Here is a 47869-nt window from a genome sequence, read left to right on the forward strand (position 1 = left end):
AGTCAATAATGCAGCCTGCCGTGCAGTTTCTTCATTATCATGTACATGCACCCAGACAATATCTGGCCATGGATTACCGGCACAGGTTTGAGTAACCGGCAATATCTTTGCTTGCCCGGTAATATTAAAGGTATCTGAAACAGAATCTTCGGCATATACAGGCAACCCGATTACAATTAATAACAATAGAAAGAAATATTGATAAATATAAAAAGTTATTTTTTGCATCATACTGATTATTTGCTGTTTTAATTTCATTTTTTGTATACTTTAAATGAGTATTTCAATAAATAAAAGCTTAACGGAATTGCTTACGTTGCAGTATCACCAGCTTGAAATATACAATTTCTTAATTTAAAAATTAACTTTAAATCAATTATTTACATTGTAAATATACATATATCGCTTTTTACTTAATTAATTTTTAGCAAATGTGTCAAATTTTGTCACATTAAACTGAATTATGTAAGTATAGATAATAATTATACCGATTAAGTATGAATTTGTATTTTTTGTTTAATCAGTATGGTTTTAGTTGAAAATAATAATAGTATTCATTATTATTCGCGGTTTTATCAATTTTTCTCTTTTCGTAGCTCAATAGTATGCCTGATCACCCTTTTCCTTCTTTTAAACTGGCATTGATTCCGTTCATTCTTTTTACCGGCAGTACTGTTTATGCTCAGGATAATTCAGCAAAGCTGGACGATATTTACGTCACCGCCGAACAACAGGTTAAACAGTCTCTCGGCGTTTCTAAACTTGATAGTCAGGATATTGAACGCAAAACACCGGTCAATGATATTTCTGAGCTGGTGCGTACAATGCCCGGTGTCAATCTGACTGGTAATACTGCTTCCGGTCAGCATGGCAATAAACGCCAGATTGATATTCGCGGAATGGGTCCGGAAAATACCTTAATACTGATTGACGGCCGGCCGGTTACTTCGCGTAACAGTGCACGCATGAGCTGGCGCGGTGAGCGTGACACCATTGGCGACAGCAACTGGGTACCGGCAGCAGAAATTCAATCAATTGAAGTTATTCGTGGACCGGCTGCCGCACGCTATGGTTCTGGTGCAGCTGGCGGTGTAGTGAACATTGTGACAAAAAAAGTCAGTAATGAGTTTCACGGTTCTATCAATGCGTTTATGAATTTGCCGGCAGATAAAGAAGAAGGCGATACACATCGTATCGGCTTTGATTTGTCCGGTCCGGTTATTAAAGATGTACTCGGCTTTCGGATATATGGCAATCTGAATAGTACTGATGCAGATTCACCATTCATTAATCAGCGTTCGAATGATAAAGGCAGCAAATCGCTGGCTGCCGGACAGGAAGGTCTGATTAATAAAGATATTGGCGGACGGCTGGCATGGCGCCTTTCTCCGGCACAAACTCTGACACTGGATACTACCTACAGCCGGCAGGGCAATCGTTATAACGGTGATGGTCCCAATAATGTACAGACTGATTACACCCAAAGTTTATATGGTAAGGAAACCCGCCGAGTATACCGCCAGAGTTTTGCACTGACTCATGAAGGTATATGGGACTGGGGCGACAGCAAGCTGGTAGCACAATACGATAAAACTACCAACAGCCACTGCTCTGAAGCGCTGTCAGGTGGTCCTGAAGGCTTGTGTCAGGATTTGGGCAGCAAAGATATTACTTATAAAGACAGTACACTGACAACAAAACGTCTGACGGGTGAAATAAACTTTCCGTTTACATTAGGTTTGTCCCACGTGCTGACTATGGGTGCAGAATATCAGCACGATAAACTGGATGATCCGGATGGTCTGCGCCGTATACCTCTTCCCGGGGCAGTTTATCCGGCTCCGGCTAACCACAAACCGTCACTAAGCAGCTGGGCCGGCTATGTGGAAGACAATATCAGCCTGACCGACTATTTAAAACTTATACCAATGCTGCGCTATGATCACAATAATAAAACGGGTGGTAATGTCAGCCCCGGTGTTAATCTGTCATGGCAGCTTCATCCGAACTGGCTGATTAAAGGCGGAATAGCACGTGCCTACAAAGTTCCGAATCTGTACCAGAGTACAGACAGTTATATGCTGTACAGCAAAGGCAATGGTTGTGCCACCTCTTCCGGAAGCGGCCGTGGCTGTTATCTGATAGGTAACAGTAATCTCAAACCAGAAACCAGTATTAATAAAGAATTGGGTTTTGAATTTAATAAAAATGGTTATCTGGCTTCTCTGGCTTATTTCCGCAATGATTACAAAAATAAGATTGAAGCTGGCCGGCAGATTATATTCACAGATAGTACTGATACGAATTCACACTCAGGCGGATATGATTATTTTCAATGGACCAATACCCGCAAAGCGCTGGTAGAAGGACTGGAAGGCAATTTAACCCTGCCGTTTTCAAGCAAATGGAAATGGGTAAACAATTTTACTTATATGTTTAATTCCAAAAATAAGGAAACCGGCAATCCTTTATCTGTCATCCCTAAATATACGATTAATTCGTCTCTGGCCTGGAATCCTGCTGAAAAATGGGACACATTACTTACCTATACTTACTATGGTCGCCAGAAACCGCGTACAGTACCGGTAAATCCTGTTGAGGCAGGTATCGGTAACGGAGGAAAAGGAACTACCGGTTTGAGCGGAGAAGAAATCGGCAGTTATGGTATCTGGGGTATTTCCGCCGGCTACGCTGTAAATAAAAATATTAATATCAGAGCCGGAATGTCAAATATATTCAATAAACGTATCTACGCCTCTACACTGCGCGGCACTGCATATACATACAATGAACGCGGCAGAGCAGTATGGGGCAGTATGAAAGTTTCTTTCTGATGCTTTCTGCAAACAGGCTGCCATTCAGGCAGCCTGTTTTTTTACAAGCAAATTATTTTTCACCGTGACTTATCCATCAATTTCAGTTACTATCATAAATAGTAATGATTATTGTTTACACATAATGAGCAACTTTATTAAGTAACCAAACATAGGTTATTCAATCTGACTGTACTTTAACCAAACCACCTGATCCGGCAATATTTTTAACTGGTATTCGATTAATTTTACCATGCAGAAACAAAATCTTACCGCACACCCGTCCTGTTGTCTCCATATATTCTGTAACACCAATCAACTGACGGAAAGATTAAATATGCGCCAGATTATTATTTTTCTTTTATTGTTTTTTACGGCATTAATCTTGCACAACACAGCCAAAGCTCAGCCTAATCTGAATGAACCAGCTAATTTTGCTGCATTAAAGCAATCAGACAGCGGCTATCTGTTTAATACGCTTGCGTTTACTTCTACAGATGGACAGCGTCATTACCGGGTTTATATAGCAGCTCCCGACCGTAAAGTTCCTGCAGGGGGTTTTCCTGCTTTCTATATTCTGGACGGAAATGCTGCACTGGATTTTCTTGCGCCGGAAAATATGCGGGTACTGTCCGCACAGCCTCAGCCTCCGGTGCTGGTACTGATTGGCTATGCCACAGATAAACGCTTTGATGCGCAGGCACGGGCCTACGATTACACCATTGCGCCGGACAATGACAATACCGATCCTCTTGATTCAACCAGAATAAACGGCGGGGCTGATATATTTCTGGATTTAATTCAGAATGAAATTATGCCGGCAGTAAATCAACAGGTTCGGATTAATCCCAATGCACAAACTCTGTGGGGGCATTCATACGGCGGGCTGATGGTTATGCATACTTTATTTACTCAGCCTAATCTTTTTCAGCACTATATTGCTGCCGATCCGTCCGTCTGGTTACACGGCGATCTGTTACAGCAGGAAGCTGAAACCATGCTTAAACGTCAGGTGGCTTTTTCTGGCAGCAGTCTGTGGGTTTTAAGCAGCAAACTCAAAGCCGGTAAATTACCGAAAAATCCTCAGGCGGCAGCACGTATCCGCATACGCAATGAGCATACAGCCAAATATGCCGGTCTGATTAACAAACTCATTAACGAATTAGAGCAAAAAACTGATTTAACTATCAGATATGAGCATTATCCGCAGGAAAATCATGGTAGCCTGTTTGGCAAAAGTCTGCAGCAGGCATTATTTTATCCAGTAATCAGGCAATAAAATGAATAAACGTTCACCACATCAGGCTTATCTGACACGTGTTCAAGATATTATCGATCTAAGCCCAAATTTACGCCGGCTGGTTTTGCATAGTCCGGAGCTGACCGATTATCCGCATCAGTACAATGGTGCCCATATCAAAATATTTCTGGCACCGGATGGTCAGATAACACCACAATTACCCCAGTTTTCCGGTCATGGTTTTAACTGGGCTGAGCCGGATAATAAACCGATTGTGCGTACCTATACCATTCGCAATTATGATGCACAGTCGTGTACGGTAAGTATTGATTTTGTCAAACACGGAGACACTGGACCCGCTTCATCTTTTGCCGAGCATGCTCAGGCTGGAGATATTCTTGGAATCTCTTCTCCCGGCGGGCCGAATCCAATGCTGAAAACAGCGTCACGCTATTTATTTGTCGGTGATATTACAGCTCTTCCGGCAATTGAATCTCTGCTGGCAGATATTGCCGCTGATGCGAGCGGTGACGTTGTGCTGTTATTACCGCAGGCAGAAGATCTGCCAGCATCACTCCCGTTACCAGAAAAAATGCATCTGCATACCTTTTTTGGTAATTTGAGCCAGATTCCTGCTGTAGTAGAGCATATAAGCAGTTTTGCCCCGTTGAATGATGATGACTTTGCCTGGGTTGCTGGTGAAGCAGCACTGGTTAAACCACTGCGTGAATTGCTGCGTACACAATGGCAATTACCGCCTCAGCGCCATTATGCCGTCCCCTACTGGCGTCAGGGAGAAAATGAAGAAAGTTATCATGAAGCGCGACACAGATTTATTGATAAATAGACACCTGCTCAAGAAAATTAACTTTAGCCTTGCTCAGGCGGTATAATTAATGCAAACGATAATGATAGGAAATACTATAAAATGATTAAATCTTGCTGGAAACCTCTTGCTTTGTCTGTTTTAACTTTGTCTCTGCTTTCTGCCTGTGGCGAAAAAACCAATGAGAATCACACTGCCAGTAATGCTTCGTCTGCTGATTCAGCTGTCGCAACTGATGTAAACGGATCAACAGTGACAATAAATACTGCCCGCGGAGAAATAACCGTACCGGAGAATCCGTCTAAAGTTGTGGTATTTGATATGGCTACACTGGATGATTTACAGGCATTGAAAGTGCCGGTTATCGGTGCCCCGAAAAAAGTGCTGGTACCGTATCTGCAGCAAACTCTGGAAACGGTAAACAATACCGGTACTTTATTTGAACCGGATATGGAAGCACTTAATGCGCTGAAACCACAGCTTATTATTATCGCTGGTCGTACTGCTCCGAAATATGATGAACTCGCTGCCCTTGCTCCCACTATCGATATGTCTGACAGCGGACAGGATTTAATTGGCGATGGCATGAAAATGCTTGATAGCTACGGTAAGCTGTTTAAGAAAGAAGCTGAAGCGAAAAAATTGCATGATGATATTCAGAATCTGCTTAATGAAACCCAGCAGGCAGCCAAAGGCAAAGGCACTGGTCTGATTCTGATGGTTAATGCCGGCAAACTTTCAGCATTTGGTTCTTCCTCTCGCTTTGGCTGGATTCATACTCAGGTTGGTGTACCGGCTGCAGATACCAGCATTCCGGCTTCTCCGCATGGTCAGTCTGTCTCTTTCGAATACGTACAGAAAATCAATCCGGACTGGTTATTCGTTATTGACCGTACTGCTGCCATCGGCGAAGAAGGTAAAACTGCTCAAGCTGTACTGAATAATGATCTGGTACGTCAGTCTAAAGCATGGAAAGAAGGTCACGTTATTTATCTGAGCAGCGCATCTTATCTGGCCGCAGGCGGTGTACAGCAAATGAAAACTGATCTGACCAATATTAAAGCGGCAATGTCACACTAAGCCGGAGTTTTATTCACGATAATCAGGTTTCGCTATGCTGCATAAATATGCAGTATTAGCGTAAACCTGTTGTCTGTATTTTTTCTGTCATATGCTTCGTTCCTCTCAGATTAATGCAATCAATTTTTTGCTGTTACCTATTTTACTGATTATCAGCATTAGTATTGGTGCAGCTTCTTTTCATTGGGGTGATCTGTTTATCAGTAGTGATACCCGTTCTTTGCTTTTGTATAGCCGTCTACCCCGTTCTCTGGCGATTATTCTCACTGGAGCCACACTGGCCGTAGCGGGTATGGTGTTACAGATAGTATTGCGCAATCGTTTTCTGGAACCGAGTATGGTTGGTGCTACCCAAAGTGCAGCACTTGGGGTATTACTGGTCTCCATCTGGTTGCCGCAGGCCAGTCAGCTGACCAAAATGAGCTGCGCCAGTCTGGCTGCTTTGCTGGGGATGACGTTGTTTTTATTTTTATTTCGGCGTCTACCTGCACACCGGCAACTAATGATTCCGCTAATCGGCATAATTTATGGCAGTATTATTGAAGCACTGGTGAATTTTATCGGCGTGGAAACCAATACCCTGCAATTGCTGGCGGTGTGGTTTGCCGGTGATTTTTCTGCAGTACTCGCCGGACGCTACGAATTGCTGTGGATTACCGGCCTAATGACATTAGTTATTTATTTTCTGGCTGACCGGCTTACCATTGCCGGACTGGGACAGAATATCAGTACCAGCCTCGGTATCAACTATGCACAAATGATGTGGATTTCCCTGATTACCGTAGCCATGATTACTGCCATTGTCGTGGTAACAGTCGGACAGATTCCTTTTATCGGGCTGGTAGTGCCTAATATTATTTCCCGGCTGGCAGGTGACCGTTTACGTCAGAATCTGCCCGCAGTTGCACTCCTGGGTGCCAACGCTCTGCTGATCTGTGACATTATCGGCCGCACTATCGACCCGCCTTATGAAATACCGGTGTCTCTGATTTTCGGTATCGTCGGAACCGTGATTTTCCTGTATTTGCTGTTTAGAAAGCCTTCTGTACATGCAGTTTAATTCCACTATGCCGTCACATCGCTCCGGTGCACGTTTTTTCGGTGTGCTCGGTATTCTGTTAATTATTGCCAGTATTCTGTTTATGACATATGGCGTTAAAGGAAGCTGGGATTTTGTACTGCAGCTGCGCGGTAAAAAGCTGCTGATGCTGCTTACTGTTGCCTACGCAGTTGGTGTATCCACTTTACTTTTCCAGACTCTGACCCATAACCCTATTCTTACACCGGGATTACTTGGCTACGATTCGCTTTATCTGTTGCTGCAAACCATTACTTTGTTTGTATTCGGTGCAGTAGGATTCACCAGTATGAGTGTGCTGAGTAAATTTGTTATCGAAGCACCAATAATGATGGTTGCCTCGCTCCTGCTGTTTCGCACTTTAACCCGGAACAGTAACGGTGACTTGGCCCGACTGATACTTACCGGTATGATTTTCGGAGTCATGTTTCGCAGTTTCAATAGTCTGCTGCAACGCCTGATTGACCCTACTCTGTTTACGGTTGCTCAAACCAGCTATTTTGCCCAGTTTACCTCCGTGAATATCACCATGTTGATTATCGGCATGAGTATCATGCTGTTCAGTACAGTCTGGATCTGGCGGATGCGCTATCAGCTCGATGTTCTTATGCTCGGACGTAATGCCTCTATTGCACTGGGTATTAACTATGTACGGCTGAGCCACAGCATTTTGTTATGGATTGCTCTGCTGGTTTCGGTCTCCACTGCACTGGTCGGTCCGGTCAGTTTTTTCGGTTTACTGATATGTGCACTGGTTAATACCTGCGCCCCCGATATGAAACATCAACTGCGGCTGCCGGCAGCATTTCTGGTTGCGGCACTGGTACTGGTCAGCGGCCAGCTGATATTTGAGCAGCTGCTTGGGATGCAGGGCGTACTGAGTGCCGTTATTGAATTTTGCGGCGGCATTGTGTTTCTGTGGCTGGTATTAAAACGCAAACGCTAAGCTGTAACAGTAGCTTTTTTATCATCACCATTTTTTGCACCGATTTAACCTGACAGCATTATGATTACCATAAAAAATGTTAACCACCACATCAACGGTACACCCATTCTCCGCGATATTAATCTTGATATTCCGGATAAAAGCATTACTGCGCTGATTGGGCCCAATGGTGCAGGTAAATCTACATTGTTCTCTCTGATTGCCCGTCTGCAACCTTTACAGGAAGGCAATATCCATATTGATGAACTTGAAGTCAGCCACAGCAAATCAACTGCTATAGCCAAAAAACTGGCTATATTGTCGCAAGAGAACAACATACAGAGCCGTATTACCGTACGTGACTTATTACTGTTTGGCCGCTATCCGCATAATCAAGGACGCATCACAGCAGAAGACCAGCAAATTGTTGATCAGGCTTTACAGCGCTTTGAGCTGGAACCATTGCAACAGCGTTATCTTAGTGCACTTTCCGGCGGACAGCGCCAGCGCGCACTGGTAGCCATGACTTTCTGCCAGCAAACCAAACATGTTATTCTTGATGAACCGCTTAACAATCTGGATATGTATCATGCACGTGAGCTGATGCGTTTATTACACCAGCTTACCGGCGAACAGGGTCTGGCTACCATTATGGTGGTTCACGACATCAACATGGCAGCAGCCTATGCTGACCATATTGTTGCTCTTAAAGACGGGCAGATTGTTATGCAAGGTACACCAGAAGATATTATTACTGTAGACCATATTCAAACCATATTTAATCTGGATACAGAAGTTGTCAGCCATAAAGGGAAACCTCTTGTTATCCATCACTTCTAGCAGGCTATATTATGCAAAACAATAATACCCCTAGTTCACGCAAAATGACGGGGCTGATTACTGCCATGATTGCTTTGTTTGTCGTACTGGCTGCATGGTTTATCTGGTTGTTTTTGGGAGATGATGCTGCCGTACGGATGTCAATGGCACGGATTATGCTCATTTTTATGGGGCTGGTGTGTACTTTTCTGTTTGGCGTATTTATTATGATTGGCGCGAAAATCTGGCGCCGGCAACACCCGCATCACTAGAAACGCATAGATTCAAGGCCAAAAGCCAAACTGAAAGTTATGCTAATCCGCATAACTTAGTACCAGCGTGTTTATTAAAATAATTTTTCTGCTGCTTTCCAGCTCAGACTTAATAATTATTCCGCATAGCAATTAAAAAATCTGTATTCTTATTATCTGGTTATTCATTTAAATCTTTGTTTATCTGATTCTGAGATATAAATCTGCCATGGAATGCCTGTAAAAAAGCAGTTTTGGCAGATTTGGTATAATACACATACTACTAATTTTCCGGCAATCTCTGTGCCATGTATGTATACGAACTTAACCAAATTCTGAGTAAAGACCGCTATTACCTGTATCGAGCCTGTAAAAATCCTGCCCGTTTCGGTGGCGAGGAAAAAGTAAACAGCCGTTACCAGCGCTCTCATCAGACTTATCTGCAACGTCTGGCCGGACTGCCTGTACCCGAATATGATAACACTTTGCCCGTGCATGAAAGACGCGAAGAAATCAAGCAGGCAATCAGTCAGCATCAGGTCGTTATCGTTTGTGGTGAAACCGGTTCCGGTAAAACCACCCAGTTACCGAAAATCTGTCTTGAGCTTGGCCGTGGTGTAGCCGGACTGATCGGTCACACTCAGCCAAGGCGGCTGGCCGCACGCTCAGTAGCTGAACGAATTGCTGAAGAACTGCATAGCCGGATCGGACAGCATGTTGGCTATAAAGTGCGTTTCAATGATAAAACCGCGCCGGAAAGCTACATCAAGCTGATGACTGACGGCATTTTGCTGGCAGAAAGCCAGACCGACCGCTTTCTCAGTGCTTACGATACCATCATCATTGATGAAGCGCATGAACGCAGCCTGAACATTGATTTCCTGCTTGGTTATCTCAAACAACTGCTGCCACGGCGCCCGGACCTGAAAGTCATCATTACCTCAGCTACGATTGATGCCGAACGTTTTAGTAAACATTTCACACAAAACGGTGTAGCAGCACCGGTGATTGAAGTATCCGGACGTACCTATCCGGTAGAAGTACGTTACCGTCCGCTGCACACCACAGATGCAGACGAAGCTGAAATAGAAATCAATGATGCCATCGTCGATGCCGCAGATGAGCTGGCACGAGAAGGTGAAGGTGATATCCTGATTTTTCTGCCGGGTGAAAGAGAAATTCGCGAAGCAGCACATGCATTACAGCAATCACCTTTGCGTCGCAATGATGAGATTCTGCCTCTATTTGCACGCCTGTCAGCAGCCGAACAGCATAAAATCTTTCATCCCAATGGTCGTCAGCGGCGTATCGTACTGGCTACCAATGTTGCCGAAACCTCACTCACCGTACCCGGTATCCGCTATGTTATCGATACCGGACTGGCACGGGTAAAGCGCTATTCAGCCCGGGCTAAAGTCGAACAACTGCATATCGAACCTATCAGTCAGGCTGCGGCTCATCAGCGCGCCGGCCGTTGCGGTCGCGTTGCCGCCGGTATCTGTATACGCCTCTACAGCGAGCAGGATTTTAATCAGCGCCCTGCCTTTACAGATCCGGAAATTATCCGCAGTAATCTGGCGGCTGTAATCCTGCGCATGATCAGCCTGAAACTCGGCGATGTTAATGCATTCCCCTTTCTCGAAGCACCTGACCAGCGCTATATCAATGACGGCTATCAGGTATTGCTCGAACTGGGCGCAGTAAATGAACATAATCAGCTAAGCAAACTTGGTGAGCAAATGGCACGTCTGCCGGTAGACCCGCGTATCAGCCGCATGCTGCTGGCAGGGAAACGCTTGCAGTGCGTAGCCGAAATGCTGGTTATCGTGGCTGCGCTCTCGATTCAGGATCCGCGCGAACGACCACTGGAAGCTCGCGAAGCTGCTGCCAAAGCACATGAACGTTTTAACGATAAGCAGTCGGATTTTCTCGCCTATCTGAATATCTGGGATTCTTATCAGCGCGAACGTGACAAAGGGTTATCCAATCGTCAGATGGTGCAGTGGTGTCATCAATATTTCCTTTCTCATCTGCGTATGCGCGAATGGCGCGAGCTACATCACCAGCTGACACAAATTGCCATAGATATGGAACTTACCGATAAGGCGGGTGCTTACCGGCAATTACCGGACAATCATCCCCAGCCAGCCATAACTGACAATAGTGATCAGGATTTATCCGCAAAACTCAAACAGCAGCAAATCGTCCGCCGGCAGCAGCGTCAGCAACGGCAACAGGTAAAAGAAGCCAGCTACGAACAAATTCACCGAGCTCTGCTGACCGGACTAATAGCCAATGTCGGACTGAAAAGCCCCGAAGGCCACGACTATACCGGTGCGCGAGGAATTCATTTTCACCTTTTTCCGGCATCCGCTCTGTTTAAAAGTAAGCCTAAATGGATTATTGCTGCTGAGCTAACCGAAACCTCACGACTATATGCCCGTGATGTCGGCAAGATTGAACCGGAATGGATTGAAAGCGAAGTACCTCATCTTCTGCGCTATCATTATTTTGAACCCCACTGGGAACAGAAACGCGGTGAAGTGGTGGCCAGTGAACGCATTACTCTTTATGGTCTCACTGTTTTGCCCCGCCGCCCGGTCGCCTATGGGCGCATCAATGCCAAAGAAGCACGCGAAATCTTTATTCGCAGTGCACTGGTAGCGCAGGAATGCGATCTTAAAGCAGCTTTTTTCCGGCATAACCATCAACTGATCGAAGAAATCACCGAACTGGAGCATAAATCACGCCGGCAAGATGTACTGGTAGATGAAGAAGCTCTGTTCAGTTTCTACGACCAGCGTCTGCCGGCAAATATAGAAAACAAAGGCCGTATTCTGCCGCTGGCCGATATCCGTACCTTTGAAATGTGGCGTAAACAGGCTGAGGCAGAAAATCCGAAACTATTGTATCTGAGCCGTGACGACCTGATGCAACATGCAGCCAGTAATGTTACTGAAAGCCAGTTTCCGGAATATCTTGATACTAAAGATGGTCGCTGTGCGCTCAGCTACCGTTTCGAACCCCATCATCCGTTTGACGGTGTCACTATAGCTGTGCCTCTGCCACTGCTTAACCGCATCAATGCATCCAGACTGGAATGGCTGGTTCCCGGCATGATTCGAGAAAAGCTGCAGTTACTGATAAAAGCTTTACCCAAACAAATTCGCCGTATCTGCGTGCCTGTTCCTGATTTCATCACTACATTTCTCAGCAGTCATCCTGATAACAATGCGCCTTTACTGCCTCAGCTGGCACATGCCATAGCCCGTCAGGCCGGAGACATGCGTCTGCTTAACCAGATAGACGTCGAACACTGGCAAACCCAGCAACTGCCGGCACATTGTTATTTCAATATTCAGGTGATTGATGACAGCGGCACAGAACTGGCCAGCGGTCGTGATATTATCAGCCTGCAACAACAGCTCGGACAGGCGGCTGCAGTTACTTTCCGTGACAACAGCAATGAGTTTGAGCGAGATAACATTACCAGCTGGGATATAGGTAAACTACCGGAAAGCATCAAATTTGCCCGAGCTCAGCAACAGCTTACCGGCTATCTCGGCCTGCAACTGCAAAAAAACGGCAGTATTTCCCTTAGGCTGTTTGATACAGCGGCGGCTGCCGAACAGGCACACCGCAGCGGCGTACTTGCTCTGATGAGTCTGCAACTGAAAGAACAGGTTAAAGACCTGAATAAAGGTCTGCCCGACTTCACTCAAATCGCCATGCTGCTTAAACACCTGGGTACTGATACTTTGCGTGAAGACCTGACTCATGCCGTTCTGGATCGGGCGTTGATAGGTGAAGATGAACTTCCGCGTGATGAAAAAGCTTTTAAAGAACAGATAAAACGTGCCCGCAGCCGTTTACCGGCAGTTAAAGAAGCTGTTAATCAATATGCCCTACAAACAGCGCAGGCTTATACTGAAGTCAGCAGCCATCTGGGTAAACACCCGTTAACCCCGCTTCTGCGTGAGCATCTGAACAGTCTGGTTTATCCGGGTTTTGCCAGTGCTACACCATGGCAGCAGTGGCCGCGTCTGCCGATTTATCTGCAAGCCATGCTCAGGCGTATGGATAAATACGGCAGTAATCCGGCACGTGATAATGCACGGGAAAATGACATTCAGGAACTTACTGATACCTGGCAAAAAAAAGTACAGCAATACCGGCAACAAAATCAGCCGGTACCTGCTACCATTGCCGAATTCCGGTGGATGCTGGAAGAACTGCGCGTTTCTCTTTTTGCCCAGGAGCTAAAAACACCCTATCCGGTTTCAGCAAAACGTCTGAGCAAAGAATGGGATAAACGCACTGCTATTGTATAAACGTACTCAAAAAACAGCTCTGTTCAGAAAAACAGAGCTGTTATCCGGTTCCAACGGCAGTTATATGTCACAGATTTCTATTTCTCTTTTTCTGCTAACTCCTGGAAATCTTTATCAATATAACCGGGTAAACGAAATCTCACTTCAGCCGGGGGCAGCTCAATACCCATTTTCTGCGCCAGTAACTGCCCGTCAATATATTTATTCTCACAAACCGGTATTTTCAATTCACCGAGAAAAACCATCAGCTGTTCATAAGTCTGAAAACAGAGGGCACACCAGTATTCACTATCGGTCACCCTTTGTCTGAGCTGTGCTGGCATTTTTTTAACCTGTTGAAATTCTTCTTTCAACGCTCTCATCTGTCCTATAGCATCTGTATCCGCATGGTGGTTAGCATGCACCGAAAACGAAACCGGTTTAGATTTATTATGCTGCCCCTCTTTGCTCAAATCATGTTGTACAGATACTTTGACTTTTATTGTATTATCTTTTTCCATTAGCACATTCCCAGCGATAAATTTCCAACTCACATAGCGGAAAATACTCCAGAATTTTGCGGTAATCCTCCGGATAAAGCTCTTTAACAGGTAATAAAAAACGTAAATCCAGACTATCAAAAGAGCAGCCAAACACCCTGTAATCACTTCCCAGCCTGATGTTATGCTGCTTAAAACAGCGGAGCAAATCCCCTTTTTTCCAGTCCCATACCGGATAATACTGACACTGACTTTTCACAATCGATCCGTGTCTCTGCATACTCAGGCGCTGTTTGGAACTGTGTTCCACTCTGGTACCATTCGCTACCGGTGTGTTATGCGGTAAATTAAATTTTCTGCACATCATCCGGCGGATATCGGTAAAATCAAAATCCTCTAATTTTGCCTTATCAATCACAGCTACATTAGCCGGAGGCTGAAAAACATGTGCCCTGAGCATCTGATACAGTGCAGGATGCGGCAAACGGGTAATTGTGAAATCAAACTGACGCTCATACAAATCGAGCTGTTCTTCTACAAATTCCAGCTCGGGTACAAGATACAAATAATAGGGATAAATCTCTGTAAAGCTATCTCTGATTGCCAGATAAGCAGCAACAGCATTTTTGCCCGTACTAAACGCCAGAATACTTTGGCTGTAATCACGGGCCACTTTCTGAATCGTTCTGGTTCCAGACAAAATAGCCATATGCAAAATTCCACAAAACCAACGATGTTTAATTCAAACAGTATAACTATTTTAAATATAAATGCCTAATCTGTCATAATTTAATCATAACCCCCAATTAACAACAAAATAGTCATACATGCACTGAAACGGGAATACATATTGTTATAAACCGCATTTAGTAGTTTTTATAACCAATAAACAACAATCTGTAGCAATCAGGATATACAGTATTTCAGCTAAAATTATTTTACTTCTCAAAATTCATTATGAACTCGTATCGACGTCTGCTTGGTTACTGGATCATCAAGTCATACAAATAAAATCACATCTATATTTATTAATACATTACTAATTTTATTAATTCTATTTCACATAGTCAGTTACAAAAATAGGATAAGAAAAAATTATTTTAAACATATCAAAGCTATATTTAATTTACAGGTTAAATAAAGAAAATATTTGTAGACAAAAATTAATTTGATTGTTACCATTAACACCTGAATATCTAAGCTATTTATTTCCCTGACCCAGCCATTTTATCTATAAGCTTCTCTCCTACATTCGGCTTATAAATTTTAATGGCGGGTTCTTTTTTTATAACTACAACACTTATAATTTGAACTGAGCATTCGTCTTGACTATCAGATCAGCCTGTCTTTTTTATAAACAGAAAGTTGTTGTACCGCAAACAAAGTGTTTTAAAACAGACTCTCTGTCGTTTTTTGCACATTTAGTCATAGAAACTTGTTATTTGCCTGTTTAATATATGTATTACAATTTTCGAAACAGGCATTAAATTCATCTTTACTGGCAAAATCCTTGCTGTCTAAATATATTAAACGTTTATATGGTCTGAAAGAATTTTTTCTTTTTAAATACAAATAGATTCTATTGTGAAATTTAATGACTGAATAAAAATTCTGCCACTCAAAGCATGTCTTATTTCCTTTTTTTTCTTTAGTCAGACACTCTGAAGTAATTTCTATAATATATTTGCCAAATCCTCTTGCCTTTTCAAATTCATCCTTAATTTTATATATCAGATAGAAAAGAGAGGCAATATTCAGGATTATCAGAGGATTTGTTATTCTATTTATATATAAATTATAAGCATCAATTCCGATTACTATAATCAATACTTGAAGTATTTTAAAGACTTTAGTTTTTATTTTAATAATCATATGATCGATCCGGTAAAAAATAAATCTATATATACTATTTCTCTACGAAAAAGATAGACTTTCTCACAATGCCTGTTTTTTCTTTTTTAGCAATTACATTATACACTTATTCATTAACTTAACATTGTTAATAAAATATGAATTTATAAAGCATACCATCTGATTAAAATGTTGATTTGCATAAAAAAACAGAATTTCAATTAATCTGAAATTCTGTTCATTATCTTCTCTATACTGACTATAATCAGAAAGTAACTTTTAAATTTGCCATTCCTGAATTACTGTGCCAGTGGCTACCATTTTCATACTGATACTGAATACCGGCTTTCAGATTACGCCTGATCTGTACATTTCCGCCTACAGCAGTATTCCAGCGTGTTTTTGCTGGAGCCCATTTACCGGAACGTTCATTTCCGTGTATTCCGGCAAAACCTCCGCGCATTGCATATTCTCTGTCGCGAAAATCATGTTCAACACCCAGCAGTCCAAAAATATCAAACACAGTATCCCTTATACCAAAACGATATTGAGTAAGAATACTGGCCGAACCGGCTACAACGCCTTTATTAAGCTTTCGGGCATATAAACCATAGCCGTTTGCCCCGTCTTCGCTAAAATGATTCTGTTGCAAATAATCATATCTCAGACCTAGCTGCGGTGTCAGAATCAATTGATTCAGATAAAATGCTTTACCTCCTTTAAAAGCCAGTTGCCATACGTTACCTTTGGCTTTTGCTCCCGTGGCTGCTGCCGACTCACCCAGCCATATTTGCCGGTTGACATCATTGGAAAAACGGTTATATCCAAAGCTGCCGGATATATAGGCACCGTTCCACCGGTTCGGCGCATAAAATGAACCTACTGTTAAACCATTGGTTTTAATATCAGCATTGCCATATTGTTCATTCCAGCCGGTATTTTGAAAAGTATAGGCCATCGCTGCAGATAATCCGTTACCAAATTTTTTACTGATACCGAATATACCGCTATTAGTATTCTGTTTTCCTCTGACAACAGTGGGATTCCAGCGATTCTGTGAATGATTAAATTCCATAATCACATTAACCTCATCAGAATTATTCTGAATTGATGACATAAAGTCACTATTCAGTTTTCCTAATGTCAGAGTGCTGACCATATTTGCGTTACTGTAAACCGCACCGGATAAAGAATATAACGAACGTCTTAAACTCTGAGCAGACTGTACATTCTGAATTCTGGTCGCACCATCGAATAATTCTTTATCCTGTTCACTGTATTGATTCGCTGCGGATATACCGTCCAGCTGGCTGAAAGCCGTATCCACAGCTCTGGCAGCGGACTCTATTGCCGGATCGGCAATACTGCGGGTTAACAGACCATTATTCATAACAGCTTTTTGTGCAGAAATGCGGGTAATATCAAAATCTACATTATTGTCATCGTAAACCGTTTTACCATCTAGCAGAATTCCGCCGGAAAATTCAGTTGAGTCAAATTCACCGAAGCGTTTTTGTGCATTAATAACAGCTACTTTTATCCCTGTCTGTGGCACAAAACCGGCTTTAAGCGCATCGAAATATAATCTGCCGGCCAGGCTGGCAGTACCATTGACAGTAGTTCGGCTGCCAAGGCTGGTCTGAAAAGTACCCTCTGCCGTCTGGTTAAAACTACCATTAACAGTGGCATCCCGACTAATAAAAGTTCCTGCATTATCTACTGAACCAGTAAAGCCTTTAACCAGATAAGCAGCATCTTTACCAATTTGCGTTGCAGACTGGCTACTGCCATTCACAGCCAGCATACCGGAATTAATCTGCGTTTTACCCTGATAAGTATGATTACCCTGTAATATCAGTGTTCCGGTACCTTCTTTGATTAGCCCGCCTTGCCCGCTGATATCATTACTGAATACATAGCTGCCGTCAGTTACATTTGCTGAGAAATCACCGAAGGCAAATTGTGCCGGTCCGTTAACCGCCTTACCAATATTTAGTAATCCCCAGCCATATACCGAATCTACACCTTTAGCACCCAGGTCAGTGGCCGTCGTCAGTAGTGTGGTTCGTAAATTATTATTGGTCATCCAGGGATATTTTTGTTTAACCAGTGCCGCAGCGGCAGCAACCTGCGGAGCAGAAAATGAAGTTCCCGTGACACTGGTTAGTGGCAATGCATTAATATCATCGCCGGGCTTTGCGTACAAATTAGCAATCTCATACTGATAATAAGCCACCATACACCAATTTTTAGCATCGCCGCATCTGTTAGAAAATTTTTCAATTGTATTATCGCTATCTACACCAGCAACAACAATCCAGCCTTTCTGCAATTCAGGTTCAATTAAAGGAAATAACGATTCAATACTGGGCTGACTTTGCCCGTCATTGGCAGCTGCCCAGATAAACAGCATATCATCCTGAACCAGTGAAACAAAACGACCGATATAAGATGCAGATTTATCAGCAGGATTATCTGCATTTAAATAAGCTTTAGCTATATTAGTATACCATTGCTTATTACTGTAATAATTAGCGCCGTAACTGTTATTGACGATTTTCACACCAGCTTTATCAAGCGCGTAAAACGCATTTATGGTAGCCAGTAAATTGATTAAACCCGGCCCGCGGCTATCTGTTGCACTGGCTGAATAAATTTGCACCTCCGGAGCAATTCCAATTTTTTTACCTCTGACATCTTTACCGGCGATATTTAAAGCTACCGCATCACCATGCGGGAAAACTTTACCATTATAAGGTGTCCCGAACTGTCCCAGATCAACAACATTGTCAGGTAAAGCCGGATGATTAACATCGATTGGCAAATCAACAATACCGACCTTCACCCCCTTACCATCCAGCCCCTGATCTCGCGCATCTTTCAGATTTAGTAGGTTAGCCTGTGCATTATCCTCACCGTATTCACTGCGGGGATACTGGTTTTTACTCAACGGAACTTTTATTGCTGATTCGGAACTATCCATTCTCGAAGGATTGGATGAAGGAACGGGAATATTATCAGCCGGATCTACCGGAGTGGGATCTACCGGAGTCGGGTCTACCGGAGTCGGGTCTACCGGAGTCGGGTCTACCGGATCATGTTTGTCTGGATCTGGTTTGTCTGGATCTGGTTTGTCTGGATCTGGTTGAACCGGAGGAGGATTAACTGGCTCCGGAGTAATTTCTTCGTCATTCGGTATTTCTCCTGTACCGGGATTGTTTCCGCCCGGTTTACCACCAGTTTCGGTGGAATCAGAATGAACACCGCCACCGTTGCCACTACCACCGCCACCACCACATGCCGTTAAAGCAAATGAAACAGCAATCACTATTGATTTAAGCATTAAAGCTGAATGTTTCATACTGGCTGTTCCTTTATCTTAATTTGAAAAATAAATATAAAAATTTAAATTTCATTTCTATTAATATTTCTTGATAACCTTAATGAACATTGATTTGCTTATTCAGTTCGGGTTTAGCATTCAGGCATGATACATGGCCTAAATTACTGATTTACTTGTCTATATATTTATTAACCAAATAAGATTATTTTTATCTATTTTAATATTCCGTACTATTATGTATTTAATTCCAGATTGGTAAATTATAAATAAATATACCAAATAAATAATTTATAGCTTTATTTACAATATTGATTTCAACCGGCGAAATACTGGCTCTAAAAGGCATTAAAGCAGTATCTCATTAAAAATAAATAAATTTTTTACGCATAAAGAATAATTTTTTTTAGATTTTTTACTCATATAACATAAATATATGCTTTAGAAATTAATTATATTTGACTTGATATATTAAATATTTAGAAGAAAACATTTAAATAAACAATATGCGATTAAATTCAGCTAATTATTACTTATATTAAAAATACTTTCATAGACAACAACTTATACAATCAGTTACCGTTATAAAAGGAACACAAGGCAACAAACCGTAACTTGTTTAGATAAATAAGGAGATAAGCATGAACAAACGCAAACCGCTAAAAAGAGATATTAAATTCAGCACAACTGAAGAATTAAGGGAAAATGCACGCAAAAATTATGAAGACGGGCCGGTTACTTCTACGTATGAGCTGGATGTAGAACGGGTAATCGAACTGCTTAATATAGCTTTGGCTTCAGAATGGGTATGTGTACTGCGTTATCTGCGGCATTACTATATGGCAACCGGTCTGTTTATGGATGCAGTTAAAGAAGAATTTATGGAACATGCAGAGCAGGAACAAAAACACGCAGCTATGCTGGCTGAACGTATCACCCAGCTTGGCGGTGAGCCGGATTTGAATCCGGATGTGTTTATTCAGCGCTCACCGACAGAATATATTGAGGGAGAAACTTTACGGGATATGGTAGAGTCAGATTTGATTGCAGAACGTATTGTGATTGATCTCTACCGGCAGACCATTATGTATGTCAGCGATTATGACACCACCACCAAACGCATGCTCGAACATATTCTTGCCGAAGAAGAAGATCATGCAGACGAATTATCCGACATGATGGAAGGCTTGGATGGCAAACCCGTTTCGAAAAAAATAATTTAGTGATTTAACATAAAAATCCGTAGTTAGTCTGCGGATTTTTTCAGAGTGTTCTGCCTCAGAAGTGTATGTTTGAACTTGATATTTATTATTATTTCAAACTACCTATTATTCCATAATTCTATTTGTCTTTATAGCGATAAATCGCTCAAATTTGAGGCAGATTAATAATCCGACAAACCTTTTAAAGAAAATACTCAGGTAAATTGTAGTGTGAATCTCTTTGCACTACAATCATATTAAGAGGTTTCCAGAAAATATCTGGATTATTTTTCAATGGTTTATGGAGTAAACAATATGAAAGCAATGGTGTACTACGGAGCAGGTGACATTCGTTTTGAAGAACGGGCTAAACCAGTTATTATCGAACCAACTGATGCAATCATTCGTTTAACCAGAACGACCATTTGCGGTACCGATCTGGGTATTTGGAAAGGAAAAAATCCAGAAATTGAACAAACCTCCATTCAAAAAGACGGTCAATTTAACGGCCGCATTCTCGGGCATGAAGGGATTGGTATTATTGAAGAAACAGGAAGTGCGGTTAAAAACTTTAAAAAAGGCGATAAAGTCATTATTTCCTGTGTCAGCCGCTGCGGTACTTGTGAAAACTGTCAGAAACAGCTTTATGCACATTGCCAGAGTGGTGGCGGCTGGATTATGGGCTACATGATTGATGGTACTCAGGCTGAATACGTACGTACTCCCTTTGCAGATAATTCACTTTACCGATTACCGGCAAATTTAAATGAAGATGTGGCCGTTTTGTTGTCAGATGCCTTACCTACTGCACATGAAATTGGCGTGCAATATGGTGATGTTAAACCCGGTGATACCGTAGCCATTGTCGGTGCCGGCCCGGTAGGAATGAGTTGTTTATTGACCGCACAACTATATTCTCCCTCCCAGATTATCATGATTGATATGGATGATAACCGCCTGCATATGGCAAAAGAGCTGGGTGCCACGCAAATCATTAATTCTGCCAGTGAAGACGCGGTGGCGCGTGTTCTGGAATACACCGGCGGCCGCGGAGTAGACTGCGCTATGGAAGCTGTCGGGCTTGAAGCCACATGGAATATTTGTCAGCGTGTGGTAAAAGAAGGGGGACACTTAGCTAACGTAGGTGTACATGGGCAATCAGTCAACTTTGAGCTGGAAAAACTCTGGATTAAAAATCTTACCATTACCACAGGTCTGGTTAATGCCAACACTACCGGCATGTTGCTGAAAACCTGTTGCTCAGGCAAACTGCCGATGGAAAAGCTGGCTACTCACCATTTCCACTTTAATGAACTGGAAAAAGCTTATGATGTCTTTAAGCATGCTGCAGATGAAAAAGCCATGAAAGTTATTATTGATTATTGAATACTGCGGAGCAGATAAAAGCTTTAATTAAATCTGCCCTACTAAATAAAGCAGCCATTAAGGCTGCTTTATTGATTACTGTCTGTTTACAAAATAATTATCCCTGAACAGCTATAGACAATTTACTGATTAAATCCGCTGAAAAATCGAACATTCAGCAATTGTGTTATTTGTCCGGTCAGCCTCAGAATTTAAAATATAAGTTTATTCCTCTTCATCCTCATCTTCCTGCACACTGACACTGTGTTCAATCAGACTGGGTACAACAAATGAGCTGGCCAGAGCATTTTTATCATCGGAAAGACGTTGCAGATAAGCTTCATCAACATCACCCGTAATATAACGGCCGTCAAAGCAGGAACTGTCAAACCCTTCAATTTGCGGATTCAGCTTTAAAACGACATCTTTCAAATCAGCCAGATCCTGAAATACAACGCCGTCGGCACCAATTTCTGCAGCCACCTGCTCTGCATTACGCCGGTATGAAATCAATTCTTCCCGGGTTGGCATATCGATACCATAAACATTCGGAAACAATACAGCTGGCGCGGCGGAAGCAAAGTAAACTTTTATCGCTCCTGCCTCACGCACCATATCCACAATTTCCCGGCTGGTTGTCCCGCGTACAATAGAATCATCTACCAGTAGAACTTTTTTACCGCTAAACTCATAATTCATCGGATTAAGCTTTTGCCGCACAGATTTTTTACGCACAGACTGTCCGGGCATAATAAATGTCCGACCGATATAACGATTTTTAAATAATCCTTCCCGGTAAGGCTTATTCAGATGCAGAGCCAGTTCCATAGCACTGGGACGGCTGGTGTCGGGTACAGGCATAATTACATCAATGTCTGCTAAATCCAGTGTCCGTTTTACCTTTTCTGCCAGTGTTACGCCCATATTCAGGCGAGCCTGATATACCGATACTCCATCAATAACTGAGTCTGGACGGGCAAAGTATACATATTCAAACAGACAGGGCATCAGATGTGATTCCTGTGCGCACTGCTGTGAAAATAGCTGACCTTCATTACTGATAAATATAGCTTCACCGGGTGCCACATCCCGTACCAGCTCATAATCCAGACTTGGAAACACTACTGATTCAGAAGCAACGACATAATCTGTATGACCGTTCTCTTCCCTTTTACCCAGACATAGAGGCCGGATACCGAGCGGATCCCGAAAAGCCAGTAAACCATAGCCGGCAATCAATGCCACCACACCATACGCACCATGTACCCGTTTATGCAATGCGGCCACAGCAGCAAAAATATCCGATAAAGCCAGCGCAGTACGATTACCTACCTGATTTTCCAGCTCTCGTGCCAGTACATTAAGTAGCACTTCAGAATCAGAGCGGGTATTTACATGGCGTAATTCAGTAAAACAGACATTTTTAAATAACTCCCCGGTATTGGTCAGATTACCATTATGTGCCAGCACAATTCCGAAAGGGGAATTTACATAAAAGGGTTGCGCTTCAGCACTGCAATTGGCATTTCCGGCTGTCGGGTAACGGACATGAGCAATGCCAACATTACCTATCAGTTCACGCATATTACGGGTACGGAATACATCACGTACCATACCGCGACCTTTATGCATGTGAAACATAGTACCCTCAGCGGTAACAATTCCGGCAGCATCCTGTCCACGATGTTGCAGCATCTGTAAACCATCATACAAAAGCTGATTTACTGGTTCATGTGCCACAATACCCAATACACCACACATTACTTTCTCCATTCAAGACAAATAAATACGCGCGTTTTTTGTTATTAAAAACGCGCGTTGTATTTGGTTACTTATGTTCATGCTGTTATACCGATGGTGAATTCAGTTTATCAGCAAGAAAAGACGGCAGATAAGGCACCGCCACCATCGCCAGCCTTTCAAACATCCCTGCTGAAAATGAATCCCGCCACACAGGGGATTTCGGCAAATCAGTAAAAGAACATATCAACACCACCAAAGTAACAATAATAATTCCTTTAATCGCACCAAAACAGGCACCCAGCATACGGTTAACTCCGCCAAGCCCAATCGATTTCAATGCCGAAGTTATCAGTGTACGCATCAGACGCTGAATAATCCATAACACACCGAATACCACTATAAATGACAATGAAACAGCCAGTGCCCGTGGCTGCATGGTGGTAAAAGCCATATCAGCCACAGGAGCTGCCAGCAGCCTGGCTCCGACAAATGCCACTACCCAGCACAATAGTGAAGCTATTTCGCCTACCAGTCCGCGCATCATAGCAACCAGAGTTGTTAACAATATCAGGCCAAGAGCCAGCACATCAAAAAGGGTCATGCAATACCAACTTCCTATAAACCAATTACCAGTCCGTCCAGACCTGCAGCATGCACTTTATCCAGATTTTGCAAAGCCTGACTGCGATTATTATAAACCTGGCTGCGTACCCGATACAGTGTGCCTTTACTAGTCTGCCGGCTGCTTATACTCGTGGTCACACCAACAGCCGCCAGCCTTTGCTGTACCAGACTTGCCTGTGCTTCAGTGGTATAAGCGCCAATCTGAATGACTGTGCGCTCCACAGGCGGTTTGTTACTGCTACTAGTAGCACTGCTCCGATTCTGACCAGAAGCAGAATTTTTAGACATTGTACCGGCAGCTTTATTTTCCAATATCTGCTGCGGTGTCAGTTTACCGCCTGTTGGATTATTTGCCGGTTTTGCTGGCGCTGCTGGTTTTACAGATGTCGGTGTTTTATTAGCTGGTTTGGCTACTACAGCATCTGTTTTAGAATGGCTCCCAGTTGCAGTGCTCACTGGAACCGGCGTATTTTTTTCAATTTTTTTACTTTCAGCAGCCTCTTTATTTATCACCTTATTTTCAGCCGGAGTTCTTGATGACTGTAAAGATGGTCTGGTATGGACTGAATCTGTATTATTCTGCTGAGTGCCTGTCTGCACAGGACCGGGAGTTTTTACCGGTATGTCACTTGGTTTAGCCGGAATATCTGTATTCACAGCAGGTCTGGATACTGGTTGATGTTCAGTTCTTCCTGACGCGTGATCTGAGTTAATAGGAGTACTACCTGCAGATGCAGTTGTTCCGTGTACCGGTTCCAGTACGATCGCTGAAGCCGATTGTACCTGAGCGGTAACACTAACCTGAGAAGCCATAGCTGTGGTACCTGACGCTGCATTTGCTGATGAAGCAGTTCTGACATCAAGCTGCGGTGCAGATACAGGCTGAGGAGTGCGACGGCTCAGCATAATAACCAGCAATATAGCAGCAATGACCACCATAATTAATGCACCTACTAAACGGCGCCTGTTGCGCCGTTTCAGCTGTTCATAATTTTCCTGCGCATTCATTAATCACTAACTCCTCTGTCCTTATTGTTTCTATTTTCAGAATTTACCGAGAAGATAAATCTATTATTTCTGCTACCGTGTGAAACGAACCAAATACAACAATTCTATCATTCTCACCTGCCTCTGATAAAGCAGCTTGATAAGCTTGCTTAACATCAGGATAAGCTGTCACAGCAGTAATATTATGCTGAATAAATTTTTGTTGTAAAGCCTGTTCAGTCATGCCGCGCGGCAAAGCAAGCGGAGCTATCAGCCAGCAGTCAAACTGGTCTTTAATAATTTCCAGAACTGCATCAATATCTTTATCAGCCAGCATACTAAATACAGCCATGCGTTTTTCTGCATAGGGTAAAGCAATCAAACTGCTGCGCAATGCCCGTGCTGCATGAGGGTTATGCCCCACATCCAGTACCGTAACCGGTCGTCCGGGCAACACCTGAAATCTTCCCGGATGGCGTACGCGCAACAAGCCACGCTTAATTGCGCCAATATCCAGAGGCAAACGTTCAGACAAGCATTCCAGTACAGTTAATGCACAAGCCGCGTTACTAAGCTGAAAATTACCGCGCAATACTGGTATCGGTAAAGCATGACGGGCATGCTCACCTGTATATAAACTACTTTCTTGTGGATGAAAACGATACGACCACTGCTGCATTTCCATCTTATGGCAATCAAAATCTCGGCCAAGCAAAAGTAAATCTGCCCCCACCTCTGCAGCATGCGATGACAGACTGTGTGGTACAGGAATCTGAACACAAATTACAGGCTTTCCAGAACGCATAATGCCTGCTTTTTCAAATGCTACTTTTTCTACTGTATCACCAAGAAATGCCTCATGATCTAAATCAACACTGGTAATCACCGCCACATCGGCATCAAATATATTGACAGCATCCAGCCGCCCGCCCAGCCCTACTTCCAGTATCATTACGTCTACCTGCTGGCGTATAAATACATCTACGGCAGCCAGCGTATTAAACTCAAAATAGGTTAACGGTATCTCAGCCCGTGCTGTCTCTATATGCTCAAACGCACTGACAATCAAATCATCAGCAACAGCTTCACCATTAATCGCAATACGTTCATTAAAACGTAACAAATGCGGGCTGGTTAAGGTACCAACCCGATAACCAGCTTCATGATAAATCTGTGTCAGATAAGCGCACACCGAACCCTTACCATTGGTTCCGCCAACAACAATCAGCGGACATACCGGCTTTAAACCCATCCGGTCACGAACAGCATCTACCCTAGCCAACCCCATTTCAATTTCGCCGCCGACCACACCATTTTCCAGATGTTGCAGCCATGAGGACAAACCAGTTGCATGAAATTTTTCTGTCATTATCCTAATTCTTATCCTTCAGCCTGAGCCTGCGGATTACCTTATTCAATATTGATTGCCTCAAAACCGATTGTGTATTGTTTGGCTGACACCAGCGTACCCATACTTGTAATCTTCGCCATGCCTGCGCATCGGTCATATCCGGTAGCAAAAGTTGGTATACGCGGCCGCGCGAAGTTTGCCAGTGTAAAGCCATCATATTTGCTCTAATAACAATACCTCTGCAACACAGTTTAGCCGGTACAGCAGCTTTGCCCTGTGCAAATAGCAGTGAAGCCTGCCCCTGTGAGCTGATTTCAATTTTTTTGACTCTGCCTTGCCGCAAGCCATAACCTGCCCATAATGCAGATAATAACCATGCCAGCAGCCATACCAGACACAACCAGCCTGTGCTGTAGAACACAATAGCCACTAGTGTCAGTACATGCATAATCACCGCCAAATATAAAGCACATCGGGATGGCTTCAGCCGCACAACACATGCCATCATCAGATACTAAACCTGTTCTTCACCATATACCGGAGATATATGTATATCTGTATCTACCAGATCCAGTACCATATCATGTACTTCTACTGTAAAAAAATTCCAGAACTGATCAATATCCAATACCGGCCACAGCTTACGCTCAACTTCCCATGCAGACAGCTCTGCCTCAAAAATCAGATTAAAGCGTTCACCAATATAACCAATGACCTGTTCCGGGGTTTCAAATTCCGGTACCAGCAATGTAGTACAATTACTCTGGAGCTGTGACAAAGTTAACTCAGGCAAATCATCACTGGTACTTTTCAGCCAGTCGAGAAAAGCCTGAGCAGGTTTCAGCACAACAGCACTGCGATCAACAAAATACATGCCCTATCCTTACTAATATTACTGAATAACCATATTGTACTGTAAACGTTCTGCGATAGCGTATATTTACCACCCCGCAATTTTTAATTACCGTACAATCAGCTTATAGTGTCTACAGAGTTAACTGCCATGCCTCACACCATTCATCTAGCCCGGTTTCAGCAAATCCTTACGCCTGATGAAATCCTCACTGACAATCAGCTTATCGAACCGTTTTGTACCGACCAGCGCGGCCGTTATCATGGACAGGCTTTTGCAGTATTACAACCGCATACCGTTAGCGCTGTAGAGGAGATTATGCGCTATTGCCATCAGCAGCATATTCCTGTTACTCCGCAAGGCGGAAATACCGGCTTGTGCGGCGGCGCTACACCGCATGCTTCTGTTGCCAGTAAAGGAATTATCCTGTCGTTAAGTAAACTTAACCGCATGCGCAAACTCAATCTGGCTGACAACACCATTACCGTAGAAGCCGGCATGATACTCGCTGAAGTACAGAAAATCGCTCAAACTGCCAATCGCTATTTTCCCTTGAGTCTGGCCAGTGAAGGCTCCTGTCAGATAGGCGGAAATATTGCCTGTAATGCCGGCGGTCTGAATGTAGTGCGTTATGGCACAATGCGTGATCTGGTACTGGGTCTGGAATATGTCCTGTCCGATGGCGAACTGGTCAGTCACCTGTATCCACTGCATAAAAACACCAGTGGCTATGAAATGCGTCAACAAATCATTGGCAGTGAAGGCACACTGGCGATTATTACCGCAGCTACACTAAAACTGTTTGCTCCGCCGCAAAGTGTATTAACAGCTTGGATTGGCGTAGACAATATTCACGCTGCCACCAGTCTGTTAGCCGCACTGAAAAATCACTTTGCCGAGCGCCTGTCCAGCTTTGAACTGATCAGTCAGGCGGCTCTGAATTTGTCAGCCAGCTATAGTCAATTACGCGAACCAACTCATGCGAGCTGGCATATTCTGGTAGAACTGAGCGATAGCCTGCCGGCACAAAATTTAACCGATCCCTTAATCAGCATACTGGAACAAGGTAACTGGCTTAATACAGTTATTGCTCAGTCTGAAACAGAACGTCAGCATTTATGGAGCTTGCGTGAAAACATATCTGTTGCACAACGCAGTCTCGGAGCCAGTATCAAGCATGATATTGTCGTTCCGATTGAACATGTTGCTGACTTTGTCGAAAACTGCCAGCAACAACTGATTAAAACTTTTCCGCAAACCAAGACCATTTTATTCGGCCATCTCGGTGATGGCAGTCTGCATTACAACGTTTTTATTGCTGATATAATGAACAATGATGTTTATCAATATGAAGAAAACATCAATAAAGTCGTATATGAACAGGTATTAAACTACCATGGTAGTATAGCTGCCGAACATGGCATCGGTCAGTTAAAAAATCAGTGGCTGCCACGTGTTCGCAGTAATGCAGAAATCAAATGGATGCAGGCACAAAAGCATAACCTCGACCCTGAAGGTATCCTGAATCCCGGAAAAGTTTTACCTCTGCATACGTGATATAGTAAGCATTTTTAAATCAACTATGAATATGAGTGAAGTTACTCTGTATACCGACGGTGCCTGCAAAGGCAATCCCGGCGTGGGTGGCTGGGGGGCATTTTTACAATCCGGCAGCCACAGTAAAGAGCTTTTCGGCGGAGAGGCTAATACCACCAATAACCGCATGGAGCTCACAGCTGTAATTCAAGGACTTGCAGCATTAAAACGCCCGTGTATTGTTAACATCTACACAGATTCACAATATGTTAAAAACGGCATGCAGGAATGGATTCATAACTGGAAAGCACGCGGCTGGAAAACTGCCTCAAAACAGCCGGTAAAAAATGCTGAACTATGGCAGGCACTGGACAGCGAAGTAAGTAAGCATCAGGTGCACTGGCACTGGGTTAAAGGCCATGCCGGACATCCGGGAAATGAAAAAGCTGATGAACTGGCTAATCGCGGCGTAGAACTGGTTAAATAAAGCTTTAATTTCTTTATAAATTATTATCACTTACTCACTTCTCAGCTACCATAATAGTGCTATCATGCCTAGAAGCATATTGTTTGATAAGTTTTGTATCGGCTTAGAAAAATTTAAAACTCAGCCTAAGCCGGCAGATGTGGGCTCAAAGAAATTTTATGGAAAAAACAGATTAATTTAATTAAACCGTTTTTTTTATTTCATGCTAAAATATTCCAATATTATTGAAAACACAATAACACGATTGCAATGATTATTTATAATTAAGCTATAAATATATGTATAAAATACCTAATTTTTTACCTAAAATATAACTCAGTATCTAGTTGAATTTTTTAAAAATAAATCAAACTTCCATTTAAAATAATATATTAATTGAATTAAAAAATATATTCAGTGTACTTGTATTTAATACAGTTTTAATCTCATTTGAGAAATATAATGGTGTGTGCATGATTAATTTTAATTTACAATCATATTATAAGAACATAGGCGGACTTATTTTTGAATTCGCCATACCCCCTAATAAAAAAGCCGTCTACAGTACTACATCTAAATACCTGACAGAAGGTGCGTTCAGCTTTATTGAGGGCATTATATACGAGTATGTTCCTAAATACGGTGAATATGGGCATTGGGGAATCACCGAAGTTAATACAGAACAATGGCTACTTATAAAACCGGCACTATTAAGGCTTAAGACCAGGGTTGATCAAGCCCAGAATTTAAAAGAACTTAAAAGTGATTTATTTGATTTTCGTTTTGTCTGTATGCTAGAAGACGATTATTTAAAAGAAACGGCTCACAAGTTTTCTAAATCCAAGCCTTTGCTTTCTCAGATGATTATCGATTTTATAGCCTGGATTGATGTAACTATACAAAAGTATGGTTCATTCTATATTATAGGCATATAACTTTTTCATTTACTAAATCTATAAAGTTTTCAATTAAACTTGTAGCATTAATTTTTTATCCTATCTTTGGCAAGGTTTGTTTATCTTTTTGGAATATATGATATTCTAGGATGATTTACATTCCCGCTATTTATTCCGTCATGATGATAGCCTGCTTTATTGATCTATGCTTAGGACAGGATTTAACCAGACTAATTACTTAACATATGAAATTAAAATGATGACGTAACAAAAATAAATAACCTATTGATTTATTAATTGCTACCTTCATGCTGCTGTTCATATTATTTACAATTGAAATCCGTTGCTTTGATTAAACTGCTTAACTTTTTGCTGTTTTATGTACATAAACCTAATATCCGCCGTTTAACGCAGCGGTTAAAACATAAAACTATCATTATAACAGGCGCCAGTTATGGCATTGGTGAGTCGCTTTGTTATCTTTTAGCCGATATTGATTGCAACTTAATATTGGTTGCGCGCACAGTTGATAAACTGCGCGAATTAAAGCAACGGCTCACTATGAGCAAAGCTAAAGTTGACATTTATGCAGCTGATTTGCGTGACCAGGAACAACTTGATGGATTCATAAAATATATACAAAATTTACCTGTTGATATATTTATTAATAATGCCGGTAAATCGATTTGTCGCCCGGTCATGCAATCGTTAGATCGCCAGCATGATTTTGAACGAACCATAAAATTAAACTACCTGACTCCGGTACAATTATGCCTTGCACTTATCCCCAAATTACAGCAAAGTAAAGGACATATTATTAACGTTTCGGCTGTCAATGTGTTGTTTGCGCCAGCGGTGAATTGGTCAGCATATCAAGCCTCAAAAACGGCATTCGATCAATGGCTGCGTTCAGCAATGCCTGAATTACAAAACCGGCAAATCAAAGTATCGACAGCATATTTACCTTTAGTAAAAACAAGGATGATCGAGCCGACCAAAGCTTATCAGAACTTACCTGCATTACAGCCAAAGCAAGCTGCTACAATTATAAGTTATTTATTACAAACACAAAAACGCCAATATAAACCATGGTGGGCGATGATAGTGCAATTGGCCAGCGTCCTATTTAATGGCATCTGGTTTAAATTAAATTGTTATTACATTAAGAGAAAATGATGATAAAAACAATCAAAGCGCTATACACCATTAAACTTTTGACTTTTAAAGGAATTTTTTATTTATTAATGAGTTTTCGTTCGGTTGGAATGAATTTAATGGCATTGCTCTATGTACGTCAGAAGCTGAGCCCAGACCAAATCGCCATTAATGAAAATGACAATTGCATAAATTATCGTACACTTTATACGCAGTCACAGCATTTAGCCAAAAAATTAGCGGCGCATTGTGACATAAAACCGCATCAAAAAATAGCCATAATGGCAAGTAATCATACTATTATGATTCAAACTCTCTTTGCTATTGCCCGGCTAGGTGCAGATATTTACTTACTCAATACAGAACTATCAGCCAAGCAATTACAAAATATACAAGATGCGGTAAAATTTGATTGGATCATACATGATCCTCAAATTCCTATCTTAATTGATGTCAAATCATTACCAACAGATCATCCGGAGCAAATTTCCATTTACTCGCTCTTAAAGGATAAGATGCCACCCTATTCCGGCAATCTTAAAGTTACCCATTTTAATAAACTTACTGTGTTAACCAGTGGTACAACAGGACGTTTTAAAATGGCAGGACGCAATAGTAAAGCACAAAATTTTATCAGTCCTTTTTATCAATTGCTGATGAAATTAAACCTGAGCAAATATAACAGAATCTATATAGCAACACCGATTTACCATGGTTTTGGTATTGCAACATTGTGTATGTCGATACTATTAGGTGCCACTATATTTATCAATAAACGCTTTGATGCCGCCAAAGTTTGTCAACTTATTAACAAACATAACATTGAAGTTATCACCCTCGTTCCCTTAATGCTCAGTCGAATGATGAACTATTCTGTAACGCAGTTACGTAGTTTAAGATGCATCATCACCGGCGGCGCACCAATTGCTGTCACACTGGTTCAACGAACAATTAATCAACTTGGTAAAGTGTTATTTAACTTATATGGCACATCGGAAGCTGGAATATGCCTGATTGCAACGCCGGATGATTTGATCACTCACCCATCAACTCTAGGTAAGCCTGTTAAAGGATTATCAGCCAAATTAATGAACAATGGCAAAGAGGATGCGATAAAAGGTGAACTGTATATCAAATGTGCGTGGTCGACTCAGGGCAAAAACTGGACAGCTACTGGTGATATAGTTCAAAAAGACAGTACAAATAATTATTATCTAAATGGCCGGGCTGATGACATGATAGTTTCAGGTGGTGAAAATGTTTACCCATTCGAACTCGAACAATGCTTAGTTAACCATCCTGACATTAACGACTTAGCCGTTATTAGTGTTAATGATGAGGAATTCGGACAGAGATTAGTGGCATTTGTGGTATTAGCAGCGCATACTGAACAAACCGAAGATACTTTAATAGACTGGTTAAAACCACAAATTGCACGTTACCAGATGCCAAAAAAAATATATATCATTGACGAATTGCCCATGACTCATATTGGCAAAGTTGACAGAAAACAACTTATCAATCGATATTATGAATTATCTAAGATCTGAGTTAGCGAAAACACCAGTACTGATAAACATAATAATATTTTTTAAAATTTTTATTTTTCAAAAGCATTATCATTGCTTGTTACCCGCTCAACTAATCCTTTTATCGTATTTATAAAAGGATTTTTCTCCGATTTATAATACATAATATAATCAATATCTGGTAATGCCGGAAGTTTTAGGATATCGGTGTAATCGATAAATTTCTTAGACATTGACGATCTGTTCAGGCAGCCTATGCCTAATTGAGCCTCAATAGCAGACTGCATACCAATAACACTGGAAGCATAATGAGATAAATTATAAGATATTTTATTATTTTCTAATTTATCTATAGCTAATTTTTGTAATAAGCAGCCTTTTGGCAAAGTTATAATTGGCAGCGGAGCAGATCCGGTTATACTAAGATCTTTCGAGCCAGCCCAGCAGAGCGGTTCATGCCCCACAACCATAAAATTATCATTATCGGGTAATTGCTGTCCGTTTAAATGAATAAATAAAGCGATATCATATTGTTCCAGAGTATGTTCAAGAAGCATTTTTGAACTGCTCTGAATTGAGACATTAAATTGAATATTCTGACATTGGTCACGTAGCCCTCTTAATACAGATGCTATCGTGGTAGGCATAAAATAATCTGTAATTGAAAGTGTCAGCTCATATACCGAATCATGGCTTCTAATATCATTTATGATATTATCATTTAAAGATAATATCTTTTTTGCATGCTTATACATTTTTTCACCAATAGCTGTCGGTTTCGCGCCGTATCTGCCACGATGTAGCAGCTGTGCATCGCAAAATACCTCAAGTTTTTGGATTTGCTCACTGATAGCCGATTGAGATTTAAATAAAATATTCGAAGCTTTTGTGTAGCTGCCCATTTCTATAATGACAACAAATGTGTGAAGAATTTCTAAATCAAGTTTTTCCATAGTGTAATCAGTCTTCATCGGTTAGTGTCATTAGATTTCTTTAATATATCGGATTTTCCGTTATAAATAAATCAAAAAATCCTGTTTTACAGATATAAAAAATTCTAGCTATTATTTTCTGGAAAAACAACAGGAGTTCATCAATGTCTTTAAATTCAAACAAATTGCCGGATAAAAATAAAAATTTTTTTTCTGATAACCACAAATGGAAAGTTTTATTTACAGGTGCATTCGCTAATACATGCTTTACCTTTGTTATCGGCGGCGTACCTGCAGCCTCCATTATTCTACGTAATGATTACCATATCCCAACATCTGTATTAGGGCTTTTAATGGGCATTGTAGGTTTTGGAATTGCTGTAAGTGAATTACCCTGGGGAATTGCCACCGATCGCTTCGGAGATCGGCCGATATTAATTACAGGATTGTCCACAACTGCCATAGCTCTTTTCACCCTAGCTTATTTTGCAAAAATATCATCACACACTTCAATAAATATCATTTTATGTGCCGGTTTACTAATCGTCGGTCTTTTTGGGAGCAGTGTAAATGGTTCCAGTGGCAAAGCGATCATACAATGGTTTAAACCACAGCAACGCGGCTTAGCAATGAGTGTAAGGCAGGCAGCTGTACCACTTGGTTATGCATTGGGAGCATTATTCTACCCTTATATTTCAATTCATTATGGATTCTCGACCACACTATTTATATCGGCATTTATTTGTATTCTGGCTGCATTATTCAGCTATCTATGGATTATTGATCCCGATAGTAAGAGTGAACGCAAAACACCGGATATAACACAATCACTAAAAAATAAATCAACTCAGCCAATGAAATCATTAAAAGTGTGGCGCATTGTATTAGCTGTAGGTATTTTATGTGCGCCACAGTTTGCATTGATGACATTTTCAATGCTTTTCTTGCACGATTTTGCTGGATTAAGTATTGGATATATCAGTATTCTATTATTTTTCATACAAATCAGTTCAATACCAACACGTATCGGTAGTGGCTTTTATACAGATAAAAAGGGAAATAGAAAATTTTTTCTGAAAGCGGTTACAGCCCTTTCATTCATTTTATTCGCAGCCCTTACCGTATTTACTTATTTTTCATATAAACTCAATATACATCATTTTGCCTGCTTTGTTAGTTTAATTATTCTTATATCTGGTATATCAATTTCTTCCTGGCATGGAATCGGATATACCGAACTGGCTACCGTTGCCGGACAAAAGAGTGTTGCAACTGTATTAGCCATGGCTAATACAGTAGTATTTTTCATTCTGTTTGCAACTCCAGCCATAATTCCATGGCTATTACATCAATTCTCCTGGGTTAGCGTTTGGGCAGTCATGGCTGTTATTTGCGCAATAAGCTATTTCTTATTTGAGAATCCATCATCTGAAAAATAATTTTTTATTCATAGGAATGTACCACCCTGCTTTAATCTGCATAAAACAGACTGAATTTTTTGTTGGTGATTTTACCGATAAATTTAATTTATCAAATTTTGAATTGATTTATGAAGATTATTTTGAAAATAGCCAAACAGTTTTTTAGATTTGAAATTTCATTTTTCACATTATGATAATTAGTCATTTTATGATATGAGCTGAAATATTGATAAAAGTTTCATTTAACAATATTTCAGCTATATAACGTTCTTATTGACTAAGATTTATTGAAAAAATTTAATCGAAATCAAGATATTTTCCACAGACATAAAAAGCTAATAGCTACAATAAAAGGTATAAAGCTTATAAATCTGCTTTAAACTAAAGCATAGTTAACACATTGAAAAATTAATAATAAGCAATTACTAACAAAAGAGGTGTGGCTAATACTGTACTTTTACACAATATCATCATCAACACATTTAATAGCAATAGAATGGTTACTTTGTCTGATATGTGGGTGATAAAATCTGAAGCATCTGGCCATTATTATAATTAAACCATTCAATATAAAAATAGTGAGCATAACACCAGTTATGCTCACTATTAGCTATATGTTGACTAGTTAGCCAGACACGACTATTACATCATGCCGCCCATGCCACCCATACCGCCCATGCCACCCATATCAGGAGCAGCAGGTTTATCTTCCGGTAATTCGGTAATCATGCAATCAGTAGTCAGCATCAGACCAGCGATAGAAGCAGCATGCTGCAAAGCAGTGCGGGTAACTTTAGCCGGATCCAGTACACCCATTTCCAGCATATCACCATACTCACCGGTACCAGCGTTATAGCCGTAGTTACCAGAACCATTCAGCACATTGTTTACTACAACGCTTGGTTCATCACCGGCATTGGCAACAATCTGGCGTAATGGTGCTTCAACTGCTTTCAGTACGATTTTCACCCCGGCTTCCTGATCGGCATTAGCACCTTTCAGGTCTTTAATCGCAGCACGGGCACGCAGCAGGGCAACACCACCACCGGCTACCACACCTTCTTCTACCGCAGCACGGGTAGCATGCAGGGCGTCATCCACGCGATCTTTTTTCTCTTTCATTTCAACTTCAGTAGCAGCACCAACTTTAATTACTGCCACACCGCCGGCCAGTTTAGCCACGCGTTCCTGCAATTTTTCTTTATCGTAGTCGCTGGTAGCCACTTCGATCTGTTTGCGGATTTCAGCAACACGTGCTTCAACAGCAGCCTTGTCACCCAGCCCGTCAATCACAGTAGTATTTTCTTTACCAACTTCTACACGTTTAGCCTGACCTAAGTCTTCCAGAGTGGCTTTTTCCAGAGACAGACCAACTTCTTCAGCAATAACAGTACCACCGGTCAGGATAGCAATATCCTGCAACATGGCTTTACGACGGTCACCAAAGCCCGGAGCTTTAACAGCAACAGTTTTCAGGATACCGCGAATATTGTTTACTACCAGAGTAGCCAGAGCTTCACCTTCAACATCTTCAGCAATAATCAGCAACGGACGGCTGGTTTTTGCCACTTGTTCCAGCACAGGCAGCAAATCGCGGATGTTAGAGATTTTTTTATCAAACAGCAAAATATACGGGCTGTCCAGACCGGCAATCTGTTTTTCTACATCAGTAACAAAATAAGGAGACAGGTAACCGCGGTCAAACTGCATACCTTTAACAACTTCTACTTCATTTTCCAGTGACTTGCCGTCTTCAACAGTGATCACGCCTTCTTTACCCACTTCATTCATGGCTTTGGCAATGATTTCACCGATAGATTCATCTGCATTGGCAGAAATAGAAGCAACCTGAGAAATTTCTTTAGATTTTTCCGGAACCGGTTTAGAAATATTTTTCAGTTCGGCAATAACAGCTTCAACAGCTTTATCGATACCGCGTTTCAAATCCATAGGATTCATACCGGCAGTAACGTATTTCATACCTTCAGTAACAATAGCCTGAGCCAGAACAGTTGCCGTAGTGGTACCGTCACCAGCCACATCATTGGTTTTAGAAGCCACTTCTTTAACCAGCTGTGCGCCCATATTTTCGAATTTGTCTTTCAATTCTACTTCTTTAGCAACAGACACACCGTCTTTAGTGATGTGCGGTCCGCCAAAGGCACGATCCAACAATACATTACGACCTTTAGGGCCTAAAGTTACTTTTACCGCTTCAGCCAATACATTGACACCAGCAACCATTTTCTGACGGGCTTCGTCAGAGAATTTTACGTCTTTTGCTGCCATTTGCAACTCCTAATTTTTAATAATTAATTACGCAATAAAATTAAATTTCTGGATAAATAATTTATTCAACGATACCGAAAATATCTTCTTCGCGCATTACCAGCAACTCTTCACCGTCTACTTTAACAGTCTGGCCGCTGTATTTTCCGAAAATTACTTTATCGCCAACTTTAACATCCAGTTTCTGACGATCGCCGTTTTTCAGCAGTTTGCCATTACCTACGGCAATTATTTCACCCATATCAGGTTTTTCAGCAGCAGAACCGGGTAATACAATACCAGAAGCAGTTTTTTCTTCAGCTTCCAGGCGTTTTACGACAACGCGGTCATTCAAAGGACGAATAGTCATATTATCTTCTCCACATCTTTAGTGCCCGAGGCACGGCAAAGTTGGTTAATACAAACCCGCATTTTCAGCGGGGCGTAAATATAAATTTATTCGTTACTTAAAGTAAGGCTCGCTCGCTGCAATTCAAGAGTAAACAAGATAATTTTTTTCTTCACTCTTACAAATACTTAGCAAATTTGACAAATTAATCCAGTCATTACAGCCAGATAGCTGCAACAACAAAAAAAACTGCTTAAATATATATCTCAGCATAGTCTGAATAAATTAACTAGAGACAAATTAAAATTAAAACCGTTTATTATTGTGCTTCAGCCGGATAAATTCTGAATGACGGGTGAAACTTCAAAAAAATAAAATATCCCTTTTAGCCAGACAGCAAATAAGCTGTTTAACAGCTAAAAATACATATGCATATAAAACTAAATTATCATTTATTTGCTAAATACCAGAATGCTGTTTTAATATTATAAGCAGAATGATTTAATTAAATCCTGAAAATCACAATCAGAATATCGGTATTTTTTATTTCCTTTCAAATCTGATATTAATCTGTGCTGACAGAATCTCACGGGCCCGTGCAATACGTGAACGCACAGTCCCTACCGGGCAACCCATTAGCTGAGCGATTTCTTCATAGGTCAGACCATTAACTTCAGACAATATGATCGGCTGACGCAGGTTGGCCGGTAACTGATTAATTGCTTCATCTATAGCATCAATCAATTCACGGTTGAGCAGCAGATTTTCAGGTGTCTGATAATCAGATAAATGTTCAAACACATCAATTTCTTCCCCGTTCTCATCCACAATTTCACTAATCATTTGCGGTTCACGCCCGTAAACAGCAGTCATAGATTTAGCCGTATTCATACCAATACAGCATAGCCAGGTATAAAACTGACTTCCGGCACGAAATTGCGGCATAGCTTTATAAGCTTTAAGGAATGTTTCCTGAACAACATCCAATGTTACTTGATCATCATGAGTAAAACGACGCAGAAAGTGCTTCAGGCGACGCTGATATTTCCTGACCAGCAAACTAAAAATCTGGGCATCACCCTGCTGAGCCCGACGCACCAACACCTGCTCTTCCACCTGCCTGGTAGAATCATCATGCATTTTGTTATCCTCTAATTATTGTTATTGCATTAATCAGCAGCTGAATCTGCGATAATATATAATATTAACCCTAAATTTTTACAGCCTGATAGGCAAATCCTCCATTAACGGCATCCAGCCATTCTTTACACCCTTGTCAGCTGCCACAGCTACATTAATGACAGCGACACACTGGTTATCAGAATCACACACAATAGGCCAGACAGCACGCATAAAAGAAGGGATTTTTCTTTCCTGTAATAATTTTCTAACTTTCTTTTTTCCTCCTTGTAAAATAATTGTATCCTGGACATCTGCCAGACGGATCGTCATTCCAGCGTCGGTCTCCTCCAGACCAAATGAATGCCTTTTCCATTGCAGATAATGTGCAGCAGTCAGCTCAGAGTCAGACACCGGCAACAATTCGAGCCAGAGCCATTGCTCATTGCAATTATACTTATCAATCCATAATCTGGAATCATAATAGATTACACGGGCACGCGGCAAAGACCATTGTGCTCCATTTTTGCTTTCCATCAGTTGTCTTGCAAACTCTGTCAGTGCCGCAGCGGTCGACATCCCCAGACAATGCTTATGTGCAAACAGACGTAATTGCTGCCGTCGGCGTGATGCACTTAAATTACGCCATAACGGTATTTGAAATCCTTTTTGCTGCGCATGCAGCATAGTCCAGTCAGCTTCAGCTATTTCATCCAGTAAAGACAGCTCATCTTGCAAACGTTCTACTGCCGCTTCTATCTGGGTATCGAGATGTGGCTGATGTTTGCGCCAGTATGGCAAACCATCCAGACGCAGCCAGTTGCGCAAATAGGCACAATTACTATTACTGTCATCTTCAATATGTTTTAGTCCCACTTCATCTGCATAAGCTTTTAGCTGTTGCCGTGAAAAAGACAATAACGGTCGCCAGAGAACAGTATGTCCGGTTAATGAACGTACCTGAGGCATAGCCGAAAGCGAACGTATACCGCCGCCACGCAATGCTCCTAAAAAAAAGGTTTCAATCTGATCATCCCGGTGATGTGCCAGCACCACTGCGTCAGCCTGACTATTTGCATAAACCTGATAACGTGCTTTGCGTGCAGCCGCTTCTATACCCTCTCCTGCTGTACGCACATTTACCCTGACAATCTTCAACGGGACAGACCACGATGCGCATAACTGCTCACAAAATACCGCCCATTCATCTGCATATCTGCTTAAACCATGATGCACATGAATTGCTGATATATGCACCGGAAGACTATCACGCAATTTCGTTAACGCATGTAACAATACCACCGAATCCAGCCCGCCGCTGAGACCGACTGCTAAAATACAACGGCCAGCCATAGAGGCTGACCATTGTTGTGTAATATTGTCACATAGTTTACTTACCGCTGAACTGACCATAACTCATCAGACGATCAAAACGCCGGGTTAGTAATGTCGACAACTGTTTGTCTTTAGCATCTTGCAGCTGACGGGTAAGCACCGATTTTACCCGCTGCATAATTTCCGGATAATTACGATGCGCTCCTCCCAGAGGCTCCTCAATCACAGTATCAATTAATTTTAAATCATGCAGGCGTTTAGCAGTAATCCCCAGAGCCTGAGCAGCTTCCGGAGCTTTTTCTGCGGTTTTCCATAGAATAGATGCACACCCTTCAGGTGAAATCACTGAATAAGTCGAAAATTGCAGCATATTGATGTAATCACCTACAGCGATTGCCAGAGCCCCGCCAGAACCGCCTTCACCAATTACCGTACAGATAACCGGTACACGCAGCCGTGCCAACTCGTATAAATTACGGCCGATGGCTTCAGACTGCCCTCTTTCTTCCGCTCCGATGCCCGGATAAGCTCCCGGTGTATCAATAAAGGTTAGCAGAGGTATTTGAAATTTTTCTGCCAGCTTCATCAGGCGCAGAGCCTTACGGTATCCTTCGGGCTTAGGCATCCCAAAATTACGGCGAATTTTTTCCTTGGTATCACGGCCTTTCTGATGACCAATAACCATTACACTTTCACCATTAAAGCGCGCCAAACCGCCAACGATAGCTGCATCATCAGCAAATGCACGATCACCGTGCAATTCTTCAAAATCAGTACACAGAGCATCAATATAATCTAAAGTATACGGACGCTGTGCATGACGGGATACCTGTGAAATTTGCACCGGTGTCAGTTTGGCAAAAAGATTTTTGGTTAAATCGTCACTTTTCTTTTTCAGGCGCGCGATTTCTTCGGATATATCTACAGCTGACTCATCCTGTACAAAGCGCAACTCATCTATTTTCTGTACCAGCTCGGCTATAGGTTGTTCAAAATCCAAAAAAATCTGTTTCATTGTTGAGATATCCGCAAAAACATGTAACAGCTATGATACGCGAAGAAATGAAGCTATGCAGCCCTTATTAATAAAAACCTGATAGCACAATTATAGATTATAATAATAACAATATGATTTATAAAATATAATTATAAAAAACATCTCTACAGCCACCTGCGCATCCGAATTACACTTTAGCGTTTTCTATCAATTTAAGCTGATATAGCAACAACTTAAACCACACGCCTCAGCAGCAATGCTAATTAAATAAACATCCAATAACAAGCAGATCCGAAACACTATATACGCAACAAATATGCATTAACAGCTTGCCAAGACTAGGAATTACCCACTAAAATTAGCGATTTTCTGTTATCTTGGCAGAATAAAATTACTTCGATTTTTTCACTAAGGAATACACTATGGTAGTTATCCGTTTGGCTCGCGGTGGTTCTAAACACCGTCCTTTCTATAACATTGTCGTAGCAGACTCACACAACCGCCGTGACGGCCGCTTTATCGAACGCGTTGGTTTTTATAATCCTGTTGCCAATGAGAAACAGGAACGCGTACGTCTGAGCGCAGACCGTCTGAACCACTGGATTGGTCAGGGCGCGCAATTAAGCGAAGCTGTTGCCAAGCTGGTTAAAGAACAAAAGGCTGCGGCCTGATTAGCAGTAAAGCAAATGAATAGTACACAGCCACAATGGGTAGCAATGGGCTATATAAAAGGTGTGTTCGGAGTAAAAGGCTGGGTGAAAGTCCATTCTGATACTGAATATACCGATAGCCTGCTCGACTATCCGCAATGGCAGCTGAGTAAAGATGGCCAGATTAAAACTGTAAGCATAGCCGAAAGCAAAATCAGCGGCGATGAGTTACAGGTAAGATTTGACGGCATAACCGATCGTGACAGCGCAGCATTACTGCGCGGCTTTACCATCGAAATAGACCGCGCCAGCTTTGCCGAAACCGATGACAATGAGTATTACTGGACAGACCTGATCGGAATGCAGGTACATAACCGTACACAGGAAAATCTGGGTACTGTCAGTTCATTAATGCAAACCGGTGCGCATGACGTACTGGTAGTAGATGGTGCTTTTGGCCGTAAACTGATTCCTTTTGTCTCACAGTACATTGATGAAGTTAACTTGCCTCAACAGCAAATTGTTGTTGACTGGGGCAGTGATTACTGATGCACATTCAGGCCATTACTCTGTTTCCGGAAATGTTTACTGCCCTTACCGGCAGTGGCGTAACCGGTCGTGCATTACAAAAAGGTATATGGGAATTTGCTACCATTAATCCGCGCCAGTTCGCTGATAACCCGTTGGGTTATATTGATGACCGGCCGTTTGGTGGTGGTCCGGGAATGATTATGATGGCTCCGCCCTTACAGGCAGCCATTGATACAGCCAGACAGACTTGTCCCGAAGGACGGCTGATTTATATGAGTCCGCAGGGCAAGCCACTGAATCATGCACAGACAGCAAATCTGGCCAGAGAAAAGGCTTTGATTGTACTGTGCGGCCGCTATGAAGGTATTGATGAACGCATCCTGACCAGCAACGAAGTAACCGAAATCAGTATTGGTGATTTTGTGGTTTCTGGCGGTGAATTGCCGGCAATGATGTTAATGGATGCAGTAATTCGTTTGTTACCCGGCACACTTGGCGATACACGCTCAGCAGTAGAAGATTCTTTTGCCAATGGTTTACTTGATTGCCCACACTACACCCGTCCTGTAGAATTTCGTCAGCAGACAGTTCCCGACGTTCTACGTAGCGGTAATCATGCTTTAATCGCACAGTGGCGATTAACTCAGGCACTGAGGCGCACACTGACACGCCGTCCAGATTTACTGGCCGATCGTGAATTAACCCCAGAGGAATCCAGACTCTTGCAGACGATCAGACAAGAGGAACGGGATATCCCATTATAATAGGAAGCTTAATATGAACTTAATTCAACAATTAGAGCAAGAAGAAATCGCTCGCCTGAATAAAGAAATTCCGGCTTTTGCACCAGGTGATACCGTGGTTGTTTCTGTACGTGTTACTGAAGGTAGCCGTACCCGTTTACAGGCCTATGAAGGTATTGTAATCGCCCGTCGTAACCGTGGTCTGAACAGTAACTTCATCGTTCGTAAAATTTCCAGCGGTGAAGGTGTAGAACGTACATTCCAGTTATATTCTCCAGCCGTTGAAAAAATCGAAGTTAAACGTCGTGGTGATGTACGTCGCGCCAAACTGTACTACCTGCGTGGCTTAACCGGTAAAGCTGCCCGCATCCGTGAAAAACTGCCGGCTCGTAAAGCCTAAGCAGTATTTACAATTACTATTAGCTGCCTGCGGCAGAGCTAATACTCAGGCCGAATCATCAGATTCGGCCTTTTTCTTTATGTTTTCGGTCAAACTGGTAAAACAGAAAATGTCAGAGCTTTTAAATAGCATAAAATAATCAATAAATATTTATTGAAATAGTGTTATATAAAAAATACTGAATAGATAATTGAATTTTTAAAAATTAATTTCTCTGACAGAAATAATCCAAATCTGTGAATGCTAGCCACGCCTATCCTCTGCTCACAAACTCTAATAATTTACACACCGGCAAAAGGTGAAAAATGTTAAAATTATCCGGTTTTTGGTTTACTCCATCCTAATTTAACTTGCTTTGTCTTACCCAAAGGAAACACACCAAATGAGCCAGTCCCTGAGTTATCGTGATGCCGGTGTTGATATTAACGCTGGTGATTCTTTGGTTGAAAGAATTAAACCATTTGCTAAGCGTACCATGCGGCCTGAAGTATTAGGTGATTTGGGCGGATTTGGTGCTCTGGTTGAAATCAGCCAGAAATATCGCCACCCGGTACTGGTTTCTGGTACCGATGGTGTAGGTACCAAACTGAAACTGGCCTTTGAATGGGATCAGCACGACACCGTAGGCATTGATCTGGTAGCTATGAGTGTCAATGATATTCTGGTACAAGGGGCAGAACCATTATTCTTTCTGGATTATTTTGCCTGCGGCAAACTAGATGTTGAACGTGCCGCTGCTGTTATTAAAGGCATTGCAGCCGGTTGCGAACAGTCCGGGTGTGCACTGATTGGTGGTGAAACTGCAGAAATGCCGGGCATGTACCCCGATGGCGAATATGATCTGGCCGGCTTTGCAGTTGGCGTTGTAGAAAAAGAACAGGTAATTAACGGACGCAGCATTGTTGCAGGTGATGTTGTATTAGGTCTGGCTTCAAACGGTATTCACTCCAATGGCTACTCACTGGTTCGTAAAATTATCGAACGTGCCCAGCCTGAGCTTGACGCTGAATTTAATCAAGGTAAAACATTGCGCCAGGCAATCATTGCCCCAACCAGGCTTTATGTAAAACCTATTCTGGCGGCACTAAAACAATTTACCATCAAAGGTATGGCTCATATTACCGGTGGCGGTATCAGTGAAAATGTACCCCGCATTCTTCCTGAAAACACAGTAGCTGCCATTGATTCTCAATCATGGCCATTACCCAAACTTTTTCAATGGCTGCAACAAGCTGGAAATGTAGAAACTCAGGAAATGTACCGCACTTTTAATTGTGGTATTGGTATGGTTTTGGTGGTAAATGCAGAAGATGCGGATGCGATACAGAAATTTTTACGGCAACAAGGCGAAACTGTTTATCAGATTGGTCGTATTTGTTCTCGTCAGGGTAACGAACATCAAACTCAGATTAATTAAACTGAATTTTATATTTTTTTGAATTAAATTTATTATTCCAATCATTAATATGGCCATCAACTGTTACTGACCGATTGATGGCTTTAATAGTTATTTTATGAACAAAATTTTGTTTTTAATAAATAATTCTTATCAATTATTTCTAAAAAAATAATTAACATATTCAATTAAATATGAATTAAAAGATTAGAAAATCTAGCATTATATTTTGTATAACAATTTTAAAAAAATATTATCTTCATCAAAAATCTAACTTTGAGCAATTTATTTAATTTATCAAAACTCTGTTTCCAGTTAATAATTGTGTATTACCATCCTCATTCTTTATAATTCGTATAGTAGCACCCCAGATTTTTTCACTTCCACCTTTCTCTGCCGACGTAAATATAATGTCATAGATAATGCCATCTTGAAAATCATAATCAAAATCAATGCATTCCTGAGTTTTTACATTATATTGTTCTTTCGGATAATCTTTCTTTGATAAGTAGGTATCAGTACTGGTTTCATATATCCCCGTACCGGTAATATTAAATTGTTTGTTTTCTTTTAACATATCTTCAGTTGATGGAATACTGATACAAGGTTGACTATTATCTTTTAAAACAACATCCGGATCATTAATACGAATACAACCTGCCAGCATGATTAGCACAAAATTTAGTAAAATACAGAGGATAATTTTTTGTTTCATATTAATTATCTCTTCTATAATAAACCGTTAAAAGTACTGATTTACCAAAAAAGCGGAATACTGATAACAACACATTTTTATCATTACCACTTATGTAGCACTAATTAACATTGTCTGAATTAGCCTCATTATCAATTAATAATTGCGAATTACCATCCTTATCCTTTACTATTCGTATAGTAGCAATCCAGGATGTTCCACCTTTGCCTTTTTCTTGCGTTCTAAATGCAATATCATAGGTAATATCATTTTGAAAATGATATTCAAAATCTATGCACTCCTGAGCTTTTACATAATATTGTTCTTCCGGATAATATTTCTCTGATAAGTAGGATCTGATACTGGTTTGATATATATGTGTCGAGGTAATATTAAATGGTCTGTTTGTTCTTAACATATCCTCACTCCGCGGAATGCTAATACATGGCTGACCATTTTCTTTTAAAACAATATACGGTTCCCTAATATTACTACAGCTCGCTAACATGATTAGCATAAAATTTAGTAGAATATAGAGGATAATTTTTTGTTTCATATTAACTATCTCTTCTATAATAAACCGTTAAAAGTACTGATTTACCAAAAAGCTGAATACTGATAACAACACATTTTTATCATTACCACTTATGTAGCACTAATTAACATCGTCTGAATTAGCCTCATTACCAATTAATAATTGTGAATTACCTTCCTTATCTTTTACTATTCGTATAGTAGCAATCCAGGATGTTCCACCTTTGCCTTTTTCTTCCGATGTAAATGCAATATCATAAGTAATATCATTTTGAAAATGATAGTTAAAATCTATACACTCCTGAGCTTTTACGTAATATTGTTTTTCCGGATAATATTTCTCTGATAAGTAGGATCTGGTACTGGTTTGATATATATCTGTCGAGGTAATATTAATTGATCTGTTTGTTCTTAACATATCCTCACTCCGCGGAATGCTAATACATGGCTGACCATTTTCTTTTAAAACAATATCCGGGTGATTAATACGTATACAGCCAGTTAATATACTTAGCATAAAATTTAGTAGGATACAGAGGATAATTTTTTGTTTCATATTAACTATTTCTTCTCTAATAAACTGTTAAAAAATACTGATTTACCAAAACAGCTGAATACCGATAAGAACACATTTTTATCATTACTACTTATGTAGCACTAATTAATATCGTCTGAATTGACCTCATTATCCATTAATAATTGTAAATTATCATTCTTATCCTTTATAATTCGTATTAATACTTCCCAGAATTTTGCCTTTTAATCTTTTTCCACTGATATAAAATCAATTTGATAAGTAAAATCATTTTTAAAATAATAGTCAAAATCTATGCATTTCTGGGCTTTTACATAATATTGATTTTCCGAATCATTATAATCTTTCACTGATAATTCTTTTCCGTCAAAAGGCAGAGATACTGTTGCCGAGGTAATATTAAATGGTCTGTTTGTTCTTAATATATACTCACTCTACAGGATGTTAATACAAGGTTGACCATTATTTTATAAATCAATATCCGGTGTATAATACGACCCAAATACAGCCTGCTAATATGTTCAGTAAAAATATCAGCAGTAAACAGTGAATACTTCTTCGTTTTATCCAAATAGTGCTTTCTTATCTTTAGGATTTTTTAAAAACAAATGTAAAATAGTCTCATATATTTTTAGCCAGTAATTTCGCATGCCTTGTTGATTTCTGGCTAAATTTCCTTTATATTTCTCATTTGTTAGTTTATACCAAGCATTATAATTAAATGTTTTTAGACACCAATAATCAGAAATAATTGAAGCTTGCTGCTCCATACGATAGTCAGATAATATTTTATCATTTGTCAATTCATAGTGATAATCAACTAACCCGCTTCCTAGCCCCCAAAATGCCACAGCCATTCCCATCTGAAATTGCCACACATGAACCATTTCATGCATGAATAAATGTTTGCTAGGAATAGCTTTAATTGAAAAGTCATTTGTATATGAATTTGAAGTAAAATATATTTCGCCCATTGGTGTTACTGCATATTCATGATCTTTTCGATCTTGAAATGGCAAAATAGGACCATTTCTAACTTTTACTAAAGCTAAGTTGATGCTATCTTTAAATATTGAAGTAACCATCGCAATCTCTCCGGGGGTTAATAACCTGGGTGTAGCCTTCAAATGATTATCTATCATGTCTGCTACAACAACTCCTACTACCCCTCCAGACACTCCCCCACCAATCTTCATAGCAGTTGAAGCAGCCCCACCAATAGAAG

At 41.1% G+C, this 47869-nt stretch carries 43 protein-coding genes (1 of these 43 cut by a window edge); 22 read left to right on the forward strand and 21 right to left on the reverse strand.

Annotated features, from left to right (window positions below):
• Nucleotides 1-231: the 5' portion of a hypothetical protein gene (locus tag GY065_RS08345; RefSeq protein WP_174833770.1), read on the reverse strand. 576 nt of this gene lie to the left of the window's left edge; the window shows 231 of its 807 coding nt (coding positions 1-231); its start codon is at nucleotides 229-231; its stop codon lies off the left edge, out of view.
• Between the two features lie 374 nt (nucleotides 232-605).
• On the opposite strand from GY065_RS08345, the gene GY065_RS08350 reads away from it, so the two are divergent.
• The 9 genes from GY065_RS08350 (at nucleotide 606) to hrpA (ending at nucleotide 13363) form a co-directional block, all read left to right on the forward strand.
• On the forward strand, nucleotides 606-2834 hold the full coding sequence (locus tag GY065_RS08350) for a FepA family TonB-dependent siderophore receptor (RefSeq protein ID WP_174833771.1): 2229 nt from the start codon (nucleotides 606-608) through the stop codon (nucleotides 2832-2834).
• Between the two features lie 316 nt (nucleotides 2835-3150).
• Nucleotides 3151-4092: an alpha/beta hydrolase gene (locus GY065_RS08355; RefSeq protein WP_174833772.1), complete on the forward strand. Its 942-nt coding sequence runs from the start codon at nucleotides 3151-3153 to the stop codon at nucleotides 4090-4092.
• Between the two features lies 1 nt (nucleotide 4093).
• Nucleotides 4094-4900 carry a siderophore-interacting protein gene (locus tag GY065_RS08360; protein ID WP_174833773.1) on the forward strand — a complete coding sequence of 269 codons (807 nt, stop codon included), beginning with the start codon at nucleotides 4094-4096 and terminating at the stop codon, nucleotides 4898-4900.
• Between the two features lie 81 nt (nucleotides 4901-4981).
• Nucleotides 4982-5959 (forward strand): siderophore ABC transporter substrate-binding protein, encoded by a 978-nt coding sequence (locus tag GY065_RS08365; protein WP_202984076.1) that lies wholly within the window; start codon nucleotides 4982-4984, stop codon nucleotides 5957-5959.
• A gap of 91 nt (nucleotides 5960-6050) precedes the next feature.
• Nucleotides 6051-7019: an ABC transporter permease gene (locus tag GY065_RS08370; protein ID WP_100116765.1), complete on the forward strand. Its 969-nt coding sequence runs from the start codon at nucleotides 6051-6053 to the stop codon at nucleotides 7017-7019.
• A gap of 7 nt (nucleotides 7020-7026) precedes the next feature.
• The gene (locus GY065_RS08375; protein WP_084562550.1) at nucleotides 7027-7983 is read left to right on the forward strand and encodes an iron chelate uptake ABC transporter family permease subunit; all 957 of its coding nucleotides are present in this window, start codon (nucleotides 7027-7029) and stop codon (nucleotides 7981-7983) included.
• A 60-nt stretch (nucleotides 7984-8043) separates the two neighbouring features.
• Nucleotides 8044-8802, forward strand: a complete 759-nt coding sequence (locus GY065_RS08380) for an ABC transporter ATP-binding protein (protein WP_174833774.1) — start codon at nucleotides 8044-8046, stop codon at nucleotides 8800-8802.
• An 11-nt stretch (nucleotides 8803-8813) separates the two neighbouring features.
• Nucleotides 8814-9053, forward strand: coding sequence for a hypothetical protein (locus tag GY065_RS08385; RefSeq protein WP_096765593.1), 240 nt, complete (start codon nucleotides 8814-8816; stop codon nucleotides 9051-9053).
• Nucleotides 9054-9340: 287 nt separating this feature from the next.
• Nucleotides 9341-13363 carry an ATP-dependent RNA helicase HrpA gene (gene hrpA, locus GY065_RS08390; protein ID WP_174833775.1) on the forward strand — a complete coding sequence of 1341 codons (4023 nt, stop codon included), beginning with the start codon at nucleotides 9341-9343 and terminating at the stop codon, nucleotides 13361-13363.
• Between the two features lie 77 nt (nucleotides 13364-13440).
• Here the strand turns inward: hrpA and GY065_RS08395 are convergent, their stop codons facing one another.
• The 4 genes from GY065_RS08395 to GY065_RS08410 form a co-directional block, all read right to left on the reverse strand.
• Nucleotides 13441-13863 carry a hypothetical protein gene (locus GY065_RS08395; RefSeq protein ID WP_174833776.1) on the reverse strand — a complete coding sequence of 141 codons (423 nt, stop codon included), beginning with the start codon at nucleotides 13861-13863 and terminating at the stop codon, nucleotides 13441-13443.
• Nucleotides 13850-14551, reverse strand: a complete 702-nt coding sequence (locus GY065_RS08400) for a phosphoadenosine phosphosulfate reductase (protein ID WP_174833777.1) — start codon at nucleotides 14549-14551, stop codon at nucleotides 13850-13852. Before GY065_RS08400 ends, GY065_RS08395 begins: the two co-directional genes overlap by 14 nt.
• A 716-nt stretch (nucleotides 14552-15267) precedes the next feature.
• A complete protein-coding gene (locus GY065_RS08405) occupies nucleotides 15268-15714 on the reverse strand; it encodes a hypothetical protein (RefSeq protein ID WP_174833778.1) in 447 nt (148 codons plus the stop codon).
• A 244-nt stretch (nucleotides 15715-15958) separates the two neighbouring features.
• A complete protein-coding gene (locus tag GY065_RS08410) occupies nucleotides 15959-19054 on the reverse strand; it encodes a S8 family serine peptidase (protein WP_174833779.1) in 3096 nt (1031 codons plus the stop codon).
• 620 nt (nucleotides 19055-19674) lie between these two features.
• On the opposite strand from GY065_RS08410, the gene GY065_RS08415 reads away from it, so the two are divergent.
• Complete coding sequence (locus GY065_RS08415) at nucleotides 19675-20256, forward strand: bacterioferritin (protein WP_100116071.1); 582 nt, start codon at nucleotides 19675-19677, stop codon at nucleotides 20254-20256.
• Between the two features lie 294 nt (nucleotides 20257-20550).
• Entirely contained in the window at nucleotides 20551-21621 is a 1071-nt protein-coding gene (locus GY065_RS08420; protein WP_100125849.1) for a zinc-dependent alcohol dehydrogenase family protein, read from the forward strand.
• A gap of 204 nt (nucleotides 21622-21825) precedes the next feature.
• Here GY065_RS08420 and purF read toward each other — a convergent pair whose 3' ends face one another.
• The 6 genes from purF to GY065_RS08450 all read right to left on the reverse strand — a co-directional run bounded on the left by purF (nucleotide 21826) and on the right by GY065_RS08450 (nucleotide 27179).
• Nucleotides 21826-23361 (reverse strand): amidophosphoribosyltransferase, encoded by a 1536-nt coding sequence (gene purF / locus GY065_RS08425; protein ID WP_037475100.1) that lies wholly within the window; start codon nucleotides 23359-23361, stop codon nucleotides 21826-21828.
• Nucleotides 23362-23446: 85 nt separating this feature from the next.
• Nucleotides 23447-23944, reverse strand: coding sequence for a CvpA family protein (locus GY065_RS08430; RefSeq protein ID WP_084565387.1), 498 nt, complete (start codon nucleotides 23942-23944; stop codon nucleotides 23447-23449).
• A 14-nt stretch (nucleotides 23945-23958) separates the two neighbouring features.
• Nucleotides 23959-24975 (reverse strand): SPOR domain-containing protein, encoded by a 1017-nt coding sequence (locus tag GY065_RS08435; protein ID WP_174833781.1) that lies wholly within the window; start codon nucleotides 24973-24975, stop codon nucleotides 23959-23961.
• A gap of 43 nt (nucleotides 24976-25018) precedes the next feature.
• The gene (gene folC / locus GY065_RS08440) at nucleotides 25019-26323 is read right to left on the reverse strand and encodes a bifunctional tetrahydrofolate synthase/dihydrofolate synthase (RefSeq protein WP_174833782.1); all 1305 of its coding nucleotides are present in this window, start codon (nucleotides 26321-26323) and stop codon (nucleotides 25019-25021) included.
• Between the two features lie 4 nt (nucleotides 26324-26327).
• Nucleotides 26328-26813, reverse strand: a complete 486-nt coding sequence (locus GY065_RS08445; RefSeq protein ID WP_100116075.1) for a protein YgfX — start codon at nucleotides 26811-26813, stop codon at nucleotides 26328-26330.
• Between the two features lie 6 nt (nucleotides 26814-26819).
• Nucleotides 26820-27179, reverse strand: coding sequence for a hypothetical protein (locus GY065_RS08450; protein ID WP_078475149.1), 360 nt, complete (start codon nucleotides 27177-27179; stop codon nucleotides 26820-26822).
• 129 nt (nucleotides 27180-27308) lie between these two features.
• Here GY065_RS08450 and GY065_RS08455 point away from each other — a divergent pair, with 129 nt between their 5' ends.
• The 5 genes from GY065_RS08455 to GY065_RS08475 all read left to right on the forward strand — a co-directional run bounded on the left by GY065_RS08455 (nucleotide 27309) and on the right by GY065_RS08475 (nucleotide 32761).
• Nucleotides 27309-28715, forward strand: coding sequence for an FAD-binding oxidoreductase (locus GY065_RS08455; protein ID WP_174833805.1), 1407 nt, complete (start codon nucleotides 27309-27311; stop codon nucleotides 28713-28715).
• A gap of 31 nt (nucleotides 28716-28746) precedes the next feature.
• Nucleotides 28747-29181, forward strand: a complete 435-nt coding sequence (gene rnhA / locus GY065_RS08460) for a ribonuclease HI (protein WP_078475184.1) — start codon at nucleotides 28747-28749, stop codon at nucleotides 29179-29181.
• Nucleotides 29182-29633: 452 nt separating this feature from the next.
• A complete protein-coding gene (locus tag GY065_RS08465) occupies nucleotides 29634-30095 on the forward strand; it encodes a hypothetical protein (protein WP_025331143.1) in 462 nt (153 codons plus the stop codon).
• A gap of 309 nt (nucleotides 30096-30404) precedes the next feature.
• Nucleotides 30405-31232, forward strand: a complete 828-nt coding sequence (locus GY065_RS08470; RefSeq protein WP_100116085.1) for an SDR family NAD(P)-dependent oxidoreductase — start codon at nucleotides 30405-30407, stop codon at nucleotides 31230-31232.
• Nucleotides 31232-32761 carry a class I adenylate-forming enzyme family protein gene (locus tag GY065_RS08475; protein ID WP_174833783.1) on the forward strand — a complete coding sequence of 510 codons (1530 nt, stop codon included), beginning with the start codon at nucleotides 31232-31234 and terminating at the stop codon, nucleotides 32759-32761. The genes GY065_RS08470 and GY065_RS08475 overlap by 1 nt, the downstream gene beginning before the upstream one ends.
• 50 nt (nucleotides 32762-32811) lie before the next feature.
• Here GY065_RS08475 and GY065_RS08480 read toward each other — a convergent pair whose 3' ends face one another.
• Nucleotides 32812-33693, reverse strand: a complete 882-nt coding sequence (locus GY065_RS08480) for a LysR family transcriptional regulator (protein ID WP_174833784.1) — start codon at nucleotides 33691-33693, stop codon at nucleotides 32812-32814.
• Nucleotides 33694-33836: 143 nt separating this feature from the next.
• Here GY065_RS08480 and GY065_RS08485 point away from each other — a divergent pair, with 143 nt between their 5' ends.
• Entirely contained in the window at nucleotides 33837-35111 is a 1275-nt protein-coding gene (locus GY065_RS08485) for an MFS transporter (RefSeq protein WP_174833785.1), read from the forward strand.
• A 624-nt stretch (nucleotides 35112-35735) separates the two neighbouring features.
• Here GY065_RS08485 and groL read toward each other — a convergent pair.
• From groL to GY065_RS08510, 5 genes are all read right to left on the reverse strand, one after another.
• On the reverse strand, nucleotides 35736-37382 hold the full coding sequence (gene groL, locus GY065_RS08490; protein WP_078475142.1) for a chaperonin GroEL: 1647 nt from the start codon (nucleotides 37380-37382) through the stop codon (nucleotides 35736-35738).
• 61 nt (nucleotides 37383-37443) lie between these two features.
• Nucleotides 37444-37731: a co-chaperone GroES gene (gene groES / locus GY065_RS08495; protein ID WP_025331149.1), complete on the reverse strand. Its 288-nt coding sequence runs from the start codon at nucleotides 37729-37731 to the stop codon at nucleotides 37444-37446.
• Between the two features lie 522 nt (nucleotides 37732-38253).
• Nucleotides 38254-38850 (reverse strand): sigma-70 family RNA polymerase sigma factor, encoded by a 597-nt coding sequence (locus GY065_RS08500; protein ID WP_100116081.1) that lies wholly within the window; start codon nucleotides 38848-38850, stop codon nucleotides 38254-38256.
• 78 nt (nucleotides 38851-38928) lie between these two features.
• Nucleotides 38929-40242: a tRNA lysidine(34) synthetase TilS gene (tilS, locus tag GY065_RS08505; RefSeq protein ID WP_174833786.1), complete on the reverse strand. Its 1314-nt coding sequence runs from the start codon at nucleotides 40240-40242 to the stop codon at nucleotides 38929-38931.
• A complete protein-coding gene (locus tag GY065_RS08510; protein ID WP_174833787.1) occupies nucleotides 40220-41179 on the reverse strand; it encodes an acetyl-CoA carboxylase carboxyltransferase subunit alpha in 960 nt (319 codons plus the stop codon). The genes tilS and GY065_RS08510 overlap by 23 nt, the downstream gene beginning before the upstream one ends.
• A gap of 404 nt (nucleotides 41180-41583) precedes the next feature.
• On the opposite strand from GY065_RS08510, the gene rpsP reads away from it, so the two are divergent.
• The 5 genes from rpsP to purM all read left to right on the forward strand — a co-directional run bounded on the left by rpsP (nucleotide 41584) and on the right by purM (nucleotide 44902).
• Nucleotides 41584-41832, forward strand: a complete 249-nt coding sequence (gene rpsP, locus GY065_RS08515) for a 30S ribosomal protein S16 (protein WP_025331153.1) — start codon at nucleotides 41584-41586, stop codon at nucleotides 41830-41832.
• 15 nt (nucleotides 41833-41847) lie between these two features.
• Entirely contained in the window at nucleotides 41848-42360 is a 513-nt protein-coding gene (gene rimM / locus GY065_RS08520) for a ribosome maturation factor RimM (RefSeq protein WP_078475139.1), read from the forward strand.
• Nucleotides 42360-43106: a tRNA (guanosine(37)-N1)-methyltransferase TrmD gene (trmD, locus tag GY065_RS08525; protein ID WP_025331155.1), complete on the forward strand. Its 747-nt coding sequence runs from the start codon at nucleotides 42360-42362 to the stop codon at nucleotides 43104-43106. The genes rimM and trmD overlap by 1 nt, the downstream gene beginning before the upstream one ends.
• A 13-nt stretch (nucleotides 43107-43119) precedes the next feature.
• The gene (gene rplS, locus GY065_RS08530) at nucleotides 43120-43485 is read left to right on the forward strand and encodes a 50S ribosomal protein L19 (RefSeq protein WP_025331156.1); all 366 of its coding nucleotides are present in this window, start codon (nucleotides 43120-43122) and stop codon (nucleotides 43483-43485) included.
• Nucleotides 43486-43867: 382 nt separating this feature from the next.
• On the forward strand, nucleotides 43868-44902 hold the full coding sequence (gene purM, locus GY065_RS08535) for a phosphoribosylformylglycinamidine cyclo-ligase (RefSeq protein WP_174833788.1): 1035 nt from the start codon (nucleotides 43868-43870) through the stop codon (nucleotides 44900-44902).
• 268 nt (nucleotides 44903-45170) lie between these two features.
• Here purM and GY065_RS08540 read toward each other — a convergent pair whose 3' ends face one another.
• From GY065_RS08540 to GY065_RS08555, 4 genes are all read right to left on the reverse strand, one after another.
• Nucleotides 45171-45596: a putative T6SS immunity periplasmic lipoprotein gene (locus GY065_RS08540; protein ID WP_174833789.1), complete on the reverse strand. Its 426-nt coding sequence runs from the start codon at nucleotides 45594-45596 to the stop codon at nucleotides 45171-45173.
• A gap of 100 nt (nucleotides 45597-45696) precedes the next feature.
• Entirely contained in the window at nucleotides 45697-46131 is a 435-nt protein-coding gene (locus GY065_RS08545; RefSeq protein ID WP_174833790.1) for a putative T6SS immunity periplasmic lipoprotein, read from the reverse strand.
• A gap of 99 nt (nucleotides 46132-46230) precedes the next feature.
• Entirely contained in the window at nucleotides 46231-46665 is a 435-nt protein-coding gene (locus tag GY065_RS08550) for a putative T6SS immunity periplasmic lipoprotein (protein WP_174833791.1), read from the reverse strand.
• Nucleotides 46666-47207: 542 nt separating this feature from the next.
• A partial coding sequence (locus GY065_RS08555) for a hypothetical protein (protein ID WP_174833792.1) occupies nucleotides 47208-47869 on the reverse strand: 662 nt, incomplete at its 5' end.

Origin of the sequence: Snodgrassella sp. ESL0323, from assembly GCF_013346865.1 — a bacterium.
Lineage (GTDB): Bacteria > Pseudomonadota > Gammaproteobacteria > Burkholderiales > Neisseriaceae > Snodgrassella > Snodgrassella alvi.

Coding starts and splice junctions, on each gene's coding strand:
- GY065_RS08380 (WP_174833774.1), top strand. CDS start 8,044: ATGATTACCATAAAAAATGTTAACCACCACATCAACGGTACACCCATT.
- GY065_RS08430 (WP_084565387.1), bottom strand. CDS start 23,944: ATGACCCTTTTTGATGTGCTGGCTCTTGGCCTGATATTGTTAACAACT.
- GY065_RS08365 (WP_202984076.1), top strand. CDS start 4,982: ATGATTAAATCTTGCTGGAAACCTCTTGCTTTGTCTGTTTTAACTTTG.
- GY065_RS08415 (WP_100116071.1), top strand. CDS start 19,675: ATGAACAAACGCAAACCGCTAAAAAGAGATATTAAATTCAGCACAACT.
- GY065_RS08550 (WP_174833791.1), bottom strand. CDS start 46,665: ATGAAACAAAAAATTATCCTCTGTATCCTACTAAATTTTATGCTAAGT.
- GY065_RS08400 (WP_174833777.1), bottom strand. CDS start 14,551: ATGGCTATTTTGTCTGGAACCAGAACGATTCAGAAAGTGGCCCGTGAT.
- groL (WP_078475142.1), bottom strand. CDS start 37,382: ATGGCAGCAAAAGACGTAAAATTCTCTGACGAAGCCCGTCAGAAAATG.
- GY065_RS08420 (WP_100125849.1), top strand. CDS start 20,551: ATGAAAGCAATGGTGTACTACGGAGCAGGTGACATTCGTTTTGAAGAA.
- GY065_RS08445 (WP_100116075.1), bottom strand. CDS start 26,813: ATGATGGCATGTGTTGTGCGGCTGAAGCCATCCCGATGTGCTTTATAT.
- GY065_RS08450 (WP_078475149.1), bottom strand. CDS start 27,179: ATGTATTTTGTTGATCGCAGTGCTGTTGTGCTGAAACCTGCTCAGGCT.
- GY065_RS08545 (WP_174833790.1), bottom strand. CDS start 46,131: ATGAAACAAAAAATTATCCTCTATATTCTACTAAATTTTATGCTAATC.
- GY065_RS08510 (WP_174833787.1), bottom strand. CDS start 41,179: ATGAAACAGATTTTTTTGGATTTTGAACAACCTATAGCCGAGCTGGTA.
- GY065_RS08465 (WP_025331143.1), top strand. CDS start 29,634: ATGATTAATTTTAATTTACAATCATATTATAAGAACATAGGCGGACTT.
- GY065_RS08455 (WP_174833805.1), top strand. CDS start 27,309: ATGCCTCACACCATTCATCTAGCCCGGTTTCAGCAAATCCTTACGCCT.
- GY065_RS08475 (WP_174833783.1), top strand. CDS start 31,232: ATGATAAAAACAATCAAAGCGCTATACACCATTAAACTTTTGACTTTT.
- purF (WP_037475100.1), bottom strand. CDS start 23,361: ATGTGTGGTGTATTGGGTATTGTGGCACATGAACCAGTAAATCAGCTT.
- GY065_RS08370 (WP_100116765.1), top strand. CDS start 6,051: ATGCTTCGTTCCTCTCAGATTAATGCAATCAATTTTTTGCTGTTACCT.
- GY065_RS08485 (WP_174833785.1), top strand. CDS start 33,837: ATGTCTTTAAATTCAAACAAATTGCCGGATAAAAATAAAAATTTTTTT.
- GY065_RS08350 (WP_174833771.1), top strand. CDS start 606: ATGCCTGATCACCCTTTTCCTTCTTTTAAACTGGCATTGATTCCGTTC.
- GY065_RS08385 (WP_096765593.1), top strand. CDS start 8,814: ATGCAAAACAATAATACCCCTAGTTCACGCAAAATGACGGGGCTGATT.
- GY065_RS08540 (WP_174833789.1), bottom strand. CDS start 45,596: ATGAAACAAAAAATTATCCTCTGTATTTTACTAAATTTTGTGCTAATC.
- GY065_RS08500 (WP_100116081.1), bottom strand. CDS start 38,850: ATGCATGATGATTCTACCAGGCAGGTGGAAGAGCAGGTGTTGGTGCGT.
- GY065_RS08410 (WP_174833779.1), bottom strand. CDS start 19,054: ATGAAACATTCAGCTTTAATGCTTAAATCAATAGTGATTGCTGTTTCA.
- rimM (WP_078475139.1), top strand. CDS start 41,848: ATGAATAGTACACAGCCACAATGGGTAGCAATGGGCTATATAAAAGGT.
- GY065_RS08355 (WP_174833772.1), top strand. CDS start 3,151: ATGCGCCAGATTATTATTTTTCTTTTATTGTTTTTTACGGCATTAATC.
- hrpA (WP_174833775.1), top strand. CDS start 9,341: ATGTATGTATACGAACTTAACCAAATTCTGAGTAAAGACCGCTATTAC.
- folC (WP_174833782.1), bottom strand. CDS start 26,323: ATGACAGAAAAATTTCATGCAACTGGTTTGTCCTCATGGCTGCAACAT.
- groES (WP_025331149.1), bottom strand. CDS start 37,731: ATGACTATTCGTCCTTTGAATGACCGCGTTGTCGTAAAACGCCTGGAA.
- GY065_RS08395 (WP_174833776.1), bottom strand. CDS start 13,863: ATGGAAAAAGATAATACAATAAAAGTCAAAGTATCTGTACAACATGAT.
- rnhA (WP_078475184.1), top strand. CDS start 28,747: ATGAGTGAAGTTACTCTGTATACCGACGGTGCCTGCAAAGGCAATCCC.
- GY065_RS08435 (WP_174833781.1), bottom strand. CDS start 24,975: ATGAATGCGCAGGAAAATTATGAACAGCTGAAACGGCGCAACAGGCGC.
- GY065_RS08360 (WP_174833773.1), top strand. CDS start 4,094: ATGAATAAACGTTCACCACATCAGGCTTATCTGACACGTGTTCAAGAT.
- GY065_RS08480 (WP_174833784.1), bottom strand. CDS start 33,693: ATGGAAAAACTTGATTTAGAAATTCTTCACACATTTGTTGTCATTATA.
- trmD (WP_025331155.1), top strand. CDS start 42,360: ATGCACATTCAGGCCATTACTCTGTTTCCGGAAATGTTTACTGCCCTT.
- purM (WP_174833788.1), top strand. CDS start 43,868: ATGAGCCAGTCCCTGAGTTATCGTGATGCCGGTGTTGATATTAACGCT.
- rplS (WP_025331156.1), top strand. CDS start 43,120: ATGAACTTAATTCAACAATTAGAGCAAGAAGAAATCGCTCGCCTGAAT.
- GY065_RS08405 (WP_174833778.1), bottom strand. CDS start 15,714: ATGATTATTAAAATAAAAACTAAAGTCTTTAAAATACTTCAAGTATTG.
- rpsP (WP_025331153.1), top strand. CDS start 41,584: ATGGTAGTTATCCGTTTGGCTCGCGGTGGTTCTAAACACCGTCCTTTC.
- GY065_RS08375 (WP_084562550.1), top strand. CDS start 7,027: ATGCCGTCACATCGCTCCGGTGCACGTTTTTTCGGTGTGCTCGGTATT.
- tilS (WP_174833786.1), bottom strand. CDS start 40,242: ATGGTCAGTTCAGCGGTAAGTAAACTATGTGACAATATTACACAACAA.